This is a genomic window from Desulfobacter vibrioformis DSM 8776, assembly GCF_000745975.1.
Taxonomy (GTDB): Bacteria; Desulfobacterota; Desulfobacteria; order Desulfobacterales; family Desulfobacteraceae; genus Desulfobacter; species Desulfobacter vibrioformis.
This window is the reverse complement of sequence record NZ_JQKJ01000001.1, coordinates 346,029-400,161: the sequence shown is the minus strand read 5'-3', so window position 1 is coordinate 400,161 and position 54,133 is coordinate 346,029. Positions and strand designations below refer to the sequence as shown.

The window sequence follows — 54,133 nt, the reverse complement described above, 5'->3', positions numbered from 1 at the left end:
GGTCAGCCGCTCTATCCAGGACACATCGGTTTTAATATTGTCGTCTATGAGTTCCCGGGGGATTTCACCGTTGTTTAAAACAAAATTTTTTAAAAAATAAGTAACAATGGTTGAATTATAAAGGGTCTCTTCCACATCCGGCAGGAAACGGTAACCATCATAATGGTTCTCCATGATCCCAAGGATTTCAGGCATACGGGCGGGATCAAACCCATGGGCATCAAACACCCGGGCCAGGTAATCCTGGGTTTCCTTATGGGTAAACCCCAGCATACTTACCAATTGTTTGTTTAAGGTCACAATTTCGGCAATATTAAAGCCCGAGGTCAAATCATCCATGGTAATCGGCAAAACACCCGTGATAAAGACCTTGCCGATGCTTTGCGTCTCAATGCCGGATTTTATCACCTTGAAAAAGGAACGTAGAAAAGAGTCCCCTGTGGTTAGTGCCTTGTACAAATTGTCGTTGCGGGTGGTCACAAGCTGGTTGGTAAAGTTGTCGTATTCGTCGATGATGATATATAGGGGCGGCAAGCTATGATTATGTATTGTTTCAATAATGATTTGCAGTTGATTGGCAACGGACATTTCCCTGATAATCCCTAACTCGCCAAGATATGAAGCATATCTTGACAAAAAGGTTTGCAGGGATGCGCCCTGTGTTATTGTAAAATTTTCTTCAATGATTCGGATATCGGGCCTGACTGAAACCACAGAAAAATTTAATCTCAGCACCATAAAACTGTTTTTAAGCGGTGTCGGATGTTTCCCTATCCAGGTGTTTCCAAAAAGCGAGGAAAATTTATCTTTGCGGTTTATATCGTAATAACATTCAAGAGTGGCGCACCAAAGGCTTTTGCCAAAACGCCGGGGACGTAAGAATACCGGAGCCTGCCAGTTTTCAAGCGCTGATATATAACGGGTTTTGTCCACATAATAATAGCCCTGCTCTTGTATTTGCTCAAAAGAGCCTACTGCATAGGGTATTTTTTTCATGGGTGATTTTTCCTTGTTTGCCTGTCTCATGTCTTATGCCAACACGTCAGTTGGGAAAGCACTACTGATCGGCCTTTGGTAGTGAGTTGCGGACAAAATTCATATTGCACGGACATTGCACACCTTTTTCAATCCTGTTTCTTATTTCCCGGCCCCGGCTCGCCGAACCTGACCTACTTGTGACCTGAGAGGACAAGCCGGAACCCGTAGTAGTAAAACACATTAGACGGGCCGTACCTGTTGCGGATGGCACAACGTACGCCCCGGGAAAGTAGCATCAGGAGCCGCCGCGCAACACCCGATTCGATCCATTACTAACAAAAGGATCATTTCGTCCATGTTTTGAATAGGCTTCACTGTCATACCCGTCCTCGCACCATTCCGATACATTGCCCAGCATATCATACAGTCCGAAATTATTGGGTTTAAACCGTCCCACAGGGGATGTTCCGGCATAACCGTCGTTACACGCATGATGCGCCCAATCAAACTTAAAAACTCTTTTTGAAGTTTCATCGTGAACATTGGCATAAGCGCAGGCCTCATCTTCACCATCCCCCCAATATCGCATGGTGCCGGTTCCTGCCCTGCACGCATACTCCCACTGGGCTTCCGTGGGCAGGGAAAAGGTCTTGCCTGTTTTTCCATTCAGCCATGAAATAAAGGCCCTGGCATCATTCCATGACACATATACTGCCGGCTGCTCATCAGGCGGGGTGTTACTCTGCAGACATCAAGAATGACTATGTTCATGGCGGTGCCTGCCCCTTCCATTCTGGCCAGAATCCTTTCTGCGTCCAGTGCTTCACACTTCACATCGGTTTCGTCATGAATATTATTGTTGATTGGAATCAGGTAGTTTTTTCCTTTAATCTGCATGCCGTGGTCTGCAAAATAAAACAGCCCGATACCTGAGCGGGGCAGTATTTTTCCAAATTCCCTGATCGCCGTATCCATCTGACGGTGATCTGCATTTATTTTTACAATTACGTTAAATCCAAGTCTTCTCAATGCAGATGCCATATCAGATGCATCGTTCCCCGGGTTGGTCAAAGGAGAGTCTGAATATTTTGCGTTGCCTATGACAAGGGTCTGGCAGTTTATTTTCCTGGATTGGCGCTTAACGAAACGATCCGTATCGGCAGTAGACAAACCTGGGCCTAAAATAAATACCGTCAAAATTGCTGCGCTGATCGCTACTCTCATTACCGCTCTTTAAAAAACATCCTCATCTATTTACCTGCCGCTGATCTTTATAATTATAGTCGACATCATAGTCTATCGTTCCAAACAGCTTAAGGATTTCCACCTGTTTTCGTCGTTGAATATATTCCTGCAAAGCTTCGGTAACCACCGCTTTTTTGGTGCGATGGTTGCCGATCATCAAGGCATCCTCTATTAATTTGTCATCAATGGCTAAATTTGTGGGCATAACAGATCTCCTTTTTAATTATTACACATAATTATATAGTTTATCATGTGTGAACCGGAAACTTAATTTTTTTAACAAAATACGGATTGCTTTGTAATAACGGCTAAATTATAGATCGGCATAGCGACCTGCCTGATAAGAGTCAGAAAAAATCAAGATGTTAGACAGAGCCGTTGCCCACCAGCAGGGCCAGGCAGCGACCGTTTTTCCCTGTGTCCGAATAGTTGTTATGATTGGAACCTGTGACTTTATATACCCCCCCCATGGGCCTCAAGCCCACAACGAACAATGAAACTAAAAACAGCAACAATGCAGGTCTAAAATGAGCGCCCCAGGCGCTTGTCTCTCTTGTTTCCTGTATCTTGTCTATAGTTTCTTATAAAACGGACATACCCAAATAACCACTCCATTTCAAGCCATTTTTTTAGATAGCGGGTCAGGGACATGCCAGTTCCCTTGACAAAAACCGGGGGACTAAAGTACATTCATCCCGTCAATTTTTTATTTAAAAAAAGGACCCAGGTGACACGTCACAGCATCATATATAAAAGCACTCTCCCACCGGCCGTGACAACGCGTACTAAAACAATAGAACGCCTACGGTTACATATAAAATCAAAACTGAATGAAAACAAAGAATGAAACTTAATCAAAAGCTGACGGTATTGATTTTTGTCTTTGCCCTTGCCGTATCCGGGATTACCTCTTTTGTTCTTTACCGCACTGCAGCGGATCAGGTGATGAAAGATATCAGGCGCAGACTGCTGGATATCGTGGCCATCTCCGCTGCGAATCTTGATGGTGAACTCCACGCCACCCTGGCCGATCCTTCCCAGGAAGGCGGAAATGCCTATATATCGTTTCGCGCCACCCTGCAGAAGATCCGAAACGCGTCAAGGGATATTCATTTCGTTTACACCATGTGCAAAGGACCTGAAGGCGGGATCGTTTTTGCCGTTGATGCTGAAATTGATCCGGAGAAAACCGCCCACCTGGGCGAGAAATACAGGGCTCCTTCCAAGTTACTGGCCGCATCTTTTTCCGAATTGAAACACCCCGTGGTTGAGGCCGATTTTTATACGGACGAATGGGGCACTTGGCTCTCCGGCTATGCCCCTTTTTTCCGAAAGGACGGAACACGGGCCGGGATAATCGGCGTGGATATCTCGGCAAGTACGGTAAAGGGATACCAGCAACAGCTGCTCATGCACGCCGGCATTACCTTTTTGTGTATTCTCCCGTTTATTCTGATCGCCGGTTTTTTAACCGGCCGCAAGATCGCCGGACCGATCATTATGATGAAGGAAGGGGCCGAACGCATAGGCCACGGCGATCTGGACCACAGGATAATGGTCGGACGAAGCGATGAAATCGGTATTCTGGCGGAATCACTCAATGAAATGGCCGCCAAGCTCAAAGCCGGGAAAAATGAATTGGAAAACCTGGCCAAAAAGTACCGGAGTATCTTTGAGCATGCCACCGAGGGTATATTCCAGACAGCGCCGGAAGGCCGGCTGATTACGGCAAACCCGGCACTGGCCCGGATGATGGGATACCCCTCAGTCCAATCCATGATGGAATCGGTAACCGACCTTAAAAACCAGTTTTACGCCGATCCCAAAGACCGGCGGATTTTCATGGAATCCCTGGAAAAGGAGGATCAGGTAAACAACTTTCAAACCGTTTTCAAACGCCGGGACGGAACCGTGTTCCCGGTGGAACTGAATGCAAGACTTATCGCCGAAAAAGACGAACAAAAATTGTTCGAAGGCATGGTCCAGGATATCACTGCCCGCCTGGAAAAAGAGATGTCTGAAAAAAAGCGGCAGGCGGCAGAAGCGGCTTCCCAGGCAAAAAGTGAGTTTCTGGCCAATATGAGCCATGAGATAAGAACGCCCCTGAATGCGGTTATGGGGCTTACCGGACTGCTTTCACGCACCCCCCTCACTGACAGACAGCAAGAGTACTTGCATAAAATCGTTGTTTCTTCCAAATCCCTGCTGGCAGTGATCAATGACATCCTGGATTTTTCCAAAATCGAGGCCGGGCGGCTGGACCTTGAGCGCACGGACTTCTCTCTCTATGAAGTTATGGCCAATCTCAGTGAGATGTTTGCATTTAAAGCCTTTGATAAAGAGATCGAATTTGCGGTCCACCTGGAAGAGAATGTACCGGCTGCCCTGGTCGGGGACCCGGTCCGCCTGGGACAGATACTGATTAATCTGACCGGCAACGCCATCAAGTTTACAAACCAGGGGGAGATTGTGGTGTCGGTTGAAAATACCGCCCCTGAAGAAGCGTGCGGCAGTGAAAAAGCCTGTCTGAAATTCCTGGTCAAGGATACCGGCGTCGGCATTGACCCGGCAAGGATCGAAAGCATATTCCAGTCCTTTACCCAGGCAGACACCTCCACCACCCGGCAATTCGGCGGCACCGGTCTGGGACTGGCCATATCCAGCCGGCTGGTCCGGCTCATGGGCGGTACCATAGCCGTTGACAGCCTTCCCGGACAGGGCAGTACCTTCTCTTTTACAGCCAGGTTTGACCGGCAGCCGCCTGAAAAAGAAATCAAGCCTGACACCCCCATGGATCTTCGCGGACTGCGGGTCCTCATCGTGGACGACAACAAGACCGCCAGGGATATTCTGGCGGATATCATTACCTCCTTTCAAATGGAGGCCGTGACTGCCGGATCAGGAGAAGAGGCCATTCAAATCCTGTCAGAAGAGAAAAACCTGTTTGACCTAGTCCTCATGGACTGGAAAATGCCGGGAATGAACGGGCTGGATACGGCCAAGCGCATCAAGCGCAAACTTGAAATCCCGAAAATACCCATTATCTGCATGATTTCAGCCTATGGCCGGGAAGACCTCATCGGGCAGGCGGAAAAATCTTTCCTGGATGCCTTTCTCCATAAACCCGTAAACCAGTCCCTGCTGTTTGACTGCATCATGGGGTTATTCGGCCGCAAATCAAGCATGATCACACCGTCCGGCACGGATACCCCGGATCCCGGCCCAGACAAGCAGCTTCATCTGTCAGGGGGGACCGTTCTGCTGGTGGAAGACAACATGATCAACCAGGAGGTGGCCAGGGAGTGGCTGGAAAGCGAGGGCGTGAAAGTCGAGACAGCGGAAAACGGCCACATTGCCCTGGAAAAGCTCGAAACATCGGTTTATGATGTTGTGCTCATGGATATCCAGATGCCTGAGATGGACGGGTTTGAAGCCACGGCAAGAATCCGTGCCCAGGAGCGGTTCAAGGATCTGCCGATCATTGCCATGACCGCCCATGCATTAAAAGGAGACCGTGAGAAATGTATTGGGGCGGGAATGAACGATTACCTGTCCAAGCCCATTGATCCGGAAATGATGTTTGCCGTATTGGCCAAATGGATCTCACCCGGAGAGGAAACGGATGCCGGTGTATCCGTAAAAAAGAGACCTGAAACCAGGGTCCTCCCTGACTTTACATTGCCTGGTATTGAGGTGGGGACCGGGCTCTTCAGGTCCAACAACAATGTCAACCTCTATAAAAGATTACTAGACTCTTTTCTTTCTGAATACAGGACTGCTGTGGATGATATCGCCTCGGCCCTGGCCGGGGGAGACATGGAAACGGTCCTGCGAAAAGCCCATTCCATAAAGGGTGTGGGCGCCAACCTGGGAGCAATGGAACTCTCCGGGGCGGCCGCTGGTGTTGAGGCAGATGCCAAACAAGGAACACTGACTATAGACTCCCCTTCCTGGACCCTGTTTGCGGATAAAATAAGGATGGTTCTGGAAGGTCTGGACACGGGGGTTCCCGGCATTTTAAAAACACAGAGCGCTAGCGGGGCACAGCCGGAGGATGCTTCGGTTACGGTTGAAGAATTGACCGAATTGAAACAGCTTTTAGATGATGACCTGGATGCTGCAAGAAATCTCCTTGAAAAAATACACCCGGGCCTGGTCTCCCTGGCCGGTGACGAAACAATAAAACAACTGATTGGGTTTATGGATGCCTTTGATTTTGAAAGCGCCCAGGAAAAACTGGACGAAATCATCGAACAGTTTTGAGATACCCAGGAGAACAATCGTATGACAGACAAGAAAAACAAGCGCCAAAAAATCTTATTGGTGGACGATAACAAACAGAACATCGAGATGCTGATGGAGCTGTTCAAGGAGGATTACAAGATCTCTGCGGCCGTAACATCGGAACGGGCCCTGAAAATGGCCCGGGCCCAATCTCCTCCGGACATCATTCTGCTGGATATCATCATGCCTGAAATGGACGGATATCAGATTTGCGAAATTTTGAAGAACGATGAGAAAACCAGGCATATCCCCATTATATTCGTCACTGCGGTTTCCGAGGTTATGGATGAGACCAAAGGATTTGCAGTGGGCGCGCTGGACTACATCACCAAACCCTTTCATCCGCCCACGGTCAAGGCCAGGGTTGAAATACAGTTGAATTTGAAGCGCAAGCAGGACCTGTTGGAAAAATTTGCATTTATCGACGCCCTCACGGAAATTCCCAACCGCCGCCGGTTCGATGAGGTGCTGGAAAAGGAGTGGAACCGGGCCATGCGATCGGCGAAACCCATTGCACTGCTGATTATGGATGTGGATAATTTCAAGCAGTACAATGATAATTACGGCCACGGCAAAGGAGATGTGGTGTTGCGCAGGGTTGCCGGCGCCATCAAAGGCACATTGCTGCGGGCCGGTGATTTTGTTGCCCGCTACGGCGGCGAGGAATTTGCCGCGGTCCTGCCTTACTGTGATTTGGACAGGGCCATGGATACGGCTGAACATATCATCCGTGAGGTTGATGACCTCAACATAGCGCATGCCTATTCTCCGATTGCCCCTTATGTGACCCTGAGCATCGGGGTGTCGGTGACCGGGGGGAATCCCGGCACCACGAAGCAAAACCTGATCGACGCTGCGGATAAGACGCTTTATGAAGCAAAGGCCGAGGGGAAACACCGTGCCAAGGGCATGGCTGTTTAGGGACCCGAAAAAAAAGGAGTATGCAATGACAGCTTTTCAACCAGCCTATATTGAAACCAAAAAGAAAGGGCTGCTCCGGGATAAAATCAATACAGCGCGGCATCTGTTGAGATCCTGTGAGATTTGTCCCAGAGCGTGTAAAGTCGACCGTTTTTCAGGGGAGGTGGGGGAGTGCGCCACCGGAGAAGAAGCGATTGTTTCGAGCTTTAACGCCCATTTTGGAGAAGAAGCGCCATTGGTGGGCGCGTTTGGTTCCGGCACCATTTTTTTCACCCACTGCAGCCTGAAATGTAATTTCTGCCAGAATTACGACATCAGTCACCAGGGGAACGGAGATGAGTGTGGGCTCGGGCAGTTGGCCGGCATGATGTTGATCCTGCAGAATAACGGTTGCCATAACATTAATTTTGTGACGCCTACCCATGTGGTGCCGCAGATTTTATCCGCCCTTGATATGGCCATTGACGGGGGATTAAGGATACCCTTGATATATAACTCCGGCGGATACGACAAGGTGGAGACCTTAAAACTGCTGGAGGGGGTGATCGATATTTATATGCCGGATTTTAAATTTTGGGATCCGGTTATTGCCGGACAGACCTGCAATGCGCCGGATTATCCCGAAGTAGCCGCAAAAGCCGTTGTTGAAATGCACCGGCAGGTTGGTGATCTGCAGGTTGATGAAAATGGTATTGCCACACGGGGGGTACTGGTCAGACACTTGGTCATGCCTTCGGGGATTGCCGGTACCGGGGAGGTGATGTCATTTATTGCCAACCAGGTCTCAAAAAACACCTATGTTAACATCATGGATCAATATCGGCCTTGCGGGAAGGCACTCCATGTAAAAGAATTAGAAAGGCCTGTTTCTGAAACTGAGTTCAACAAAGCTGTCAAAGAGGCAAAAGACGCTGGGATCAGCCGATTTGCAGCGTTGTAGAGGCGGTTGCGGTAAACAACATATCCCGATGTTCAGGCAGGTTGTGAAACAACAAAAAAGAAACAAATTAAATTCTCAAAACAAACTCATCCCTAACCATCATTCCGAAAAGACAAGCTATCATCTTATAATCAATTAATTATACTAAATTAAAATATCCTGGCAGGTTTCCGGAGAATAAACAATTCATGTACTGGCGTTCAGGCCTGCCACAAACACGGCATGATGGTTTTTTATAAAAAATACAAAAATGAATATGTGTCGCAAATATCATGACACATACTTGTAATAAAATTATATTCTAACAAATTAAAATCACATAATCATGCCGGATTCAATCCGGCGCCATGTGGGTCTATTCGAAATAATACTATACAATTCAAGTTGTTAACATAAAACACAAAAGATAAATATGTTTTTGGATCATTTGTTGCAACAGGGGTTCCCATTGGAACTTTATTGTAAATGGCAGGACTGCCTTTTCAGGTACTCCGCCATTGATTAACTTAAAATTTAAAAAATGATCGGACTTAAAATGAATTGTAACCGTTTATTCCACAGATTGCTGTTTATCACTGCTGCGCTTTTTTGCTGTATGGCGATAGTTTCCCCGGCGTCAGCCAAAGACACCATCAAAATAGGCGTGCTTCACTCTCTGTCAGGCACCATGGCCATTAGCGAGACAACGCTGAAAGACACCATTCTGATGCTGGTTGATGAACAAAACAAAAAAGGCGGCCTTCTGGGTAAAAAAATTGAAGCTGTTGTGGTTGACCCGGCCTCCAACTGGCCCCTCTTTGCTGAAAAGGCAAGGGAGTTGATTGAAAAAGACAAAGTGGCGGCCGTTTTCGGGTGCTGGACATCCGTGTCCAGAAAATCCGTCCTTCCCGTGTTTGAGGAGCTGGACAACCTGCTGTTCTACCCGGTTCAGTATGAGGGTGAAGAGTCGTCCAAAAATGTTTTCTACACCGGTGCTGCGCCAAATCAGCAGGCCATTCCTGCCGTTGACTACCTGATGAATGAAATCGGCGTTAAACGCTGGGTTCTTGCAGGAACCGATTATGTCTATCCCAGGACCACCAATAAAATTCTGCAGGCATATCTGAAAAGCAAAGGGGTGGCCGATGCTGACATCATGATCAATTACACCCCCTTTGGCCACTCTGACTGGCAGTCCATCGTTGCCGACATCAAAAAATTCGGAACCGCCGGCAAAAAAACGGCTGTGGTATCGACCATCAACGGCGACGCCAATGTGCCTTTTTATAAAGAACTTGGAAACCAGGGCATCACTGCTGACAATATCCCGGTTATTGCCTTTTCCGTTGGAGAAGAAGAACTGTCGGGCATCGACACCAAACCCCTTGTAGGCCACCTCGCTGCCTGGAATTATTTCATGAGCGTGAACGACCCTGCCAATGATGAGTTCATTGAAAATTGGCATACCTTTATCAAAAACCCCAACCGGGTCACCAATGACCCCATGGAAGCACACTACATTGGTTTCAACATGTGGGTTAAAGCGGTTGAAAAAGCCGGAACCACAGATGCCGGGGCTGTCCAGGATGCCATTATCGGCGTTACCGTGCCGAACCTTACCGGCGGTTATTCAGCCATGATGCCCAACCATCATATCACCAAACCCGTTCTTATCGGCGAGATCCAGGAAGACGGGCAGTTTGAGGTGGTCTGGCAGACCCCGGGACTGGTGGTTGGGGATGCATGGTCAGATTACCTGCCCGGCTCCAAAGACCTGATCTCTGACTGGCGGGCCCCATTGAAAAACGGCAACTTCAAGGTAACTAAATAACCTGAATTTGTAATACGTTCGCGCAGAACTCCGGCAGAGGAATTTTTTCCTCTGCCAGACCCTGGCAAACCATTTAAAACAGCGCTGGCCCCTTTAACGGCAGATGCCTGACAGGCCTGGCAAAACATTTTCCTTAAGGATTGGGTTCTGATATGTTTACCTCCCCAAAGAGCCGTTTTCCCGCCCTCCTTTTTATCCTGGCTTTTGCAATGTATGCGGCATTTTTTGAAGGTCTGCCCGCAAACGCAGCAGCCAGAACCTTTGATCAGGGGCTGGAAAAACTTACCCAGAAAGATTTCAACAATAAAATTCAAGGACTTGAGCAGATCGTTCAAAGCAAGGATCCTCAAGTGGAAAAGCTTCTTTCCGCGCTTCTTGAAGGAGATCTTTACTACACCCAAAAAGACAAAGAAGTTGTGTATGCCACAAAATCAGACGGCCAATATACCACCACAGGGGTGTTGTCCAATGACGTAACACAACAGGTCGGCAGCAGAAGTATCAGAAAGATCGGGATTAACAATAATATTAGAAAAAAGCTCAAGGGATGGCTTTCACTGCTTCAGCTTTACCATGGCCCCCCCCGGGAACGTGCTGATGCAGTATACAGACTCCTTGGGAAACTAAGCCCGGATATGGTGGACTCCCTCAAGGATCTGTATGAACAGGAAACCAGTCACAAGGTCAGACAGGCCCTTGCAACTGCCATTGCCATTGATACCCTGAAGACCGGAAACAACGAGGCAAAGCTGTCTGCCCTGTCTCAACTCAAGGGCAGCCTCCACCCGGCCGTAAAGACGGGCCTGATTAACCTTATAAACGAAAAAACCAGCGAACAGGTTCAGAAAAAAGCCACAAAAATTCTGCAGCGCATTGAATCAAGAATCGCTTTTTACGGGTTTTTGGAAACCCTGTTTTTCGGGTTGAGCGCCGGGTCCATCCTGGTTCTTGCCGCCATCGGCCTTGCCATTACCTTCGGGGTTATCGGCGTGATCAACATGGCCCACGGCGAACTGATCATGATCGGGGCCTATACCACCTGGGTGATTCAGCAATTGTTGCCCCACCACCTGGGACTTGCCATTTGCCTGGCCGTTCCGGGTGCATTTCTGGTATCCGCCCTTTCCGGCATTGTCATTGAACGCTCCATTATCCGATTTCTCTATGGCCGTCCCCTTGAAACATTGCTGGCAACTTTTGGCGTCAGCCTTGTTCTCCAGCAGGCGGTCCGATCCGTCTTTTCGCCCCTCAACCGTGCGGTCAGTGCGCCGGACTGGATGAGCGGTTCCCTTGTGCTGAACCCGATCCTCTCCCTGACCATGAACCGGATTGTAATTTTCTTTTTTTGCCTGTTTGTGTTTGGGGCGTTGTTTTTGATCATGAAAAAAACATCCCTTGGCCTTCAGGTCCGGGCGGTTTCCCAGAACCGGGCCATGGCCAGAGCCATGGGGGTTCCGGCGTCAAGGGTGGATGCCCTTACCTTCGGGCTTGGGTCAGGCATTGCCGGTGTGGCGGGTGTGGCGTTAAGCCAGCTGACCAATGTGGGCCCCAATCTTGGCCAGGCATATATCATTGACTCATTCATGGTCGTGGTATTCGGCGGTGTGGGAAACCTTTGGGGCACGCTGCTTGCCGGTCTAAGCCTTGGGACGGCCAACAAATTTATTGAACCGTTTTCCGGGGCTGTACTGGCAAAAATTATTGTGCTGGTCTTCATTATTCTCTTTATCCAAAAACGTCCCCAGGGGCTTTTTCCCCAGAAAGGGAGGGCCGCAGGTTAACTGAATGAAACGCTTATCCTTTATTTTTGACGACAAGCTGGGAATCCCTTTGCTGATTGCCCTGGGTGCCGCCATGATCATGGTGCCGGTATTGAATCTCATGGTGCCGGAAACAAATTTTTTCCATGTCTCTACCTTTACCATGTCACTGTGGGGAAAATATCTGACCTATGCCATGCTGGCCATGGCAGTTGATCTTGTGTGGGGGTATCTGGGAATTTTAAGCCTGGGCCATGGGGTTTTCTTTGGCCTGGGCGGTTATGCCATGGGCATGTATCTCATGCGCCAGATCGGCACAAGGGGGGAATACGGCCACCCTATCCTGCCGGATTTCATGGTGTTTTTGAACTGGGACAAGCTCCCCTGGTTCTGGCACGGGTTTGACATGTTCCCCTTTGCCGCAGTCATGATTGTGCTGGTCCCCTGCCTGCTGGCCCTGGTATTCGGATGGCTTGCCTTTAAATCGCGGGTCACCGGTGTCTATCTATCCATCATTACCCAGGCATTGACCTATTCGCTCATGCTTGCATTTTTCAGAAATGAAATGGGGTTTGGCGGCAACAACGGGCTGACCGACTTTAAGGATCTTCTGGGGTTTTCACTTCTCAGTGACGGGACCAAGGCCGGACTTTTTGCCGTTACGGCAGGCTGCCTGATTTTAGCCTACCTTGCCTGCCGGTACCTGGTCTCTTCAAAACTTGGGCGGGTCCTGGCCGCCATACGGGATGCCGAGGACCGGGTCCGGTTTCTGGGATATAATGTTGAAACTGTGAAACTGTGGGTATTTGTCTTTTCTGCAGGCCTTGCCGGCATAGCCGGTGCCCTTTATGTGCCCCAGGTGGGCATCATCAACCCGTCGGAATTTTCCCCCTTAAACTCCATTGAAATCGTGGTCTGGGTGGCTGTGGGCGGCAGAGGAACCCTGTATGGTGCTGTTGCCGGGGCTCTGGTGGTCAACTGGGCCAAAAGTTATCTGACAGGCGCCCTGCCCGATGCATGGCTTTTTGCCCTGGGCGCTCTTTTTATTGTGGTAACCATTTTTCTTCCCAAGGGGATTGCAGGCCTGATCCGGCTTCGAAAGGAGGCAGCATGATTCAACCCCTTAAAGCGTTCCGGGAGTTCTGGCCCAGGGACCGCGTATTTGATTTTCTGATCCCTGAAATCCCGCCTGTCCTGGATACCAGCCACAGGGTAATTTTATACCTTGAGGGAATCAGCGTCAGTTTTGACGGGTTTAAGGCCATCAATGACCTGAACCTGTATGTAGATAAAGGGGAACTGCGCTGTATTATCGGCCCCAACGGTGCAGGCAAAACCACCATGATGGATATCATCACCGGCAAAACAAAACCCGACTCCGGCATTGCCTGGTTCGGCCAGACCATCAACCTGTTATCACGCACCGAACCTGAAATTGCAGAAGCCGGCATCGGCAGAAAATTTCAAAAACCCACCGTGTTTGAAGCGCATACCGTGTTTGAAAACCTTGAGCTGGCCATGGCATCGGATAAACGGGTGGTGCCCACCCTGTTTTCCTCCCTTACGGGCGAGCAAAAGGATATGATCGACCAGACCCTTGAAATTGTCGGCCTTTCGGAATCCTTTAAATCTCGGGCCGGTTCCCTTTCCCACGGCCAGAAGCAATGGCTTGAGATCGGGATGCTTTTGATGCAAAAACCCGTCCTGTTGCTGGTGGATGAACCTGTGGCAGGCATGACCCGCCAGGAGATGGAGAAAACCGCAGAGTTGTTGACCTCCCTTGCCGGCAATCGTTCGATCATCGTGGTGGAGCATGATATGGACTTTGTGCGCTCCATTGCCCGGAAAGTAACGGTCCTTCACCAGGGTTCCATTCTGGCCGAAGGCAACATGGACGATATCCAGAACAACCCAAAGGTCCGGGAAGTCTACCTGGGAGAATAAGCATGCTTACAATCGAAAATTTAAATCAATATTACGGTGAAAGCCATACGCTCTGGGACCTGTCCCTTACCATTGAAGAAAAGTGCTGCACCTGTCTGATGGGCCGAAACGGCGTGGGAAAAACAACGCTGCTCAACTGCATCATGGGTCTTGTTCCCGTCAAAAGCGGGGCCATATCCTTTCAGGGGAATAATCTCCTTAAAAAACGGGCTGAAGACAGGGCGGGCTCAGGCATTGGCTATGTTCCCCAGGGACGCCAGATTTTCCCTCTTTTAACCGTTGAAGAAAACCTGACCATTGGCCTGACCACGGTGGGAAAAGGGAAAAAAAAGATCCCGGACATGGTTTTTGAACTTTTTCCTGTGTTACAAGAGATGCTGAAACGGCGGGGCGGTGATCTTTCAGGCGGGCAACAGCAGCAGCTTGCCATTGGAAGGGCTCTGGTTCTGGACCCGTCCCTGCTGATTCTGGATGAACCCTGCGAGGGCATCCAGCCCAACATTGTCCAGGAGATCGGGGAAATCATTAAAAGGCTGATTCAGGAGGTGGGCATGGCCGTGCTTCTGGTGGAGCAAAAACTTCACTTTGTCAAACAGACGGCAGACCACTTCTTTATCATGGACCGGGGAAGGCTCATGGCCGGCGGCAATATTTCCCAGCTTACCGATGACCTTATCAGCAAGTATCTGACCGTATAATTAACCCATGTGTTTCCCGAATCCCATACCATCCGGTGACAGCAACAAGGGGTGGCATGCGTCTTTGAGCCTCTCTCTTGAAAACAAGGAAGGTAAAACCATCCTTTCAAAGACTGAACGCAAGGGGCCGTTGACCATCCAGCAGCCGTTATATGCCGAAGACGGCACCTGCCACATCTACCTGCTGCATCCCCCGGGCGGCCTTGTGGGCGGTGACGTCCTTGACCTTGCCGTTTATGCCGGGGAAAACACCCATGCCCTTTTAACCACGCCGGGGGCAGCCAAGTTTTACCGTTCCCGTGGCCGGCAGGCGGTGCAGGCCCAGACCCTGACCGTGGGCAACGGATCGGTGATAGAGTGGTTTCCCCAGGAGACCATTTTGTTTGAAGGGGCCATGGGCAGCCTTGCAACAACGGTTCATCTTGCCCCAAAGGCCAGGTTCATGGGGTGGGAAATTCTGTGCCTGGGACTTCCCGCACTCAAAAAGCCATTTGCATATGGACAGCTTAAGTCAACGGTCACCCTGTTTAACGACGCAACCCCGCTGCTGTTTGAAAAACTTAAAGTTGAAAGAAAAAAAGACCTGGCCGGACCGGCAGGATTAAGAAACCAGCCGGTTACGGCAACGTTCTGGGCCTATCCGGTCCAGGAACAACTTTTCAGCCAGATTCAAAACAATGCCCCCTTTTTTAAGGAAAATTTCGGCATGACATTAATGGACAATCTGCTTGTGGCACGATACCTGGGGGATCATCCCGGTCAGGCCAAAGAACGATTTGAAACCCTGCGGCAGACCCTTGCCCCGGAGCTGACGGGCAGGCAGGCTGCAGTGCCGAGAATCTGGACCACCTAACTTACGAGGATAAATAATGGATCTTACACCAAGAGAAAAAGACAAACTGTTGATCTTTACCGCGGCCCTCCTTGCGGAGCGGCGTAAGGCCAAAGGGCTGCTTCTCAACTATCCCGAGGCTGTCGCCTTTATCAGTGCCCAGATCATGGAAGGAGCCCGGGAAGGCAAAACCGTAGCCGAACTTATGGATTACGGCCGCACACTTCTTTCCAAAGAAGAAGTCATGGAAGGCGTGGCCGATATGATCCATGATGTGCAGGTTGAAGCCACATTTCCCGACGGCACCAAGCTGGTCACCGTCCATAACCCCATATACTGAAAAAGAGGTTTCCATGATTCCAGGAGAAATAATCACACAGCCAGGAGACATTACCATCAATGAGGGACGGCAGACCCTGAACCTTAAGGTGGTCAACAGCGGTGACAGGCCTATTCAGGTGGGGTCCCATTACCATTTTTATGAAACCAACAAGGCCCTGTCCTTTGACCGGGAAAGTACAAAGGGTTTTCGCCTCAACATCCCGTCGGGAACCGCCATCCGGTTTGAGCCGGGCCTTGAGCGGACAGTGACGCTTACGGCCTATGCGGGAGACCGCAGGGTATTCGGGTTCAACCAGGCTGTCATGGGAAGCCTTGACAGCGGGTCAAAATAAGGAGGGGACATGACAACTATTAGCAGAAAAGCCTATGCAGAGATGTTCGGCCCCACCACGGGAGACCGGGTGAGACTGGCTGATACCGAATTGTTCATCGAGGTGGAAGAAGATAAAACCATTTATGGCGAGGAAGTCAAATTCGGCGGGGGCAAAACCATCCGGGACGGTATGGGACAGAGCCAGGCCTCCTGCAGGGATGCCGTTGACATGGTGATTACCAATGCCCTGATCATCGATCACTGGGGAATCATCAAAGCCGATGTGGGCATTAAAAACGGCAGAATTCACGGTATCGGAAAGGCCGGCAATCCCGATGTCCAGCCCGGGATTGACATTATTGTAGGGGCAGGTACGGAAGCTGTCGCAGGCGAAGGCCATATTCTTACGGCAGGCGGCATTGACGCCCACATTCATTTTATTGCCCCCCAGCAAATTGAAGAAGCCCTTGCCTCGGGCATTACCACCATGCTTGGCGGCGGTACCGGCCCTGCCACCGGAACCAATGCCACCACCTGCACCCCGGGTCCATGGAATATCGTTAAAATGCTCCAGGCCGCTGATGCGTTTCCCATGAATCTGGGCTTTATGGGAAAGGGGAATGCCAGCCTGCCCATTGCCCTTGAAGAACAGGTGGCCGCAGGGGCCATGGGCTTAAAACTCCACGAGGACTGGGGCACCACGCCAGCGGTGATTGACAACTGCCTTGCCGTGGCAGACAAAATGGACGTTCAGGTGGCCATTCACACAGATACCCTCAATGAATCCGGATTTGTGGAACAGACCATGGAAGCCTTTAAAGGCCGTACCATTCATACCTTCCACACCGAAGGGGCCGGAGGCGGCCATGCCCCGGACATCATCCGGGCCTGCGAGCTGCCCAACGTGCTGCCTTCGTCAACCAACCCCACCAGGCCCTATACGGTCAACACCATTGACGAGCACCTGGATATGCTCATGGTCTGCCACCATCTTGATCCTAAAATTGCCGAGGACATTGCCTTTGCCGAATCCCGCATCAGAAGGGAAACCATTGCGGCAGAAGATATCCTCCACGATCTGGGCGCATTTTCCATGATTGCATCGGACTCCCAGGCCATGGGCCGGGTAGGAGAGGTCATCATCAGAACCTGGCAGACCGCACACAAGATGAAAGTGCAGCGGGGAAGCCTGAAACAGGACCCCTCAACCCATGACAACAACAGGGTGAAACGGTACATTGCAAAATACACCATCAACCCGGCGATCTGCCACGGGATATCCCATGAGGTCGGATCTGTTGAGGCAGGGAAATTTGCCGATCTGGTCCTGTGGAAACCTGCGCTTTTCGGGGTCAAACCCTCCCTGGTCATTAAGGGCGGAATGATCGCCCTTGCGCCCATGGGAGATCCCAACGCGTCCATTCCTTCTCCCCAGCCTGTCCATTACCGGCCCATGTTCGGTGCCTTTGGAAGGGCCAGGCATGAAACCTCGATCTCCTTTGTGTCAGGGACGGCTTTGGAAAAAGGCATGCTGGATAATGCAGGCCTGCAATCGCGCCTTATTCCGGTGAAGGCGTGCCGGGCCATTGGGAAAAAGAATATGATCCACAACACCTATCAGCCCCATATGGAGGTTGATCCCCAGACCTACGAGGTCAGGGCCGATGGTGAACTGTTAACCTGCGAACCAGCGTCGGTTCTTCCCATGGCGCAACGGTACTTTTTATTTTAATTATGATTGAACTAACACATAAGACCCAGACCCAGACGTTTGAATCGGCCACCCTTACCCTGCCCTGGGAAAAAAGGATCAAAAGCCGGCAGCGGGTCATACTGGATAACAAGGATGAAGCCGGACTGTTTCTTGAACGGGGACAGATTTTAAGAAACGGGGATGTGGTGAGCAGTGATGACGGATTCCATGTAAAGATTATTGCCGCGCATGAACAGGTTTCCACGGCCCGGGCCCAAACCCCCCGGCAACTGAATCTTGCCTGTTACCATTTGGGCAACCGCCACGTTGACCTTGAAATCCGGGACGATTTTGTTCGTTATCCCCATGATCATGTTCTGGACGATATGGTCACAGGACTTGGCCTGTCCATCACCGTGGAGCAGGCCCCTTTTGAACCTGAAACAGGGGCATACGGCAATGGACACCACCACCATCCGCACTGATGAGGCAAAATCGCCTGGGGCTCCCATGACAGCACCATGGCTGACCCGGCTCATGCACCTGGTCAGTCCGTCGCTTCCCACCGGGGGGTTTGCCTATTCCCAGGGCCTGGAATGGGTCGTTGAAAAGGGCTGGATCACTGATGAAACAACCCTTTCCCACTGGCTTGGCAATGTTCTGGAAACCGGTATGGCCCATGTGGATGTTCCGCTTCTTCAGCGCCTTTACAGGGCAGTTGCGCATCAGGATCTGGCAGCCTTTACCCGGGCCGCCCAGTGGGTAAGGGCCTGCCGGGAAACCAAAGAGCTTCGCAACGAGGAAGCGGATCGTGGCCGGGCCATGGCCGCCATCATCAAAGAGCTGGGCCTTTGCCAGGGCAGCATGGTTCAATTTTTTGAAAAAGCAGACCATGAAAAATGGCAGAAAGTCATTGCCTCATCCCAGCTGGCCGGGTTTGCCTATGCCTGCGCCATATGGCAGATTCCTGTTCAGGGCGCGGCCAGAGGATATCTGTGGTCCTGGCTTGAAAACCAGGTCCTTGCTGCCGTGAAAATCATTCCCCTGGGCCAGAGCGCGGGCCAGAGGGTGCTGGCAAGGCTGTGCCCTGCCATCGACACGGCAACGGTCTCAGGGTTGCATATTAAACGCTTTGAACAGATGGGAAGTTCTTTGCCGGCTTTGAGCATGGCCAGTTGCTGCCACGAAACACAATATACCAGACTTTTCAGGTCTTAATTTCAGGCCTTTATTTTCAGGTCTTTATTTTCAGGTCTTAAGGAGAACAAATGAACAAAACAGCACCACTTCGCGTAGGCGTCGGGGGACCGGTGGGATCAGGAAAAACAGCCCTTCTTGAGGCCATCTGCCTGAACATGAGGGACAGATATGAACTTGCCGTGGTCACCAATGATATTTACACCCGGGAGGACCAGGAATTTCTGATCCGCAGACAGGCCCTGTCTGCGGACAGGATCATGGGTGTTGAAACCGGCGGCTGTCCCCACACGGCCATTCGTGAGGATGCCTCCATGAACCTGGCCGCAGTGGAGGATCTTTGCCAAAAATTCCCTGATCTGGACCTGGTGCTGGTGGAAAGCGGGGGAGACAACTTAAGTGCCACCTTCAGTCCGGAGCTGGCTGACCTGTCCATCTATGTCATTGACGTTTCTGCAGGGGATAAAATTCCCCGGAAAGGAGGCCCCGGCATTACCCGGTCCGATCTTCTGGTGATCAATAAGGTGGACCTTGCCCCCATGGTCGGCGCATCCCTTGACGTCATGGAACACGATACCCGTCGCATGAGAGGGGATAAGCCCTTTGTCTTTGCCAACATGAAAACCGGCAAAGGCCTAGACGACATCACCGGCTTTCTCATTCACCAGGGCATGCTGAAATCCTGAGCTGTTTAAGGCAGATGCCCAAAAAACGGACTCGCGAACAGCAGCGGCTGGCCTTATTATATCTTAAATTTATCCATCATATTCTTAAGGTTTTCGGCGATGGCAGTCAGGTCTTCTGCGGAGGTCCTGACGGAAGAACTCCGGTCGTTTATTTCACCGGCTGACCGGCTGACATCGGCGATTTCCCTTGAAACGTCGCTGACCACGGTGGAGTTCTGGCTTACGTTTTCGTTGATGTCCTGAATTCCGGCTGAAACCTGGCTGATATTGGATGAAATTTCGCGCGTAACCGAGGCTTGCTCCTCCACTGAAGCGGCGATGGCGGAAATGATGTCGTCCACCTGGTGGATGACCTGGCTGATTTCGCTGATGCCGGAAGTGGCTCCCTGGGCTGTTTCCTGGATATTTTCAATTCGGGCCTTGATGTCATTGGAAGCGGTGGAAGTCTGGCTGGCCAGCACTTTGATCTCATTGGCCACAACGGCAAATCCCTTGCCCGCCTCTCCGGCCCGGGCAGCTTCTATGGTGGCGTTCAGGGAGAGCAGGTTGACCTGTTCGGAGATGTCCGTAATGGTTTCCACCACCTTGCCAATGGCCTGGGCCGCCTGGCTGAGGGAATCCATTTCCCGGGTGGTTCCCTCAACCTTTGAAACGGCTTCCTCGGATATGCCCCTGGCTTTAGCCGCATTTCTGGCGATTTCGTCCACGGTGGAATTCATCTCCTCGGCCGCGGAGGCGACAGAGTTGGTGTTGCCTGCCGACGTTTCCATGGCAGAAGAGATGGAATTCATCGTCACGTCTATCTCTTCTACGGCAGCGGCAACGGTCCTGGATTTTTCAGATGCCGTAGAAGATCCCCGGGTCATCTCTTCGGAGAGGGATAGAAACGCCGCGGCAGCCTCCGTAAGCCGGGTTACATTCCCGGAAATATCCCGGATCATATCCTGGAGTTTTTCAATAAAGCGGTCAAAGGTCTGGGCCAGCTGCCCCACCTCATCTTTACCGCGGTAGTTAAGCCGGCTGGTCAGGTCTCCTTCACCCTGGGAAATGTCGGTCAGGCCCGATAAAACAAGTTTTAACGGCCCTGCCACCCCTTTTGAAATCAATACCATGAGGGCGGCCCCGAGGATAAATGCCAGCCCGCTGATGCTGGCAATGGTCACCACGGAATCCCTGTTGGCCTTGTTGGCGGAGTTATGGTCTGAATTGGTGTATTCCTGGTTAATTTCCGTGAGCCGGTTCAGGTAGTCCCGCATGGTTTCGAATTTGTCGCGGGCCAGACCTGTGGTCAGATCCAGGGCCAGGCGCCGGCCCTGGCGGGTATCTGCAATGCGGGCGTCCACGATCTGCCTTGAAACGGCCATCCATTCTTTTCTGGCGGCTTCAAACCCGGCGATCATGTTTTTTTCTTCGTCGGTTGTGGCCAGGGTCTTATATTTATCCCATCGTTGGGCAGCCTGTTCCAGGTTCTTTTCATACGCCTTGACAAAGTCCCGGAATTTTTCCGATTTGCTGTTGGTGAAGATCATGGACCGTTCGGCCACCAGAAGCTGCTGAAGGTCCCTGTCCGCCTGAAGCAAGTGATCAATGGCGGGCATGCGGACTTCAAAGATGGAGTTAAGGCGCCCCTGAATGCTGTTGACGCCCTGATAACCAGTCAGACCAATGGCCACCATAAAAAAAAGGATGATGGAAAAACCGGAAAAAAGTTTAAGACGAATTGTCATATTTGAAAAGAATTTCATAGCTCCTCCCAGGGCGTACGATTATTCCACCTGGTCCATGTTAATACCAAAGGTAATGGCACCGATGGCCTTTCCCTGTTCCATCACAGGAACGGAAACCTGGACCAGATAGGCCTGGGAACTATCGTCAAATTCCACATCATCCACAAATACTTTGCCGGTTCCACCGTTAAATGATTCTTTAAATTTAGCCTCATCTCCCTGCCAGTAATCACTGGTCTTCTCGGTCATGGCCACATTGGCACCCTGGTTGTCCATGACAAAAATTTCAGAATAAAATGCCTTTGAGTTCTGGATCTGCCGGAGGAATTTGCCGCAGTCCGAATCCATCAACGCCTGCATAAAGGGGGCAATGCCCGGGGTGGTCTTCCATTTTTCATCCATGGCTTGAATGTCTGCCAGACTCATGTTTTTCTGGTTCTGGGCCTTGACAGCGGACAGGATTTGGGGCGCAGTCCCCAGAGCCGCCAGTTCCGTGTAGGCAAGATCCACCACCTTCTGGGGCGCCTGCTCGGCCCATGCCGGAAAGACTGCGAAAAAAAAGACGGACATCATTAATCCCAAAATAGCAGTTCGTTTCATTGCGATCTCCTTTCAGTTTATGATAAACAAATCGTGATAAACGCCGGACCGGAGAATTACGGACCATTGTGGCATTATTTTAAAAATTACCTATCGGATCTATTGAAATGATATTGACGCCGAGTATATCAATTTTTCGTTCTGTGTCAAAGGAAAATAACACCCAAGGCACAAAAACACAGGATTAGGATGGCACATTGCCAAAAGTTATTGTATAGGTCTGTCATGAACGAAATTAAACGCTGCGGCTGGGTGACCAGCGATCCGTTATATATCCGTTACCATGATACGGAATGGGGGGTGCCGGTTCACGATGACCGTAAAATTTTTGAATTTCTCATCCTGGAGGGGGCCCAGGCCGGGCTGTCCTGGCTGACGATTCTCAAGCGCCGCCAGGGATATCGCAATGCATTCTGTGCGTTTGATCCTGAAAAGGTCGCCCGGTTCAGTGAAGCTGACATTCAAATGCGGCTGAAAGACCCCGGCATCATCAGAAACAAGCTCAAGGTCCGCTCTGCGGTTACCAATGCCCAGGCGTTTTTAAAAATCCAGGAGGCCTTCGGTACCTTTGACGCCTATGCCTGGCGGTTTGTGGACGGGGCTCCCATCATCAACCACTATACCAGCCAGGACCAGGTTCCGGCGACCTCCAGCCAGTCCGACGCATTTTCAAAGGACTTATGTAAGCGCGGGTTCAAATTTACCGGGTCCACCATCATCTATGCCTACATGCAGGCCACGGGCATGGTGAACGATCACCTGGTGTCCTGCTTCAGATATAAAGAGGTAATGGCCTGAAAAAGGAAAAAAATCATGATCATTGTCACCACCGAACAGATGCAGCAGATGGATAAACATACCATTGAAACCTTTGGCATTCCCGGCCGGGTACTCATGGAGAATGCAGGTCGGGGTGCCCTGGAGATGCTTTCCGATCACTTTGACCTTGAAGACGCCAGGGTAGCTGTGGTGGCAGGCCGGGGCAACAACGGCGGCGACGGGTTTGTGATCGGACGCTACCTCATGGAGATGGGGGTGAGCGTCAGCTTCTTTCTGTTGTCCACCCGGGACCGGGTCCAGGGTGATGCCAGGGCAAATATGGATCTGGTACTGGATCTTCTGGCCGAACATTCCCTGTCACAGTTCATTGAAATTGCCGACCAGGAGGCCCTGGAAGCGGCAGACGAAATCCTGCTGGACCATGACCTGTTTGTGGACGCCATTTTCGGCACAGGACTTAATTGCGATGTCCGGGGCATTTACCGTGATGTGATTGAACGAATCAACGATTCAGGCAAAGCGGTTTTCAGCGTGGACATCCCTTCGGGGATCAATGCAGATACAGGGGCCGTGTGCGGGGTGGCCATCCAGGCGGATGCCACAGCCACCTTTGCCTTTGCCAAGGCAGGGCACATTCTGTACCCGGGCAATTTTCACACCGGTGCCCTGGAGATCATTGACATCGGTATTCCCGGCCACATTGCAAAGACACAGTCTCCTGATATTTTTCTGCCTGGACCCCATGATATTGCAGGCCTGATACCACCCAGGGATTTCAATGCCCACAAGGGCAGTTTCGGCCATCTGCTGGTGCTGGCCGGCTCGCCGGGCAAAACCGGGGCCGCGGCACTGTGCGCCAACGCTGCCATGAGAACCGGTGCAGGCCTTGTCACCTTAGGCGTTCCTGAAAAGCTTATGCCCGTCATGGAACCCATGGTCATCGAGCCCATGACCGCCGCGCTTGCCCAGACCCAGTCCGGTGGCCTGGATGCCGCAGCCCTGGATGACATTATCACGCTCTTGGCAGATAAAACCGCTTTGGCCCTGGGTCCGGGCATGGGCACGGATCCCGGCACCCGGGAACTGATAAAAGCCATTATTTCCATTGCATCCGTACCCATGGTCATTGACGCCGACGGCCTGAACTGCATTGCAAAGGATCCTGATATTCTGGATACAATCAAAGCCCCGGTAATCCTTACCCCCCACCCCGGTGAAATGGCCCGTCTTACCGGGAAATCCACGGCGGATATTCAGCTCAACCGGATGGAAACCGCCCGGAACTTTGCAGAAAAATACAAGGTTATCCTGGTGCTCAAAGGGGCCCAGACCCTTGTGGCCTGCCCGGACGGAGCCGTATTTATCTGTCCCACGGGCAACCCCGGCATGGCCTGCGGCGGCATGGGTGATGTCCTCACCGGCATGATCGCGGCATTCCTGGCCCAGGATCTGCCCCCGGAATCCGCCGCCCTTGCAGGCGTTTATGTTCACGGGTTATGCGGGGATCTTCTGGCCGAAGACCACGCGGTAGGATTTTCGGCTTCAGATATGGTCACGGGCATTCCCCAAGCGTTAAATACCCTTTTATGATGAAAGAGATTATATCCCGAAATCCGGAACAGACCCAGGAACCAGCCAGGCGCCTGGGCCTGTATATCCGGAAACAGCACTTAAGTTGCGCCATGGCCCTGACAGGGGATCTTGGCTGCGGCAAGACCTGTTTTGTCCAGGGCCTTGCCAGGGGACTGGGCGTGGCGGACGGGTATTATATCACCAGCCCCACCTTTACCATCATGAATGAATATCCGGCAGGAAAAATGCGCCTGTGCCACCTGGATCTGTACCGGCTTTCGGACCCGGACGAGCTGGACTATATCGGCATTGAGGACCAGATGGGACAGGACAGCGTCACCGTGGTGGAATGGCCGGATCTTCTCATTGAAACCGGCTTTGTATTCGATCTTCACATCCATTTTGAATTTGATGCCGACTTTAACAGAAAAATAACTTTTTCCCCGTCTGGACAAGCCGGAATAAATCTGCTAAGCAATCTATCCTTGTAAATAAATATATTAATAAAAGCTAAAATTTTGGGAGCTACAATGGCGTTACGGGTGCAAAAATTTGGCGGCACATCTGTGGCAGATATCGAAAGAATCTCCAAAGTGGCTGACCGGGTACAAAAGGCCCATGAAAACAAAGACCAGGTGGTGGTGGTGCTTTCGGCCATGGCAGGCGTGACAAATAACCTGATCAGCCTTGCCAGGCAGGCATCCGAAACCCCGGATAAACGGGAACTGGACGTGCTTCTGGCAACTGGAGAACAGACCACGGCGGCCTTAATGGCCATGATGCTCAAATCAAGAGGGATCAAAGCCAAATCCTTTCTAGGTTTTCAAGCCGGCATCCACACCGACCATATGTCAGGCAAGGCCAGAATCCGGGAGATCGACAGCCAGAACCTGCGTGCGGCCCTGGATGAGGGAAATATTGTCGTGGTGGCAGGGTTCCAGGGTGCGGACGACAACGGGGACATCACCACCCTGGGCCGGGGCGGGTCTGACACCTCGGCCGTTGCCATTGCCGCATCGCTCAAAGCCGATGTCTGCGAGATCTTCACTGACGTGGACGGGGTGTACACAACCGATCCAAGAATCTGTCCCAAAGCCAGGAAAATCAGCAGAATTTCCTATGAAGAAATGCTTGAAATGGCCATTCTGGGGGCAAAAGTCCTCCAGATCAGGTCTGTGGAATTTGCAAAAAAATACAATGTGCCCGTGCATGTCCGGTCATCATTCAATGAGGAGGAAGGAACCATGGTTGTCAACGAAAGTGAGGATATGGAAAGCCCGGTGGTGTCCGGCATTACCTGTGACCTGAATGAAGCAAGAATCACGTTCAAGCGCGTCCCTGACCAGCCCGGCATTTCAGCCACGGTTTTTGGGGCCCTTGCCGAAGCCGGTATCTCCGTGGACATGATCATCCAGAACTCCCGCACCGGCGGTGAAACAGACCCCGGCGGCGAAACTGACCTGACCTTTACCGTGACCAAAGACGATTTTAACCGGGCAATGGAAATTTCCGAAAAAGTGGCGGATCAAATCAATGCCGGCGAAATAAGAACCGCCACTGAAATTGCCAAAATATCCGTAATCGGGCTGGGGATGAAAAGCCATTCCGGCGTGGCTGCGGTGATGTTCAAGGCCCTGGCCGAAGAAAACATCAACATCCGCATGATTTCAACCTCTGAGATCCGTATTTCATGCGTGATTCTGGCTAAATATGCGGAACTGGCTGTGCGGACTCTGCACGCAGCATTTGGTCTGGACAAGGAACAATAATTAAAAACAAGTCTTTTTCTCTATTTTTTAAACCCGGTCTGTCAAACCCGGTCTGTCAGATTGTCCTGCCCGGCAGGGCCGGACAGACCGGCTTCAATTTCCAGGGCCACCTTTTCAGCAGCCCGGGCCGGCTCGTCAGCATCCCGGATAGGCCGGCCAATGACAATATAATCAGAACCATCCTGCACCGCCTTAGCCGGGGTGACAACCCGTTTCTGGTCATCCCCGGGGGTCAGGCACCATTGGGGCCGGATCCCCGGCGTAACGAACAGACACCCTTTGCCCAGTTGCGTTTTCAACATGGCGGTCTCCTGACCTGAACACACCACACCGGCACATCCGGCATCCAGGGCCATGCGGGCCCGCAGCAGCACCAGCTTTTCCGGGGCATTGACATATTCATCCTTAAACCCCTGGACCCGGACCGTATCTGCGTCATTATCCGTAAGCAGGGTCACGGCAAGCACTTTGGTCTTACCGGCATTTTTAACGGCTGCCCCAAGCATTTTTTGTGAGGACGCGCCGTGGACTGTTACCAGATCCACCCCCAGATCCGCCACCCGGGCCATGGCCCGGCCGACCGTGGCTGAGATATCATGCAGTTTCAAATCCAGAAAAATACCTGCACCGGACATTTTTCTGACCATCTCCACCACAGCCGGACCCTGGCGGATAAACAGTTCAAGGCCGATTTTAAACATCCCCACCCGGCCGTCAAGCTGCCGGATATGGGAGTGAGCCGCCTCCATGGAGGGGAAATCCAGAGGGAAAATAATATATTCTTTTGCTGCTTTCTGCATGAGCCCCTTTGTCATCCTATGTTATGATCCTATGTTGACATAAATAACAAATTAAGAGAATCTATCACAAAAGGCCTTTTTTTGCTTTAAAAAAACGGAAGGGAACTCAATGCTAAAAAACTTATATCCTGATTCCCTGGAAGCATCAGGAAGATATCTGCGAATAGTTCTCAAAGAAATCTCCGAACTTAAACTTCCTTATACCCCGATTGTCTATTCGGTGTGGTATGAGTATGCCTCGGGCCGGAATCCTGAACTGAACAAGGATATCCAGGCAGCCCGGAAAAAAAAAGAACGCATAGACTATCAAAAGGTCCTTGACTGGTTCAGGCACTACGTTTCTGACAGGCCATTGCTTGTTACCGAAGAGCAAACCAGAAAAGCGGGAAGCCTTCTTGACGGAATGAGCTCCCAGCTTACCGAAGCCGGAAACCGTATGAACCGGCAGGGAGATCAGCTCAAAGCCCATAACGAGCGTTTAAGCAAGGCATCAATCGGATCCGATATCAAAAGTATTTCCCTGGATATTGTTTCGGAAACCCGGCGGATCATTGATGGCAATACAGACCTTAAAAACAATGTTCACAACACCATCAGCGACCTTGATGCCCTGAAGCTGGAACTTAGAAACCTGCGGGAAGCGGCAAAAACGGATATGCTCACAGGGCTGCTTAACCGCCGCGGTTTTGAGGATGCCATTGCCGAACCCATGAAAGATGCCCAGGAGGAGACCGCCCCCTTAACCCTGATTATCGCGGACATTGACCTGTTTAAACGAATAAATGATAACTATGGTCATCTTACCGGCGATAATGTTCTCAAACTGCTGTCCAAGCTTTTACAAAAACACATCAAAGGCAAGGATATTGCCGGCCGGTTCGGCGGTGAAGAATTTATCATGGTGCTGCCTGAAACAAAAATGGACGGGGGTTTTATCCTGGCAGAACAGATCCGCACCAGCCTTGAAAAAATCAGATGGCAGTCCAAAAGTTCAGGCAAGGACATCGGCACCATCACCATCTCCCTAGGCGTGGCCCAGTTGATCCCCGGTGAAGACTTGGACGCCCTGATTACACGGGCGGACAAGGCCCTTTATGCAGCCAAGGAAAACGGCCGTAACCGCACCGGCACCCACAATGGCAAAGAGGTGGTCCTGCCTTGAAAAAAAACAGGTACACCCTGACCATGCTGGTTGAAAACGAACCCGGGGTGACGGCCAGAATCACGGGGCTTTTTGCCAGCAGGGGCTATAACATCGAAACCATCTGCGGTGCCCCCACGGCAAATCCCAAAATGTCCAGAATCACCATCACCACCCACACACACCCGAAAATGTTAGAGCAGTGCATGAAGCAGATCAAGCGCCTGGTCAACGTCATCAAGCTCAGGGACATGACTGGCGAAAAGGCCGTCAAAAGGGAAATGGCCCTGATCTGTGTCAAAGCCCTGCCTGAAAACCGGGATGAGATCCGCTCTCTGATTCAGGAATTCAACGGCACCATGATGGACGAAGGCAGCCAGCACTTTATTTTCGACGTATGCGGCGATGAGGACACCATTGATATGCTTCTTGAAAAACTGTCACCCTTTGGCATCAAAAAACTTGCCCGTTCCGGTGTGTTAGCCCTTTATCGGGAAGCTTGATCCGGTTAAAAATACGGTTTGCGTTCCCCAGTCTGTTTTCCGTTTTTGACGGTATATTGAAAAGCCTGCGAATCTGTTGCTCCATTTCCTGAATCTGACGCCTCATTTCTTCCAGAAAATTTTTAGCCTCTGTCTGCCATGTTTGTTCCATGGATAGAAACGCTCCATTTTCAAGGGGTCCGGAAACTGTCCTGGCTGTGTTCATACCCTGGGGCAGATCTGCCTGGATGTTCGATTCAGCAGACACCGATTCCGGTTCCGTTGATCGTGCGGCAAGATCAATCTGCTGAACGCTGCCCACATTGCCGTTTTCAAACAAAAACAGACCCGAGCGGGCCACATTTCCGGTGAGGGCATTATCCGCATCAGCCAATTTAAATCCGGTGGCGGCATTGTCAAGGTAGACAGCACCAATGCCGGCATCTGCCAGGGAAACCAGCAGGTCATTGCCAGCCCCATCCCGGGTCCAGACAGAAAGCTTGGAAAACACGTCATCATTTTCATCAATCCATCCGTTGCCGTCCAGATCATAGGCAGCCAGTTCATCAAACCCGTTACCCGTGCCCGGGCCAAACAGCTCGGAACCATTGTTGATAATGCCGTCATTGTTCTTGTCAAAACTCAAAAACCCCGAACCTGATGCGGCAAAGCTGATCTCTTCGGTGGTTCCGTCATTGTCCAGGTCAAATTCAAACCGGGTATCGCTCAATGCAGGCACGCCGCCTTCAAGATTGATGATCAACGGATCAATCAGAACCATTTCCTCCTGCCAGGTGCTGATCAGTGCCTGCTCTCTTGTTTCGGTCATCGTAGTTCTGTCCATGGCAAGATCCAGAGAAAAATTGATGGCCCTGCCGTCCTCGGTCAATACCTGTCCCTGGGCGGCAAAGGTCATCTGTTCCTGCTCAAAATGGCTTGTGGTGCGGTCCAGGGAAACCGTGGCGTTTGCGGACCGAATCTGTCCCGAAAACAGGCTGGCGGTTCCGGACTGTTGCACCGTTCCCAGGGTTTCAAGGCTCAGGGATGAAACCTGTTCCTTAACCACAGTAGAGACCAGCTTTTCCACCATCTCCTGCTGGGAGAAATTAACAGCGTCATTGTCGTCTGCACCCCAGACACTGGACTGTGATGACAAAGAATGGCTGTATTCATTACTGGTTTCCCGGATGGCAGCCCCGGAAATACTGACCCGGTCCACCATCACCCGGGGCAGGCTGGCGGCGATTTCGGATGCGACACGATTGCGCTTTGATGACAAGATGCCCGCAGTGGTTGTTCTTGATGATTTTTTCTCCTGGAGCGTATCCTCTTGTTCCAGCATATAAGAAGACGACAAGCCCACACTGCTTTGTGATATCTTCATGATCCTCCTTTAATCCCGTGAATTTTTCTAAAAACAAATCAAGTTAAAAATTGAATCGGCATCAGAAACTTAAAACTTTACCCGGATCCCAATTCCAGTTATAACCCACAGATTAAGGTTGAATAATTTCAGGAATTAATGATAATTAAGGCTATTTTAACGAAAATCATTACCCGTATTTTTATTGAATGAACTATGAAACAGCCAATGCCGGATAAACAGTTACAATTAAAATCTCTGCCCGGCGTGGATCATATTCTGACCCTTGCCGAAACAGATGACCGGTTTATACGGGTGCCGCGCAGCCTTGTACTTGAATCGGTACGAAGGGCCATTGACGATATCCGCACACAAATACTTGAACACAGGCCCCTAGTCGTCAGTGATGAAGCAATAATAAAACAGGCAGCCCTGCTTGCTGCCCGGAAAATGAAAAACCGGCTTGGGCCTTTGATCAATGCCACCGGCGTGGTTCTGCACACCAACCTCGGCAGGGCAGTGCTCTGCCGGGAGGCCCTGGATAATATCGTGGCGGTCTCATCCTCGTATTCCAATCTTGAACTCAATCTTTCAACGGGCAAGCGCGGCATCCGCTATGAAGCAATTGAAGCGCTGATCTGCGAGTTGACAGGGGCCCAGGCAGCCATGGCTGTGAACAATAATGCCGGTGCCGTGCTGCTGGCCTTAAACACCCTTGCCCAGGGACGCCAGGTCATTGTTTCCAGAGGCGAGCTGGTGGAGATCGGCGGTGCCTTCAGGGTACCGGACGTGATGATAAAAAGCGGATGTATCTTAAAGGAAGTGGGGACCACCAACCGCACCCACCCCCATGATTACACCCATGCCATTACCGAAGAGACAGGGCTTTTGCTCAAGGTTCACACGTCCAATTATAAAATTGAGGGATTCACCACATCGGTCTCGCTCAAGGACGTGGTGGGCATTGGAAAGTCCCATGGTATTCCGGTAATGGAAGACTTGGGCTCGGGCACGCTGATTGACCTCAGCGCATTCGGGCTGCCTTCCGAACCCCCGGTTTCTGAACAGGTAGCCTCGGGTGCCGACGTGGTCACTTTCAGCGGAGACAAACTTTTAGGTGGTCCCCAGGCAGGCATTATTGTCGGCACAAAACAGTGCCTGGACCAGATCAGGGCCAACCCGCTGACCCGGGCCCTGCGCATTGACAAAATGACCCTGGCGGGCCTGGAAGCTACACTCAAGCTTTACCGGGACACCCGGGTGGCTGTTGAAAAGATCCCCACCCTGAAAATGCTGACCCTGCCCTATGAACAAATCTGCCAGGATGCAGAGGTTCTGTTATCACTGGTCACAGAGGCTGTGGGGGACCGGGCGGAACTCGCCCTGGCAGATATGACCTCCAGGCCGGGCGGCGGCTCCTGTCCCGGGCTGACCCTGCCCACCCGGTGCCTGACCATCCGGCCCGAAACCATGTCCGTAACATCCCTGGACAAACAACTGCGGGCCTTTGATCCGCCCGTGATGGGACGCATTGAGAACAATTGCTTCATCATTGACCCCAGGACACTTCAACCCGGACAGAACAAAATCCTTGCCAACATCTTAAAAAAATTAATGAATTAACTAATAATTATGACGCTAAAATTCGTTGCAAAAGAGATCCAGTTTTTAAAAACAGCCGGGGACGCCCCTGATTTCAGTCCTCCGGAAGTCTACTATTCGGACCTGCTCATCCAGCCCTCAAAAGAATTTGAAGTTTTTTCCCGGCGTATGGCCGATACCTGCGCATCCCAAAAGATGTTTACCACGGCCGCCATACAGATTGATCCGGCAGCACCGGAAAAGACCCTTGATAACGCAAATGAAATTTTTCATGCCTGCTTTCATTCGGTGCTGGATGAAGACCGAGGCATCTGGGAATGCCTGGACCCGTTTACTGCCATCTTTGTGTTCTGGGATTATAAAACAGCTTCCCAGGGTAAAAAACTGCTTGACCTGCTCAATGAAAAGATATCCCAGGCACTGAATGCCAAACTGATCATGGGGACCATTGCCTTTCCCTTTCACGATTTCCCGGTTGAAGAGATGGCCGGATGCGCGCTCAAAGCCCTGGACCATGCGGCATTTTTCGGCCCCGGCCATACAGTTGAATTTGACGCCCTGTCCTTGAATATCAGTGGCGACAGGCTGTTCCAGTTCAATCATATTGATGCAGCCATCACCGAATACGAAAAAGGGCTTTCCATTGCCCCGGCCAATATCAACCTGCTCAACAGCCTGGGCGTCGCCTTTGGGATAGACGCCTGCCTGGACAAGGCCATGGAATTCTTTGAAAAGGCCCGCAATATCAATCCCGAAGAGGCGATGGTCATCCACAACATCGGCCTGATCCACCGGATCAACGATAAAAACGATTCCGCACTGGCTTACCTGAAAAAAGCCCACGGAATCAATCCTGATGTATTTGAAATTGAGCTGCTTTTAGGCCATCTCCTGTTCAAGGAAAAAAAATTTGCCATGGCCATGGCCCATCTGGATGCCGCCATCCGGCTCAAACCCGAATCCGGCACAGCATTCAGAATCAAAGGCCAGATCCTTCTGGACAGGGAAGATGCCCCAGGTGCCGCAGTCCAGTTCAACCAGGCGGTAAAACTCAATCCCAATGATCCCGAAGCGTTGTCCGGCTATGCCCGGGCCATGGCGTTACAGAAAAAAAACCTGACCATTGCTTTAAGTTTTGCAAAGAAAAGTCTGGCCCTGGATCCTAAAAATGAACAGTACAAACAATATCTTGAAGAAATTCAAAATATCCACGACCAGATTGAGGGCACACACCAGGACAGGGCCATCAAATCAGCCTGATACCATTGGATACAAAGACCTAAAAAAAGGGAGAACAAATGAAAGCGCTGATCCGGCAGACTGTTCAGGATGCCATTGAAACCAAGCAAAAATTCTTTGCAACCCATGAGGACCTTATTGAGACCTGTGCCCGACAAATGGCGGAAATCTTTGATACCGGCAGGAAACTGCTGCTTTTCGGAAACGGCGGATCTGCAGCGGACTGCCAGCACATTGCCGCAGAATTTGTCAACCGGTTTCAGATGGAACGCAAACCACTGCCCGCCATTGCCCTGACCTGTGACACCTCCGTTATCACCAGTATCGGCAACGACTACTCCTTTGACGAGATTTTCTCAAAGCAGATCCAGGCCCTGGGACACAAAAAGGACATGGCCATTGGTATCTCAACCTCTGGAAATTCAGCCAATGTGATCCGGGCGGCAGCCGTGGCAAAGGAGCAGGGACTGACCCTGGTGGGATTTTCCGGGGCCAAGGGAAAGCTAAAAGAGATGAGTGACATGGCATTTTGTGTGGACAGTCCCGTAACCGCGCGTATCCAGGAGGTCCATATCACCCTGGGCCATATTCTTTGCGATCTTACCGAAAGAATGCTGTTCCATGTCAAATAAGAAAGGAGCCGGGCGGTCCCCCTCCCTGGATTACTTAAAATCGGATGACTTAAAACCGAGTCACTTAAAATCGGATCACCCCCAATTAGACTACTCAAAACTGTCCACCTATTCCATTAAAGACAGAAAAAGTCTGGTATCCCGGGATGATTTTGCCAGGCCCTGGACAAAGGGAGCAGGTCTTGGAACCTTTTTTGACCGGCTGCCCGCCATTCTTGCGGGCAAAGATATCCGGGGGGTGATTGACGCCATTGCCGGGGCAGCCCGGAAAAATCGCCATGTCTGCTTTGGCATGGGCGGGCATGTGGTCAAAACCGGCATGGCCCCCATCCTGATTGATCTCATGGAAAAAGGGGTGATCACCCATCTGGCCATGAACGGCTCCTGCATCATCCATGATTTTGAGGTGGCGTTCACCGGCCGTACCAGTGAAGATGTGGCCGAAAGTCTGGCCTCGGGCAGCTTCGGCATGGCCAAAGAGACTTCGGAACTGCTCAACCAGGCCATTTCCAGGGCCCATGATCAGAAAACAGGACTGGGACGGGCCGTGGGCCAGCTTATCCAAGATCTGGACCTGCCCTTTAAGGATTCAAGCCTGACCGCTGCCGGCGCACGTCTGGATGTGCCCGTAACTGTACATGTGGCCATTGGTACGGACATCATTCATATGCACCCGGGCTTTGACGGCGCGGCCTGCGGTGCTGCAACCCTTCATGATTTCAAGACCCTTGCATCAACCCTGGCAGACCTTGAAAACGGCGTATTCATCAATGCAGGATCAGCTGTCATTCTTCCTGAAGTATTCTTAAAAGCATTGACCCTGGTCAGAAACCTGGGGCATAAGGTGGATGATTTCACCACGGTAAATCTGGATTTCATCCGCCATTACCGCCCCATGACCAATGTGGTCAACCGGCCGACCCAGGGCCGGGGCAAAGGGTATGCCATTGTCGGGCATCACGAGATACTGATTCCCCTGATCGCTGCCGGCGTGATTGAAGCCCTCGAATAAGTCATGTTTGAACCCAAAGTCGCCCAGATGCAAATTTTTCTGCAACGCCGCAAATGGGTGACCTTGCGTTCAAACAGCCTAAAACCACCGTATTAACATGGTCCCCCCCACGATCAATGCAATACCGGCAAGACGGGGCCAGTTAACCGGCTGAACCGGCATGCCAAACAGACCAAAATGGTCCATGGCCACAGCCATGACCAGTTGCCCCGCCACCACCAGGCCAAAGGTCAGGGCCGTTCCCAGCCTTGGCGCAAGCACGATGGTCGCGGTTACATAAAAGGCACCTAAAAGCCCGGCCAGCCAAAGACTCCAGTGAACGCCTGAAACGGTGCGGATCACCGCAAAATCCATCCTTCCGATCAGCGCATAAGCTAAAAGCCCTGCCGTGCCCACGGCAAATGAAATCAGGGCCGCATAAAAGGGATCGTTCAACGCTTTTCCGATCTTTGCATTCATTCCGGCCTGCACTGGCCCCAGCATGCCCGCAGCAAACGCAAGCACCAGCAGAAATATGAATTTCATTCAAATAAATCCCTTATTATTAAAAGTTCAGTATAGCGTTTTGTTTTCCCGGATACCATCGTATTTTAAAAACCTATATTTTCCAGGTTGACATTCACACCAAATCCTGAAAAATTCTATCCATTAAAATTAAGGAACCGAAATTTTATTATTTCTGTTGCTGGCAAAATTGTACTTTATAAACATTAATTAATAAACTCAGACAACCTCCTTAGATGACTACCCCGGAAAAGCTGATCCAATCCATATTGAAATCCCACGAACACGATTTATTGTCCGTGGTGCGCAAAATTCATGAAACACCGGAACTTTCCGAAAAAGAGACCCGGGCATGCGCCTGGCAGGCGGATCTGCTGAACGCCTGGGAATTTTCTGTGGAAACAGGATATAAGGGCCTTGCCACGGCCTTTAATGCGACAGCAGGCCGGAACGGACCCCATATCTGCTTTATGGCTGAATATGATGCCCTGCCCGGCATAGGACACGGGTGCGGCCATAACCTGATTGCCGGTGTGGCACTGGGGGCGGGCGTGGTGCTGAAAAATCTTTTGGCCCTTCACCATTTACCCGGCAGGGTTACGGTGATGGGAACCCCTGCCGAAGAGCAGCGGGGCGCCAAGATTGATCTAATCCGGAGCGGGGCGCTGGAAAATGTGGACCTGGTGCTCATGGCCCACCCGTCGGACCATGCCACAGGCCCCTATGCCGGAGAGTCCGGTATCAGACAGTTCATGGTCTCATATACGGGAAAAACCGCACACGCGGCAGATTGTCCTGAAAAAGGCATCAACGCCCTGGACGCCCTGCGGCTTTTATTCAACGGCGTGGATGCCTGGCGCCAGCAGCTCACTGAAACCAGCCGGGTCCATGGGGTGATCCGGGACGGGGGCCAGGCCCCCAATATTATCCCGGACTTTGCCCGGGCCGAGTTCTATTTACGCGATTTTGATCTTCACTTTCTTGATCAGATGCAGGTCCGGTTTGAAAATATTGCCAAAGGCGCTGCACTGATGACCGATACAGCACTGACGTTTTCGGAAATACCCAACCCGTATAAACCGGGCATTCCCAATGCTCCGCTCAACCAGGCCTTTTTCTCGCTTGCCCGGGATGCCGGTATGCAGCCCCAATGGCCAAAGCCGTCCCGGGGGTCCTCGGATTTCGGAGATGTCACCTATGAAATTCCGGCCATGCACGCCTATTTTAACATTACCCAAGACAATCCCGGTATTATTATTCACTCCAGGGAATTTGCCCGGGCAGCGGCAACGGACTTTGCATTTTCCCAGATGAAAAAAACCGCCCGGATTCTTGCTCAAATTGCCTGGCAGTTCCTGACTGAACGGGATTTCAGGCACAAAGTTCGGCAGGCCTTTCCCTTTGACAGATAAACAGCAGTCCCCCACCCTGACCATTGCAGCCTTCCATAATACGGTCCGGCAATAATACAAATTGAATCATGGCCTTGAAAAATAAGCGCTATATCCTTATATTGGAGTGTTATTTCTAACTGTAAACCAATAAAAAGGGGCGGAAGAATGCCGATTTATGAATATACCTGCAACGCCTGCGGTAAAAATTTTGAAACCCTGGTAATGGGCAGTGATACACCCCAATGCCCGGCATGCAGCAGCGAAGACCTGGCACGACTCATGTCAAAATGCGGATTTGTCTCCAAATCCACAGGCCCAGGCGGCCAAGTTCAGACAACCACATCAGCGGGCAGTTCAGGCTGTGCCGGCTGCACCTCAACAAATTGCAGTTCCTGCAGCACCAGCGCAACAATCGGGTGAATATGAAATCAAATATCTGCATTGGCACCCGGGGAAGTACACTGGCCCTGTGGCAGGCCAACCATGTAAAACAGCACATTGAAACAGCATTTCCGGACATCCGTGTTGATATAAAAACTATCAAGACCACGGGAGACCGGATAACAGACCGCCCCCTTGCCATGGTGGGAGGCAAAGGCCTTTTTGTCAAAGAGATCGAAGCCGCGCTGTTAGACGGCAGTATTGACCTGGCCGTTCACTCCATGAAGGATATGCCGGGCGAACTGCCCCGGGGACTGATTATCGGGGCCATACCGGAACGGGCCAATCCCTTTGATGTGCTCATATCCTCCCGGGGGCAGCTTTTCAAAGATTACCCCCAGGGTGCGGTCATCGGCACATCCAGCCTTCGCCGGGGCTCCCAGCTTAAACATCTGCGCCCGGATCTTGAAATCAAATCCATCCGGGGTAATCTGAATACCCGGCTTAAAAAACTTAAGTCCGGTGAATATGCGGCAATTGTTCTGGCGGCTGCCGGGCTTGAACGTCTGAGCCAGGGCAAAGAGATCACCGAGTACCTTGCTGAAACCGACATGGTGCCGGCTGTTGGCCAGGGCGCGCTTTGCATTGAAACCCGGGAAAATGATCCGGACATGGCAGATATTTTATCGGTCCTGGACCATGGCCCCACACGGATCTGTGTGACCGGAGAACGGGCATTTCTCAAAGAGATCGAAGGCAGTTGCCATATCCCTGTGGCCTGTTTCGGTAAAATCCGGGACAGCCGGGTAATACTGACTGCGGTGGTGGCATCCGAGGACGGCGAATTCTTAATTAAAGAAACCATGGAATCAACCCCTGAACAGGTGGCTGAAAAAGGCCGGGAACTGGCAAAACTTGTTCTTGATCAAGGCGGACAACGCATATTGGAGGCACTGAATATCCCATGACACAACCCCGGGGCAAAGTTTATCTGATTGGTGCAGGCCCGGGAGATCCCGGGCTTATCACCGTAAAGGCAAAAGAGTGTATTCAAGCGGCGGATGTGGTGGTTTATGATTACCTGGCATCCCCCTCTCTGCTTGGATATGCCGGAAAAGACGCTGAAATTATCTACGTGGGGAAAAAAGGCGGGGACCATACCCTGACCCAGGACAAAATCAACCTGCTGCTGGTGGACAAGGCCAGGGAAGGCAAAAACGTAGCCCGCCTCAAGGGCGGCGATCCCTTTGTTTTCGGCCGTGGCGGGGAAGAGGCCCAGGAGCTGTTGTCCTATGGCATTAACTATGAGGTGATACCCGGTGTCACATCTGCTGTGGCGGCCCCGGCCTATGCCGGGATCCCGGTGACCCACAGGGACCACACCTCCTTTGTCTCCTTTATTACCGGTCACGAACGGCCCGATAAAAAAGAGTCCCGGATGCAGTGGGACATCTTTGCCAAATCCGACGCCACCCTTGTCTTTCTGATGGGGGTCAAAAACCTGTCCAATATCGTCACAAAACTGATGGGACACGGCAAACCGCCGGATACGCCTGTGGCCCTGGTGCGCTGGGGCACCACCACCCGCCAGCAGACCGTGACCGGCACCCTGGCCACCATTGTTGATGCCGTTGAAAAAGCCGGACTGAAATCCCCGGCCATCATTGTGGTGGGGCATGTGGTCTCTTTGCGGGATGAACTGGCCTGGTTTGACCGAACGCCCCTGTTCGGGAAAAAAATTGTAATTACCCGGGCCCGGGCCCAGGCATCCGGCCTTGTGGCCTCGCTTGGCCGCCTGGGTGCCCAGTGCATAGAAATCCCCACCATTAAAATCGCACCGCCTGAAGACAAACGCCCGTTGGAAACGGCCATTGATCACCTGGACCAGTATGACTGGCTGGTGCTGACCTCGGTGAACGGGGTAAAATTTTTCTTTGATACCCTTTTTGAAAAGGGAAAGGATGTCCGTGCCCTGGGACATCTTAAATTTGCCTGCATCGGCCCTGTGACCAAAGAACGCCTGGCAGACTATGGCATCATTTCCGATATTCTGCCCGAAACCTACCGGGCGGAATCTGTTGTAGATGCATTTTCAGACCTTGATATGACCGGCAAAAAGGTATTGCTGCCCCGGGCCAAAAAAGCCCGCACCATCCTGCCCGAGGAACTGACACGCATGGGCGCCCTGGTGGATGAGGTCACCGCCTATGAAACCCGGCTGGCAGATGAGGAAAAAGACCTTCTCATTGATATGCTTAAGGCCAAAGATATAGACGCAGTGACCTTTACCTCTTCTTCCACTGTAACCAATTTTCTGACCTTGCTTGAAGGAGAGAACGCCCCTGCCCTGCTTGAAGGCGTAACCCTTGCAAGCATCGGCCCCATCACATCGGACACGATCCGGGCCAAAGGGCTTGCACCGGATATTGAGGCGGACCCTTTTACCATTGACGGTCTGATTGACGCACTGCTCGAATATTATGAAACCCCTTTGTCCGGTGTTTCAAAAAATTAAAGCGCACCATGATTGCCGGGGCCAGAAACATCAATTATCTGAGAATTTCTGTTACGGACCGGTGTAATTTCAGGTGCAGGTATTGTACTCCGGCAGCATCATTCAAGGCCATTGCCCATGACAGAATTGCCCGGTATGAAGAGATATTAAGGCTCGTCCGCATCGGCTGTGACATGGGCATCACCAAGGTCCGGGTCACCGGCGGAGAGCCTTTTGTCAGAAAGGGTATTTTCTCCTTTATCCGCCGGTTATGCCGCATTCCCCAGTTAAAAGATATCTCCATTACCACCAACGGCTCCCGTCTGGACCGGGATAAGCTGAAAGAGTTGATGGATATGGGTATCCAAAGGCTCAACTTCAGCCTGGACACCCTTATGCCGGAAAAATTCATCCGGATTACCCAACGGGACCGCTTCCAAAGGGTTTGGGACAGCATCATGGCTGCCCATGATCTGGGTATGTCACCCATAAAAATCAATACCGTGGCACTGAGAGGATTCAATGATGATGAAATCCAGGCCATTGCCGGACTGACCCGGGTATACCCCTTCCATGTCCGGTTCATTGAATACATGCCCATGGGGGGCACAGATGTGAATACAGACCGGCAGATCCTGGCCCGGGACATTAAAGATATGATCATTGACGCCCATGGGCCTTTGACAGCAGTCCCTAAAGGGCCCAATGACGGACCTGCAAAACCGTTCAGACTGGCCGGGGCCCCGGGGATTTTAGGGTTCATCGCACCGGTCAGTTCTCATTTCTGCAGTGACTGCAACAGATTGCGCCTGACCTCCCGGGGAACCCTCAGGCCCTGTCTGCTGAGAAACAATGAAACCGATATTCTCACCTCCCTGCGCAACGGTGCCGATGATCAGGCGCTAAAACAGATTATGGTCACAGCCCTGAGGGACAAGCCGTTATGCCATAACTTAAAAAAGAGAACTGCCCGGGATGTGCCGTTGAATCATATGGCATCCATTGGCGGATAAAGAATAGAAACGCGCCCGCCAACCGTGTGTGACGCATGCCCCGGCACCTTCAGCGAATTTCAAAATTCTATTGACTTTATGGCAAATGCCCATTAAATGGGAATGATAATACATTCAGGCAAGCCTCAATTTTGGAATTTATGCAAAATGGAAATACCGCGATATCTGATAGATCAACTTAAAAAAAATGAGGAAATAGCCAGAAAGTTCAACGAGATTGAGATCAGCATTCTAAGCATCCTGAACTTTGAAGATTTTTTTGAACGACTTTTGTTCCAAATTGCAGACAAATTCAGCATACCGTATATCTGGCTTTCTATTATCCGGGAAAGCAGTATTTGTGAGCAGCTCAGGGCCAGAAATGAATCCGCGGCCCTGAAATCAGCGATTGCTTTTGTGGCCCAGGAACGTTTTATTTTCATTATCAAGGACCAAAAACCCGTACTGAGCAACAGGAATTTAACATTTTTCAAAGATCTGATGCCCGATAGCCAAACCCAACCCATAGGGTCCCTTGCCATCGCCCCAATAACCCTGGATGGAAAACTTGTGGGCAGTATTAACCTGGCAGATGTCGACATTCGCCGGTTTGAACCCGGTATTGACACCTCTCTTCTGGAGCAGCTGGCCCAGAAAGTATCTCTGTGCCTGTCCAATGTCGCGGCCCATGAAAAGCTAAAATTTCTGGCCTATCATGACCCTTTGACAGGCCTGTTTAACCGGGGCGTTTTTGAGCGCATACTTGACCGGGAATTTTCACGGGCAAAACGTTATGATAGCGAACTGTCACTTATTTTCCTTGATTTTGATGATTTTAAAACCATTAACGATACTGCAGGGCACAGCATCGGTGATGAAGCCCTGTGCTTTCTTGCAGACACCCTGGGCAGCCTGAAACGGAAACAGGATATCGTGGCCCGGCTTGCCGGGGATGAATTTGTCGTTCTTTTACCATCCACAAAAAAAGAACGTGCCGAGCAACTCATCAAACGGGTGAATGAGCATTTTGAAACCCATCCGCTGATTTCCGGTGGATATACGTTTAACATCCGGATCAGCCATGGCATCGCCAGCCTGTCCGATAAAGGAGTGTCTAATCCACCCGGACTGATTAAAACAGCCGATTCAAAAATGTACCAGCATAAAGCCGCAAAAAAGAAACGCGCATAAAGGATCTTTTGGGGGCTACTTGCGCCCTATTTGTTTCCTCCCTCTTCCTGGAGCGCTGGAGCGGAGAATTTTTCTTTTCCATTTTTTATGGCTTTTTACGCAAGTTTATATTAGACTTTTCCCATAATGCGATAATTCAGTCCAAGGGATTCTCCACGACCATTGATCACATTACCCAAAATTCAAAATCTTACGTTCAGGAATCAACTGCTTTTTTCTTTCCTCATTGTTTTTGTGCCATTAATTCTCATTTCCAACGCACTGATCTTTGTTCAAAGTCGAAACCTGATTGACGCCGGCATTGAAAAGGAGCTGAATCAAAGCGTCACATTTCTCAAGGATCTTATCCAGATAACGGCAGACATCGGTATAAAAAACAGGTTCAAAGCCATTACAAAATTCAAATTCCGGAACAACGGCTATGCCTTTATCGTTGATGAAAAAGGGAACGCGGTCATGCACCCCTTTCTCCAGGGAAAAAATCTGCTGGCCCAGCCCCAAGCGTTTTCCGCCGTTATTCAAAAAATACTTAACGAAAAATCGGGAAAAATAAAAACGTTTGGGTTATCTGTACCGGACACCCGTCCCGGGGAGCAACTGGTTATTTTCAGATATCTTCCCCAATACAAGTGGATCATTGGTGCAGCAAGCTATGTGGATGACATCTACACCCCCTTAAGCACATTCTCCACATTAATTACCCTGGATATTTTATTTTTTCTTCTGGCTTTTGTGGTCTTGACCTATCTGTTGTCACGATCCGTCACCAAACCCATTGAAAATTTTACACATATTCTGGACAACAGTGAAGCAGGCGATTACAGCATTCGCCTGAACTATAATGCCCAGGATGAGGTTGGAAGTCTTGCCCGGCATTTTAATTCATTCATGACCCGTATGGAAAAAGATCATGACCAGCTGAATGACCCGAGCCAAAAAACGATTGCAACCCAGGATACCCTTAAGTCAAAGGAGTTGAAGCGCCAGGTACTTTTTAACCTGTCGTTTCAGTTGATCTCTATTATTTCGCCCGATGGAATCATAGAAGATGTAAATGAAAACCAACTTGCATTTTCCCAATGTACGGAAACTGATGTTCTGTATAAACCGTATTGGGACAGTCCCTGGTGCCGGCATGATGAAAAATGCCGGCAGGAAATTAAACAGGCTGTGGAACGTGCGGCCCTTGGGAAAACCGCCCGCATAGAGACCGCCATTGTCGATGGGGACGAACAGATAAAGGAAGTTGAGATATCCCTGAAACCTGTATGCAGCGACAAACATGTTGAGTTCATTGTTGCTGAAAGCAGAGATATCACTGAAATAAAATGTGCAGACAAAGAACGTCGCAAGCTTCTTATCCAATTACAAAAGGCACAGAAAATGGAAGCCATCGGTGCCCTGGCCGGTGGGATTGCCCATGATTTCAATAATATTCTATCCAGCATTTTCGGTTATGCCCAACTAGCCCAGATGAACCTGAATAACCATGAAAAATTGAACAATCACATGAATCAGATCATCAAAGGGGCCCAGCGCGCATCTGACCTTGTTAAACAGATTCTGACCTTCAACCGCCAGGCAAAGAACCAAAAGAGTCCGCTAAAGCTCTACCTTGTGGTTAAAGAGGCACTTAAACTTCTCAGGTCTTCCATACCCACCACCATTGAAATAGTAACCCGGGTGGAAACCAGAGATATGGTTAATGCAGACCCCACCCAGATGCATCAGATGATCATGAACCTGTGTACAAACGCCTATCATGCCATGACGACATCCGGTGGGACTTTGACGGTGAGCCTATCCACAGTTGATCAGATTGCGCCGGCACATCAAAATAAAGACTATTTCCGGCCCGGACCCTTTTTAAACCTGATGGTAAAAGATACCGGCAAAGGGATGCCCCCCAAAGCCATTGAAAAGGCATTTGATCCCTATTTTACAAGCAAAGAGATGGACCGGGATACGGAGTTAGGGCTTGCCCTGGTCAGGGCCATTGTCGAAGACCATAAAGGCCTTTTCTGCGTTGAAAATATTGCGGAACACGGAACCTCATTTTTCGTCTACCTGCCGGTCGTAACGAAAAGGGGTTCAGCAGCAGGCAGTCACACAGGAAGTGATGCATCTCTGAAACCAGGCAAAGAAACCATCATGGTCGTGGATGACGAGCCCGACATTCTGGCTTTAATTGAAGAGCTGCTTAATAGGTTCGGTTATTCGGTCCACCCGTTTAATAACGGAAAAAGCGCCCTGGATGCCTATCAGAAAGGAAACATAAGCTTTGATATGGTGATTACCGATATGACCATGCCCCATATGACCGGTATTGCCCTGGCTGAAGCCATTTTAGCGGAAAATAAAAATATGCCGATAATTTTATGCTCCGGCTATAGTGAAACCACCACCTGGTCCGAAGTCAGGGCCATCGGTATTCAGGCCTTTCTTGAAAAGCCTTTGGATACCCACCTGCTGCTCAGCACCATGAGAGCATTGTTTGATAAATAAGGCGTTGACAAATAAACGTGATATGCAACTTTTTAATATTGAGACAGTGCGTACAAGGGATTTGTGGCATCTGAGAAGCAGGACGGTTCGAAAAATACTGTCTCATACTGTTGCAGTCTTTATCAATTATCTTTACGGTCGGAAAATTTACAATTTTACGGCCTTGTCGATACATAAAGTTGCACATCACGTCTGTTTTGTGTTTCACTATGCTCCGGCATTCACCGGGGCGGTTGGCTTTATATTTCAGGCTCTATCCATTCAGTGTCATGTTCAAATCTTATAGCGATGGGATCACTGGAAGAATCGTTATCCTCACCCTCTAATATGCAGATACTACCGAATCCGTAACCAGCGTATTCTGAAGCTTGTTTTTTTGCTTCAACCAAAGTTTTTGCGTCTGAAATAAAGGATATGCCAGTTTTATAAATGATTTTGTAAGCCATGTTTTCTCTTCTTTATGTTTTTTTGTGTTTTTTTATCAACCCTTTAAGTGCGTTATATGTACTTAACAGCTTGGTAAAATTTACAAGAAGTGTCAATAAGTTTAAAGGACTTCCTTTATTATTCTGCGACAATTATCTTGGCCGGTTAGTCATGATAGAACCCCGACATTAAAATTCGCAATACCGCAAAACTCACCTTTTTTGATTATCCTGTGGCAATTCAAGCCAGCGTGCCGTCAATTTTTCCAGCTCTGTTCGAACTTTTTTGCCGGAACGGGTATGGAGTTTGAAACGACTACGGTGATTGCGAAGTCGTTGTCGTTCTTCACGGAATTCATCCATATCAACAGATGATAATGCGTTAATCGTTTCTTCAAAACTTCCCGGGCGCGGAATCAATTCCCACGCTCCCGAACTCTGGATCATACGATTTGTAGCTCCTTTTTGCCCTGTTGTTCGCAACAGGCGCTGATTGAGTCCACGGAATTCACTTTCCCGATCATTGTTCGTTCTCGGCAAAGCGGGTATATCGTAAGTGTGAAACAAGCCGGAGGCGTAATTGTGAGTAGTTCTGCGGATCTTGCTTGCGAACATGAACAGTGTCGGATTATCTTTGGTTTGCTCAAGTAACTGGTCCAGGTACTCAACCAGCTCCTTTTCTACCTCATCTCCCGTCCGAGAGGGGTTTTCCTCTGGGTCGAGCAACGTCGATCTATGAATCAGCCAGCCGGCAACTTCACTCAAATATCGGAGTTATCAATTTCTACTTGATTTTTTTTTAATAAAATCTTACCTTGAAGTAAGAAAATATATCAATGTAAGATAAAGGGCGAATGACTATGGCTTTAGCTACGATCACAACAAAAGGGCAAGTGACAATCCCCAAAAAAATTAGGGACGCCCTTAAGTTGCGTACAGGGGATAAAATAGAAATTATCGTTACAGATAAAATGGAAGCAATCATAAGACCAATTTCAAAAACAGTGGATGAACTATTTTGTAAATTACAAAAGCCTGAACAGAAAGCCATCTCTATAGAAGAAATAAACAATGCCATAGCGAGCCGAATGAAGAGTAAATTCAAATGAAAGGAATTGATACCAATATTCTTGTTCGATTTCTTGTTGGCGATGACCATGATCAAGCCAAAATTGTTTATAATCTTTTCAAAGAAGTTGAACTGAATAAAAACGAATTATTTGTTCCATTATTGGTAGTTTTAGAGCTTCTTTGGGTTTTAGAATCCGCATACAACATTGAAAGAAACAACATAATAGATTCCATTTCAGATTTAATACTTATGCCAATTTTAAAATTTGAACACCTGGAAACTATTCAAAAATTTATCATTGCAGGGAAAAATAGCAAATATGATTTATCTGATTTGCTGATTGCTCATACCGCAAGCTCTTATGGCTGTGAAACAGTCTTCACTTTTGACAAAAAAGCTTCAAAATACAGTTTATTTGAATTGATAAAATGACATGACGAATAAGGTTAGATTATGAGAGGTGCGACCGGCATGGTTGTGAACTAGCTGGTGTAAGTCCAGCCATAGCCCTTGAAAGGAGGGAATATGTAGGCAAAGGCAAAGATGCCCGAAGAAACTTTCCGAATCCTGCCCGAGGAGGGATAACCCGGTGAAGGAAAGCCAATGAGGAATCTGAAGGAAGCCGGCGCCAAACTTGCTACTCAAACTCGGTGTGAACCTCTGGTAGGCCTAAAGGAAGGGGCGAGATACCCTCGACTATCAAAACCCAATATCCTTTCCGTATTCCTTTGGGTAGAGGAGGTGAGCGAGCAATGAAAGTACACGATCTTACCCGGTGACGGGTCTTCTGCTCCGGGCCGTTGTAACTGCGACAGCCAAGCCCTAAGCGGAACAGTAATGTAGCCGTTACGGACAGAGGGTCTTCAAAGGAATGCGGAACGATGAAGATGCAACCCATAATGAAAAGAAAAATGGCAATACCGCAAAACTCACCCGAAAAGGATTGAAATCGGTTATTGGCCCAAGCACTGAGAGAGTCCGAACTGCATCAATTACGGGCGAAAGTGGCAGTCCGCCGAATGGCAGCAAATTCAAAAAAGGTGAGTTTTGCGGTATTGCAAATAAAGCTTTGACAGAGGGGTATGACTCTACTGTCAAAGCTTTTCGATATCTGACGGGGATCCGGCAATCAGGAATCAACCGCCTGAACGGGCATGGTTTTAAACCATATCCATTGTTTACAATCTGATTAATCGGTGATCAACTCAATCTGAACCATGGGAGCAACATCCCCTTTTCTTGGTCCTAACTTGATAATCCTGGTATATCCACCCTGCCTTGCGTTAAACTTCTCTGCTACCTCTTCAAAAAGGGCATGAACAACATCTTTTTCACGGATTACCGCCATGGCCTGACGCCTGGCATGAAGATCTCCCCGTTTGGCCAGGGTGATCATTTTATCGGCAATCTTACGAAGGCCTTTGGCTTTGGCTTCAGTTGTTTTGATGCTGCTGTGTTTGAACAGAGAAGTTACCATGTTCCTAAACATCGCCTTTCTATGGGCGGAGGTTCTGTTCAGCTTTAATACGGATTTTCTATGTTTCATGGTATTTATTCTCCTTCCTGAATATTCACATCTTCCGGCGGTTCGATCCCCTCAAGGTCCATCCCTAAAGACAGGTTCATTGAAGTAAGCACTTCTTTGATTTCATTGAGTGATTTACGGCCGAAATTTTTTGTCTTGAGCATTTCGCTGTCGGTTTTCTGGACCAACTGGTAGATGGTGTGGATTCTCGCATTTTTCAGACAATTTGAACTGCGAACGGAGAGCTCGAGTTCGTCCACGGAACGATAGATATTCTCATTGAATCCTTTTTCACCTTCATCGGTTTTATATTCCGATTCATCAGGTTCAAGTTCTTCATCAAAATTGATAAATGGATTCATCTGTTCCTTAAGGATTTTTGCACCGTAAGCAACAGCATCATCAGGTGTAACACTACCGTCTGTCCAGACTTCAAAAGTCAGTTTGTCATAATCGGTTTTCTGGCCAATACGTGATGTACCCACCACATATTTTACGCGCTTAATGGGAGAAAACGCTGAATCAATGGGAATGGTGCCGATGGGGGCATCGTCATCCTTATTTGCTGATGACAGGGCATACCCTTTATCAGTTTTCACAACCATGACAATATTGAGTTTCCCATTTTTATTTACCGTGGCAATATGCTGCTCCGGGTTAAGAACCTTCACCCGACCGTCCGGGCTGACGATATCCGCACCTGTAACATCGGCCTCGCCAGTGATATTAAGGGTCAGTATTTTTTCCTCTGGATCGTCTACTTTGAGCTTCAATTCTTTCAGATTAAGAATGATCTCAGATACATCCTCTCTAATATCTGAGATAACGCTGTATTCGTGAAGTGCATCATCGAATTTCACGGAGACTATGGCGGCACCATAAATGGAGGATAAAATAATCCGCCGAAGCGAGTTACCAATGGTGATGCCGTATCCCCTTTCAAGGGGTTCACACACAAACTTGCCATAGGTGGAAGTTGTGGTAACATCAAGCTTTTCCGGCTTGATCATCTCTCGCCAGTTAACATATGCAAGATTTTCAGATGACATTTAAATCTCCTGAATAGATAATTTGGTAGATCATATGTATGATGAACCTATTTTGAATAGAGCTCTACGATCAACTGCTCCTGGATCGGCAGTGAAATATCTTCTCTTCCGGGAAGTCCTTTTATTTCACCCTTAAAACTGTCTTTATTAATTTCAAGCCACTGGGGGATACCACGCCTTACAATGGCATCCAGGGAATCAATAATGGCCTGTATGGTCCTACTTTTTTCACAAAGTTCGATAACATCCCCTTTTTTGACCTGATAGGATGGGATATTAACCTTTTTACCGTTTACAGTAAAATGATTGTGACGAACAAAATGACGACCTTGATTTCTGGAATTTACGAAGCCAAGTCGAAATACAGTATTATCTAACCGGGTCTCAAGTAATGTTAACAAATTAATACCGGTGATGCCTTTTTGACGGTCTGCCCGTTTGAAAGTATTTCTAAACTGTTTTTCAGATACACCATAAATTCGTTTAACTTTCTGTTTTTCTCGAAGCTGCATGCCGTAATCTGATTGTTTAACTCTTTTCTGACCGTGCTGCCCAGGGGGAAACCCTCTTCTGTCATAACTGCATTTATCAGAAAAACAACGATCACCTTTTAAAAAAAGCTTCATATTTTCACGTCTGCACTGTCTGCAGACAGAACCTCTATATCTTGCCAAGTTTCCTCCTTTATCTATTGTGATAAAGTTTACACGTTAAAATGTTCCGGATTAGATTATGTTCGCCGAAATAATTGATAGTGTTCCGTGTCTGGATGAAAATTTGCCCGGATGCAAATTTTTTTTGCAATACCGCAGATGGATGAATTTTCGTTCAAACAATTTTATACACGTCTTCTTTTGGGTGGGCGGCACCCGTTATGCGGTACCGGGGTAACATCCTTAATCATGGAAATATTAAACCCAAGTGCATGCAGTGCCCGAAGCGCAGATTCTCTTCCAGGTCCGGGGCCTTTAACATATACCCCGACGTTTTTCATACCATGTTCCATAGCTTTCGCCCCTGCATCCTCTGCAACCAGCTTGGCTGCAAAGGGCGTGGATTTCCTGGACCCTTTAAACCCCTGCATCCCGGCAGATGACCAGGAAATGGTGTTGCCGTTTTCATCTGCAATGGTGACAATGGTGTTGTTAAAGGTAGACTGAATATGCACTATGCCGGTTGATATATTCTTTTTAACCCGCTTTTTGGCAATGACCTTTTTAGACTTTTTCGCCATAATTGTTATCCCTTATTATTTAAGTCCTACTTTTTCTTTTTCACTGCCGCGCGCTTGGGACCTTTTCTGGTTCTGGCGTTGGTACTGGTCCGCTGCCCGTGGCAGGGCAGGCCTTTACGATGACGCAGTCCCCTGTAACATCCTAGATCCATCAATCGTTTAATATTCATGGACACTTCAGAACGCAGTTCACCTTCAACCTTGAACTCGGCATCAATGACCTTCCTGATTTCATTTGCCTGCTCTTCGGTCAGATCGTCGGCCTTGATTGTGGGTTCAATTCCCGTTTTTTCAAGTATCTGCATAGACCTGCTGCGCCCAATACCATAGATATAGGTTAAAGCGATCCACGCATGCTTATCTTTTGGTAAGTCAACTCCAGCTATACGTGCCAAATTTTTCTATCCTCCTATCCCTGACGCTGTTTATGGCGCTTGTTCACACAAATAACTCTAATAACACCGCGCCTTTTAATAACTTTGCAGTTCCTGCAAATTTTTTTTACGGATGCTCTGACTTTCATCTAACTGCTCCTCATTTCAATTTTATTTATACCGGTAGGTTATTCTGCCACGGCTCAGATCATAGGGAGAAATTTCCACAGTCACCCTGTCGCCGGGAAGTATTTTTATAAAATGCATTCTCATTTTCCCAGAAATATGTGCCAGCAGAACATGCTTATTTTCCAGCTCAACCTTGAACATGGCATTGGGAAGTGTTTCAAGGACTTTACCGTCTACTTTAATGGGCTCTTCTTTGGCCATAACTAAAATCTTCTCCTTTGTGGTGCCATATCAGGACCGGCTTTTAATCCGTTTATTTCCGGAGCGTCCCAGAAATCCGTCATAATTGCTGGTAATCAAATGTGACTCTATCTGGGAAATGGTATCAATAGCAACACCAACAACAATCAACAACGCTGTCCCGCCGAAATAAAAAGGGACGTTAAACTTATTCATCAATACAGTGGGTAATACACAAACCGCCGAAACATAAATCGCACCGCCTACAGTAATCCTTGTAAGCACTTTATCGATATACTCAGCTGTCCGCTTTCCCGGACGAATGCCCGGGATGTATCCACCGTTCTTTTTCATATTTTCGGCCACATCTTCAGGGTTGAACTGAACTGCGGTATAAAAAAAGCAGAAGAACACGATAAAACCAATATATAACAGGTAATACCAGATTGTTCCCGGACTGAACATGCCCGCCACGGTCTGCATAATCGGCAAATTGATGAACTGGGCCAGTGTGGTGGGAAACATGATGATGGAGGAAGCAAAAATGGGCGGGATAACGCCGGATGTATTGATCTTAAGCGGAAGATGCGAAGTTTGTCCGCCATACATCTTTCTGCCGACCACACGTTTGGCATAGTGGACCGGAATTCTGCGCTGGGCCTGTTCCATGAAAATAATGGCGGCAATTACCGCAACCATCAATAGAATCAGAATGAGGATTGAAAACAACCCCATCTCACCCGTACTCAAAAGCTGTCCCACTTTAATACCTGCTGATGGCATATTTGCGACAATACCGGCAAAAATGATCAAAGAGATCCCGTTGCCGATTCCCCTTTCGGTAATCTGCTCACCAAGCCACATGATAAATGCGGTTCCCGCTGTCAGGGTGATAATGGTGATCAGTCTGAATCCCCACCCAGGATAGGGTACAATGGGAACACCGGCAGGAGATGTCATGGATTCAAGGCCGACCGCAATACCAAACCCCTGTATGGCGCTTAAAACAACGGTTCCATACCGGGTTAACTGGGTTTTCTTTTTACGGCCGGCATCCCCTTCTTTTTTGAGCTGTTCAAGATAGGGAATAACCACGGTCATAAGTTCCAGAATAATGGAAGCACTAATATAAGGCATAATACCCAGGGCAAAAATAGAGAGCCGCTGCAACGCTCCTCCAGAAAACATGTTGAACATGGAGAATAAAGTGCCTGAGGCCGATGCAAAAAAAGATTCCAATGCTGCGCCGTCAATACCGGGTGTCGGTACATGCACCCCGACCCGGTAAACAAAAAGCAAGGCGAGCGTTATCAATATTTTGCGCTTCAGTTCCGGCAATTTGAGCATATTCTGGTAGCTGTTCTGGATCATTGAGACTGTTCCTTATACCTTACGCTAATTCTACGCTGCCACCGGCAGTTTCAATTTTTTCTTTCGCACTCTGGGAAACCAAAATATTTTTCAGAATATACTTCTTGGTCACCTCACCATTCCCAAGAAGTTTAACACCGTCCACAGAACCTTTCACAAGACCGGCTTCCCGAAGAACGGCCTCGGTGATTTGAGTACCGTCATCAAACCGGTCAAGATCCTGAACGTTCAGCACTGCATTATGGGTTTTAAACATATAATTTTTAAACCCGCGTTTGGGCAGCCGCCTGTAAATGGGCATTTGTCCACCTTCAAAACCGGGGCGGACAGATCCGCCGGAACGTGCCTTAAGGCCCTTATGACCTTTGGTGGACGTTTTTCCCATACCGGAACCAGGACCACGCCCGATTCTTTTTCTATTTTTTCTGCTTCCGGGAGCTGGTGCCAGATCATGTAACTGCATCCTAAACCTCCTCTACTTTCACAAGGTGTGAAACCTTTTCCACCTGCCCCATAATCACAGGGGTATTATCGTGCTCCACAGTGTGATGCATCCGTTTAATGCCAAGGGAGCGAATAATCCGTCCATGCTTTGCAGGACGCCCGATGGTGCTTCTTATCTGCGTAATTTTAATTTTATCAGCCATTGTCCGCCTCTTTATATTTCCTCAGGTTTAAGCCCGCGTCTTTTGGCAACTTCCTCCTTGGTACACAAGGACTGGAGGCCGGCCATGGTGGCTCTTACAATGTTCTGGGTGTTGTGGGAACCAATACACTTGGTTAAAATATCGGTGACCCCGGCTGCTTCAAGGACCGCACGAATACCGCCACCGGCAATCAGTCCTGTACCGGGAGAAGCCGGTTTGAGAAGAACCCGGCCTGATCCGGCGTGACCCAAAACTTCAAAGGGAACCGTGCCATTCAGGATAGCGACTTTTTTCATATTTCGTTTGGCTTTATCCATTCCCTTTCTAATGGCTTCAGGAACTTCTTGGGCCTTTCCCAGTCCATATCCCACGCTGCCTTCACCATCACCTACCACAACCAGGGCAGTGAAGGTAAAATTCCGGCCACCTTTAACGACCTTCGCAACACGGTTTATTCTAACGACCTTATCGATCAGACCGGTATCTTCCATCTGCTGTTGTTGTCTTGCCAAGGGTGTTCCTCCTTAATTTAGAATTCAAGACCGGCTTCCCGGGCCCCGTCTGAAAGTGCTTTTACGCGTCCATGAAAAAGGAACCCATTCCGGTCAAAAACAACCTTTTTAATTCCTTTATCCATTGCCCTTTTGCCGATAAGGTTGCCCACAGTCTTTGCAACATCCTGTTTTTTCCCCTCAATGGGGGTATCTTTATATTCTTTGTCAAGGGTTGACGCTGCGACCAGCGTAACACCTTTGGTGTCGTCTATGATCTGGGCGTAAATATGTTTGGCTGTTCTGAAAACGCTCAGTCGGGGACGTTCCTGATTACCAAATATATTTTTTCTGATCCGTTTTTTTCTTTTAAGCCGTGCGACCAGCCTTGGTGATGTATTTGCCATAATCTATATTCCCCACCTTTTAATCTTTACCAGCAGTCTTACCTGCTTTTCTGATAATTCTTTCGTCAGCATACATAATGCCTTTGCCTTTATAAGGCTCGGGAGGTCTAATCGCTCTGATGTTTGCTGCGGCTTGCCCCAAAAGCTCTTTATCGATACTGGTAAGGGTCACTTCGACGTTTTTGTCAACCGCTGCAGCCACACCATCAGGAAGGGCGAAATCCACAGGGTTTGAATACCCGACAGAAAGCACCAGATTTTTTCCTTTGGTCTCAGCCCGGTAACCAATGCCTGAAAGTACCAGTTTTTTCTCATAACCTTGCGTGACACCATGCACCATATTAAAAATAAGAGACCTGAAAAGCCCCTGCAGTGCCACTTTCTTTTTATCAGCGGTGTCTGTGGATACACTCAACACCTGGTTGTCAATCTCAATATTGACTGCCGGATGCAGCTTGCGGTCAAGACTGCCTTTAGGCCCTTTGACATTGATGATATCGCCATCAAGGGTGATTTGAACCTTATCTGGAAGCTGAACCGGCTTTTTTCCTATTCTGGACATCTTATAGCTCCTGTCTTACCAAACGTTACAAAGAATTTCACCGCCGACCTTTGCTTCTCTTGCCTGCTTGTCGGTCATCAACCCCTTAGAAGTCGAAATGATGGAAATACCTAGGCCATTTAATACCGGCTTGATATTTTTTGATTTAGCATACACCCTGCAAGAGGGTTTGCTGACGCGCTGGATACCAAAAATAGAGGGTTTGCCTTCTGAAACATATTTCAAGGCCACCCGGATAACACCCTGGGTTTGGTTTTCTAGAAATTTGTAATCTTTGATATACCCTTGTTTCTTAAGCACCCGCACCACTTCAAGTTTAATCTTGGATCCGGGGATATCCACCTTGGACAGACCTGCCTTGCCACCATTTCTGATTATGGTCAGCATGTCTGCAATGGGATCACTAGTTGCCATTTGAAAATCTCCTTAAATAAGCTGATATTAAAATAATCGTTAGAATCTGGATATACTGCCTAGGATACATTACCAAGAAGACTTGGTTACGCCCGGCAGTTTACCTTGTGAGGCAAGCGTTCTAAAACAGATTCTACAGATACCAGCTTTTCTAATAAACGCACGTGGTCTACCGCATAAAGGACACCTGTTGTAAGCCCGTACACCAAATTTGGGTTTTCTTTGTGCCTTTGCGATTAAAGCTTTTTTAGCCAAACGATCTTCCTCCTTAGGTCCTTAATTTTTAAAGGGCATTCCCATCAATTTAAGGAATGATTTCCCTTCTTCATCGGTTTTGGCTGTGGTGACAACCGTTACGTTGAGGCCCTTG

62 protein-coding genes and 1 pseudogene (1 of these 63 running past the window's edge) are annotated in these 54,133 nt (G+C 49.5%); 36 read left to right on the top strand and 27 right to left on the bottom strand.

Annotation, left to right across the window (positions count from 1 at the left end):
• The 4 genes from Q366_RS01850 to Q366_RS01835 form a co-directional block, all read right to left on the bottom strand.
• Window positions 1-996 (bottom strand): AAA family ATPase (locus Q366_RS01850; protein WP_035235704.1); only part of this gene is annotated, 996 nt, incomplete at its 3' end.
• 277 nt (window positions 997-1,273) lie between these two features.
• Window positions 1,274-1,684 (bottom strand): formylglycine-generating enzyme family protein, encoded by a 411-nt coding sequence (locus Q366_RS01845; protein WP_051957754.1) that lies wholly within the window; start codon window positions 1,682-1,684, stop codon window positions 1,274-1,276.
• A complete protein-coding gene (locus Q366_RS01840; RefSeq protein ID WP_051957753.1) occupies window positions 1,645-2,202 on the bottom strand; it encodes a caspase family protein in 558 nt (185 codons plus the stop codon). Before Q366_RS01840 ends, Q366_RS01845 begins: the two co-directional genes overlap by 40 nt.
• Before the next feature lie 22 nt (window positions 2,203-2,224).
• Complete coding sequence (locus Q366_RS01835) at window positions 2,225-2,428, bottom strand: type II toxin-antitoxin system VapB family antitoxin (protein ID WP_035235703.1); 204 nt, start codon at window positions 2,426-2,428, stop codon at window positions 2,225-2,227.
• 638 nt (window positions 2,429-3,066) lie between these two features.
• On the opposite strand from Q366_RS01835, the gene Q366_RS01830 reads away from it, so the two are divergent.
• From Q366_RS01830 to ureG, 15 genes are all read left to right on the top strand, one after another.
• On the top strand, window positions 3,067-6,486 hold the full coding sequence (locus Q366_RS01830; protein WP_035235701.1) for a response regulator: 3,420 nt from the start codon (window positions 3,067-3,069) through the stop codon (window positions 6,484-6,486).
• A gap of 21 nt (window positions 6,487-6,507) precedes the next feature.
• A complete protein-coding gene (locus Q366_RS01825) occupies window positions 6,508-7,428 on the top strand; it encodes a diguanylate cyclase domain-containing protein (protein WP_035235700.1) in 921 nt (306 codons plus the stop codon).
• A 25-nt stretch (window positions 7,429-7,453) separates the two neighbouring features.
• On the top strand, window positions 7,454-8,368 hold the full coding sequence (locus Q366_RS01820; RefSeq protein WP_035235698.1) for a radical SAM protein: 915 nt from the start codon (window positions 7,454-7,456) through the stop codon (window positions 8,366-8,368).
• 535 nt (window positions 8,369-8,903) lie between these two features.
• Window positions 8,904-10,178, top strand: coding sequence for an urea ABC transporter substrate-binding protein (gene urtA / locus Q366_RS01815; RefSeq protein WP_035235803.1), 1,275 nt, complete (start codon window positions 8,904-8,906; stop codon window positions 10,176-10,178).
• Window positions 10,179-10,330: 152 nt separating this feature from the next.
• Complete coding sequence (urtB, locus tag Q366_RS01810; RefSeq protein WP_035235697.1) at window positions 10,331-11,959, top strand: urea ABC transporter permease subunit UrtB; 1,629 nt, start codon at window positions 10,331-10,333, stop codon at window positions 11,957-11,959.
• Between the two features lie 4 nt (window positions 11,960-11,963).
• Window positions 11,964-13,052 carry an urea ABC transporter permease subunit UrtC gene (gene urtC, locus Q366_RS01805; RefSeq protein WP_035235695.1) on the top strand — a complete coding sequence of 363 codons (1,089 nt, stop codon included), beginning with the start codon at window positions 11,964-11,966 and terminating at the stop codon, window positions 13,050-13,052.
• Window positions 13,049-13,882, top strand: coding sequence for an urea ABC transporter ATP-binding protein UrtD (gene urtD / locus Q366_RS01800; RefSeq protein WP_035235694.1), 834 nt, complete (start codon window positions 13,049-13,051; stop codon window positions 13,880-13,882). The genes urtC and urtD overlap by 4 nt, the downstream gene beginning before the upstream one ends.
• Window positions 13,883-13,884: 2 nt before the next feature.
• Window positions 13,885-14,580: an urea ABC transporter ATP-binding subunit UrtE gene (gene urtE, locus Q366_RS01795; protein ID WP_035235693.1), complete on the top strand. Its 696-nt coding sequence runs from the start codon at window positions 13,885-13,887 to the stop codon at window positions 14,578-14,580.
• Between the two features lie 7 nt (window positions 14,581-14,587).
• The gene (locus Q366_RS01790) at window positions 14,588-15,433 is read left to right on the top strand and encodes an urease accessory protein UreD (protein ID WP_035235692.1); all 846 of its coding nucleotides are present in this window, start codon (window positions 14,588-14,590) and stop codon (window positions 15,431-15,433) included.
• 16 nt (window positions 15,434-15,449) lie between these two features.
• Window positions 15,450-15,752: an urease subunit gamma gene (gene ureA / locus Q366_RS01785; protein WP_035235690.1), complete on the top strand. Its 303-nt coding sequence runs from the start codon at window positions 15,450-15,452 to the stop codon at window positions 15,750-15,752.
• Between the two features lie 13 nt (window positions 15,753-15,765).
• Window positions 15,766-16,086, top strand: coding sequence for an urease subunit beta (locus tag Q366_RS01780; protein ID WP_035235689.1), 321 nt, complete (start codon window positions 15,766-15,768; stop codon window positions 16,084-16,086).
• A 9-nt stretch (window positions 16,087-16,095) separates the two neighbouring features.
• Window positions 16,096-17,799 (top strand): urease subunit alpha, encoded by a 1,704-nt coding sequence (gene ureC, locus Q366_RS01775; protein ID WP_035235687.1) that lies wholly within the window; start codon window positions 16,096-16,098, stop codon window positions 17,797-17,799.
• Between the two features lie 2 nt (window positions 17,800-17,801).
• Window positions 17,802-18,245 (top strand): urease accessory protein UreE, encoded by a 444-nt coding sequence (ureE, locus tag Q366_RS01770; RefSeq protein ID WP_035235685.1) that lies wholly within the window; start codon window positions 17,802-17,804, stop codon window positions 18,243-18,245.
• The gene (locus Q366_RS01765; RefSeq protein WP_211251852.1) at window positions 18,193-18,978 is read left to right on the top strand and encodes an urease accessory protein UreF; all 786 of its coding nucleotides are present in this window, start codon (window positions 18,193-18,195) and stop codon (window positions 18,976-18,978) included. Before ureE ends, Q366_RS01765 begins: the two co-directional genes overlap by 53 nt.
• Before the next feature lie 50 nt (window positions 18,979-19,028).
• Entirely contained in the window at window positions 19,029-19,643 is a 615-nt protein-coding gene (ureG, locus tag Q366_RS01760; RefSeq protein ID WP_035235683.1) for an urease accessory protein UreG, read from the top strand.
• 56 nt (window positions 19,644-19,699) lie between these two features.
• Here the strand turns inward: ureG and Q366_RS01755 are convergent, their stop codons facing one another.
• On the bottom strand, window positions 19,700-21,388 hold the full coding sequence (locus Q366_RS01755; RefSeq protein ID WP_051957750.1) for a methyl-accepting chemotaxis protein: 1,689 nt from the start codon (window positions 21,386-21,388) through the stop codon (window positions 19,700-19,702).
• A 21-nt stretch (window positions 21,389-21,409) separates the two neighbouring features.
• Entirely contained in the window at window positions 21,410-21,970 is a 561-nt protein-coding gene (locus tag Q366_RS01750) for a cache domain-containing protein (RefSeq protein ID WP_211251851.1), read from the bottom strand.
• A 225-nt stretch (window positions 21,971-22,195) separates the two neighbouring features.
• Between Q366_RS01750 and Q366_RS01745 the strand changes: the two genes are divergently transcribed.
• From Q366_RS01745 to Q366_RS01730, 4 genes are read left to right on the top strand one after another with little or no spacing between them, the layout of a single operon-like run.
• Window positions 22,196-22,768, top strand: a complete 573-nt coding sequence (locus tag Q366_RS01745; RefSeq protein ID WP_035235682.1) for a DNA-3-methyladenine glycosylase I — start codon at window positions 22,196-22,198, stop codon at window positions 22,766-22,768.
• 15 nt (window positions 22,769-22,783) lie between these two features.
• Window positions 22,784-24,340 carry a bifunctional ADP-dependent NAD(P)H-hydrate dehydratase/NAD(P)H-hydrate epimerase gene (locus Q366_RS01740; RefSeq protein ID WP_035235681.1) on the top strand — a complete coding sequence of 519 codons (1,557 nt, stop codon included), beginning with the start codon at window positions 22,784-22,786 and terminating at the stop codon, window positions 24,338-24,340.
• Window positions 24,337-24,813, top strand: coding sequence for a tRNA (adenosine(37)-N6)-threonylcarbamoyltransferase complex ATPase subunit type 1 TsaE (tsaE, locus tag Q366_RS01735; RefSeq protein WP_245619841.1), 477 nt, complete (start codon window positions 24,337-24,339; stop codon window positions 24,811-24,813). Before Q366_RS01740 ends, tsaE begins: the two co-directional genes overlap by 4 nt.
• Before the next feature lie 39 nt (window positions 24,814-24,852).
• Window positions 24,853-26,091, top strand: a complete 1,239-nt coding sequence (locus Q366_RS01730) for an aspartate kinase (RefSeq protein WP_035235679.1) — start codon at window positions 24,853-24,855, stop codon at window positions 26,089-26,091.
• A 41-nt stretch (window positions 26,092-26,132) separates the two neighbouring features.
• On the opposite strand, the gene pyrF is transcribed toward Q366_RS01730, so the two are convergent.
• Entirely contained in the window at window positions 26,133-26,891 is a 759-nt protein-coding gene (gene pyrF / locus Q366_RS01725) for an orotidine-5'-phosphate decarboxylase (RefSeq protein WP_035235677.1), read from the bottom strand.
• A gap of 109 nt (window positions 26,892-27,000) precedes the next feature.
• Here pyrF and Q366_RS01720 point away from each other — a divergent pair, with 109 nt between their 5' ends.
• Entirely contained in the window at window positions 27,001-28,053 is a 1,053-nt protein-coding gene (locus tag Q366_RS01720) for a GGDEF domain-containing protein (protein ID WP_035235676.1), read from the top strand.
• A complete protein-coding gene (gene ilvN, locus Q366_RS01715; protein WP_035235674.1) occupies window positions 28,050-28,535 on the top strand; it encodes an acetolactate synthase small subunit in 486 nt (161 codons plus the stop codon). Before Q366_RS01720 ends, ilvN begins: the two co-directional genes overlap by 4 nt.
• On the opposite strand, the gene Q366_RS19980 is transcribed toward ilvN, so the two are convergent.
• A complete protein-coding gene (locus Q366_RS19980; RefSeq protein WP_051957749.1) occupies window positions 28,486-29,898 on the bottom strand; it encodes a VCBS repeat-containing protein in 1,413 nt (470 codons plus the stop codon). The genes ilvN and Q366_RS19980 overlap by 50 nt on opposite strands.
• A gap of 195 nt (window positions 29,899-30,093) precedes the next feature.
• Between Q366_RS19980 and selA the strand changes: the two genes are divergently transcribed.
• The 4 genes from selA to Q366_RS01690 are packed head-to-tail and all read left to right on the top strand — an operon-like array spanning window position 30,094 to window position 34,362.
• The gene (gene selA, locus Q366_RS01705; RefSeq protein ID WP_035235673.1) at window positions 30,094-31,500 is read left to right on the top strand and encodes an L-seryl-tRNA(Sec) selenium transferase; all 1,407 of its coding nucleotides are present in this window, start codon (window positions 30,094-30,096) and stop codon (window positions 31,498-31,500) included.
• A 9-nt stretch (window positions 31,501-31,509) separates the two neighbouring features.
• Window positions 31,510-32,739, top strand: coding sequence for a tetratricopeptide repeat protein (locus Q366_RS01700; RefSeq protein ID WP_035235671.1), 1,230 nt, complete (start codon window positions 31,510-31,512; stop codon window positions 32,737-32,739).
• Between the two features lie 38 nt (window positions 32,740-32,777).
• The gene (locus tag Q366_RS01695) at window positions 32,778-33,350 is read left to right on the top strand and encodes a D-sedoheptulose-7-phosphate isomerase (RefSeq protein ID WP_035235670.1); all 573 of its coding nucleotides are present in this window, start codon (window positions 32,778-32,780) and stop codon (window positions 33,348-33,350) included.
• A complete protein-coding gene (locus tag Q366_RS01690) occupies window positions 33,340-34,362 on the top strand; it encodes a GSU2086 family protein (protein WP_084691660.1) in 1,023 nt (340 codons plus the stop codon). The genes Q366_RS01695 and Q366_RS01690 overlap by 11 nt, the downstream gene beginning before the upstream one ends.
• A gap of 78 nt (window positions 34,363-34,440) precedes the next feature.
• Here Q366_RS01690 and Q366_RS01685 read toward each other — a convergent pair whose 3' ends face one another.
• Window positions 34,441-34,887 (bottom strand): DMT family transporter, encoded by a 447-nt coding sequence (locus Q366_RS01685; protein ID WP_035235668.1) that lies wholly within the window; start codon window positions 34,885-34,887, stop codon window positions 34,441-34,443.
• A gap of 215 nt (window positions 34,888-35,102) precedes the next feature.
• Here Q366_RS01685 and Q366_RS01680 point away from each other — a divergent pair, with 215 nt between their 5' ends.
• The 8 genes and pseudogenes from Q366_RS01680 to Q366_RS21870 form a co-directional block, all read left to right on the top strand.
• Entirely contained in the window at window positions 35,103-36,278 is a 1,176-nt protein-coding gene (locus tag Q366_RS01680; RefSeq protein WP_035235666.1) for a M20 family metallopeptidase, read from the top strand.
• A gap of 147 nt (window positions 36,279-36,425) precedes the next feature.
• Complete coding sequence (locus tag Q366_RS01675) at window positions 36,426-36,680, top strand: FmdB family zinc ribbon protein (protein ID WP_035235665.1); 255 nt, start codon at window positions 36,426-36,428, stop codon at window positions 36,678-36,680.
• Window positions 36,681-36,682: 2 nt separating this feature from the next.
• Window positions 36,683-37,609 (top strand): hydroxymethylbilane synthase, encoded by a 927-nt coding sequence (gene hemC / locus Q366_RS01670; RefSeq protein WP_035235663.1) that lies wholly within the window; start codon window positions 36,683-36,685, stop codon window positions 37,607-37,609.
• Window positions 37,606-39,156 (top strand): uroporphyrinogen-III C-methyltransferase, encoded by a 1,551-nt coding sequence (gene cobA, locus Q366_RS01665; protein ID WP_035235662.1) that lies wholly within the window; start codon window positions 37,606-37,608, stop codon window positions 39,154-39,156. Before hemC ends, cobA begins: the two co-directional genes overlap by 4 nt.
• An 8-nt stretch (window positions 39,157-39,164) precedes the next feature.
• On the top strand, window positions 39,165-40,148 hold the full coding sequence (gene moaA, locus Q366_RS01660; protein WP_035235660.1) for a GTP 3',8-cyclase MoaA: 984 nt from the start codon (window positions 39,165-39,167) through the stop codon (window positions 40,146-40,148).
• 147 nt (window positions 40,149-40,295) lie between these two features.
• A complete protein-coding gene (locus tag Q366_RS01655; RefSeq protein WP_035235659.1) occupies window positions 40,296-41,318 on the top strand; it encodes a sensor domain-containing diguanylate cyclase in 1,023 nt (340 codons plus the stop codon).
• Window positions 41,319-41,480: 162 nt separating this feature from the next.
• Entirely contained in the window at window positions 41,481-43,823 is a 2,343-nt protein-coding gene (locus Q366_RS19975) for a response regulator (protein ID WP_051957748.1), read from the top strand.
• Window positions 43,824-43,854: 31 nt separating this feature from the next.
• A pseudogene (locus Q366_RS21870) lies at window positions 43,855-44,000 on the top strand (IS982 family transposase); the annotation flags it as partial.
• A gap of 62 nt (window positions 44,001-44,062) precedes the next feature.
• Here Q366_RS21870 and Q366_RS01645 read toward each other — a convergent pair.
• Together Q366_RS01645 and Q366_RS01640 are read right to left on the bottom strand one after the other, a co-directional pair.
• Window positions 44,063-44,269, bottom strand: coding sequence for a hypothetical protein (locus Q366_RS01645; protein WP_035235658.1), 207 nt, complete (start codon window positions 44,267-44,269; stop codon window positions 44,063-44,065).
• Between the two features lie 192 nt (window positions 44,270-44,461).
• Window positions 44,462-45,013: a hypothetical protein gene (locus Q366_RS01640; RefSeq protein ID WP_156968081.1), complete on the bottom strand. Its 552-nt coding sequence runs from the start codon at window positions 45,011-45,013 to the stop codon at window positions 44,462-44,464.
• A gap of 95 nt (window positions 45,014-45,108) precedes the next feature.
• On the opposite strand from Q366_RS01640, the gene Q366_RS01635 reads away from it, so the two are divergent.
• The 3 genes from Q366_RS01635 to Q366_RS01625 all read left to right on the top strand — a co-directional run bounded on the left by Q366_RS01635 (window position 45,109) and on the right by Q366_RS01625 (window position 46,509).
• A complete protein-coding gene (locus Q366_RS01635) occupies window positions 45,109-45,357 on the top strand; it encodes an AbrB/MazE/SpoVT family DNA-binding domain-containing protein (protein ID WP_035235654.1) in 249 nt (82 codons plus the stop codon).
• Window positions 45,354-45,752: a type II toxin-antitoxin system VapC family toxin gene (locus Q366_RS01630; RefSeq protein WP_035235653.1), complete on the top strand. Its 399-nt coding sequence runs from the start codon at window positions 45,354-45,356 to the stop codon at window positions 45,750-45,752. The genes Q366_RS01635 and Q366_RS01630 overlap by 4 nt, the downstream gene beginning before the upstream one ends.
• A gap of 439 nt (window positions 45,753-46,191) precedes the next feature.
• Entirely contained in the window at window positions 46,192-46,509 is a 318-nt protein-coding gene (locus Q366_RS01625; protein WP_035235651.1) for a hypothetical protein, read from the top strand.
• Here Q366_RS01625 and rplQ read toward each other — a convergent pair whose 3' ends face one another.
• From rplQ to rplE, 16 genes are all read right to left on the bottom strand, one after another.
• Window positions 46,510-46,866, bottom strand: coding sequence for a 50S ribosomal protein L17 (gene rplQ / locus Q366_RS01620; RefSeq protein ID WP_035235650.1), 357 nt, complete (start codon window positions 46,864-46,866; stop codon window positions 46,510-46,512).
• Window positions 46,867-46,871: 5 nt separating this feature from the next.
• Window positions 46,872-47,894, bottom strand: a complete 1,023-nt coding sequence (locus Q366_RS01615; protein ID WP_035235649.1) for a DNA-directed RNA polymerase subunit alpha — start codon at window positions 47,892-47,894, stop codon at window positions 46,872-46,874.
• A 47-nt stretch (window positions 47,895-47,941) separates the two neighbouring features.
• Window positions 47,942-48,568, bottom strand: coding sequence for a 30S ribosomal protein S4 (gene rpsD, locus Q366_RS01610; RefSeq protein WP_035235648.1), 627 nt, complete (start codon window positions 48,566-48,568; stop codon window positions 47,942-47,944).
• Window positions 48,569-48,732: 164 nt separating this feature from the next.
• Window positions 48,733-49,128 (bottom strand): 30S ribosomal protein S11, encoded by a 396-nt coding sequence (gene rpsK, locus Q366_RS01605; protein WP_035235647.1) that lies wholly within the window; start codon window positions 49,126-49,128, stop codon window positions 48,733-48,735.
• Window positions 49,129-49,154: 26 nt separating this feature from the next.
• Window positions 49,155-49,523: a 30S ribosomal protein S13 gene (gene rpsM / locus Q366_RS01600; protein WP_035235646.1), complete on the bottom strand. Its 369-nt coding sequence runs from the start codon at window positions 49,521-49,523 to the stop codon at window positions 49,155-49,157.
• A gap of 14 nt (window positions 49,524-49,537) precedes the next feature.
• A complete protein-coding gene (gene rpmJ, locus Q366_RS20675; RefSeq protein ID WP_084691657.1) occupies window positions 49,538-49,651 on the bottom strand; it encodes a 50S ribosomal protein L36 in 114 nt (37 codons plus the stop codon).
• Between the two features lie 22 nt (window positions 49,652-49,673).
• Complete coding sequence (infA, locus tag Q366_RS01595; RefSeq protein ID WP_004073836.1) at window positions 49,674-49,892, bottom strand: translation initiation factor IF-1; 219 nt, start codon at window positions 49,890-49,892, stop codon at window positions 49,674-49,676.
• A gap of 30 nt (window positions 49,893-49,922) precedes the next feature.
• Window positions 49,923-51,242 carry a preprotein translocase subunit SecY gene (gene secY / locus Q366_RS01590; RefSeq protein ID WP_035235645.1) on the bottom strand — a complete coding sequence of 440 codons (1,320 nt, stop codon included), beginning with the start codon at window positions 51,240-51,242 and terminating at the stop codon, window positions 49,923-49,925.
• A 19-nt stretch (window positions 51,243-51,261) separates the two neighbouring features.
• Window positions 51,262-51,705 (bottom strand): 50S ribosomal protein L15, encoded by a 444-nt coding sequence (gene rplO / locus Q366_RS01585; protein ID WP_035235644.1) that lies wholly within the window; start codon window positions 51,703-51,705, stop codon window positions 51,262-51,264.
• Between the two features lies 1 nt (window position 51,706).
• Window positions 51,707-51,889 (bottom strand): 50S ribosomal protein L30, encoded by a 183-nt coding sequence (gene rpmD / locus Q366_RS01580; protein ID WP_035235643.1) that lies wholly within the window; start codon window positions 51,887-51,889, stop codon window positions 51,707-51,709.
• An 11-nt stretch (window positions 51,890-51,900) separates the two neighbouring features.
• Window positions 51,901-52,401 (bottom strand): 30S ribosomal protein S5, encoded by a 501-nt coding sequence (rpsE, locus tag Q366_RS01575; protein ID WP_035235642.1) that lies wholly within the window; start codon window positions 52,399-52,401, stop codon window positions 51,901-51,903.
• A gap of 17 nt (window positions 52,402-52,418) precedes the next feature.
• On the bottom strand, window positions 52,419-52,787 hold the full coding sequence (gene rplR, locus Q366_RS01570; protein ID WP_035235641.1) for a 50S ribosomal protein L18: 369 nt from the start codon (window positions 52,785-52,787) through the stop codon (window positions 52,419-52,421).
• Between the two features lie 19 nt (window positions 52,788-52,806).
• Window positions 52,807-53,349 carry a 50S ribosomal protein L6 gene (rplF, locus tag Q366_RS01565; RefSeq protein ID WP_035235640.1) on the bottom strand — a complete coding sequence of 181 codons (543 nt, stop codon included), beginning with the start codon at window positions 53,347-53,349 and terminating at the stop codon, window positions 52,807-52,809.
• 15 nt (window positions 53,350-53,364) lie between these two features.
• Complete coding sequence (gene rpsH, locus Q366_RS01560) at window positions 53,365-53,763, bottom strand: 30S ribosomal protein S8 (RefSeq protein WP_035235639.1); 399 nt, start codon at window positions 53,761-53,763, stop codon at window positions 53,365-53,367.
• A gap of 69 nt (window positions 53,764-53,832) precedes the next feature.
• Window positions 53,833-54,018, bottom strand: coding sequence for a type Z 30S ribosomal protein S14 (locus Q366_RS20670; RefSeq protein WP_083927967.1), 186 nt, complete (start codon window positions 54,016-54,018; stop codon window positions 53,833-53,835).
• 21 nt (window positions 54,019-54,039) lie between these two features.
• Window positions 54,040-54,133: the 3' portion of a 50S ribosomal protein L5 gene (gene rplE, locus Q366_RS01555; protein ID WP_035235638.1), read on the bottom strand. 446 nt of this gene lie beyond the right edge of the window; 94 of the gene's 540 nt are visible here — the last part of the coding sequence; its start codon lies beyond the right edge, outside the window — the gene reads right to left on this strand; the stop codon is at window positions 54,040-54,042.

Excerpts from the sequence above, each read along its gene's own strand:
- Q366_RS01840 (WP_051957753.1), bottom strand. The coding sequence starts at position 2,202 with ATGAGAGTAGCGATCAGCGCAGCAATTTTGACGGTATTTATTTTAGGC.
- Q366_RS01835 (WP_035235703.1), bottom strand. The coding sequence starts at position 2,428 with ATGCCCACAAATTTAGCCATTGATGACAAATTAATAGAGGATGCCTTG.
- Q366_RS01830 (WP_035235701.1), top strand. The coding sequence starts at position 3,067 with ATGAAACTTAATCAAAAGCTGACGGTATTGATTTTTGTCTTTGCCCTT.
- Q366_RS01825 (WP_035235700.1), top strand. The coding sequence starts at position 6,508 with ATGACAGACAAGAAAAACAAGCGCCAAAAAATCTTATTGGTGGACGAT.
- Q366_RS01820 (WP_035235698.1), top strand. The coding sequence starts at position 7,454 with ATGACAGCTTTTCAACCAGCCTATATTGAAACCAAAAAGAAAGGGCTG.
- urtA (WP_035235803.1), top strand. The coding sequence starts at position 8,904 with ATGAATTGTAACCGTTTATTCCACAGATTGCTGTTTATCACTGCTGCG.
- urtB (WP_035235697.1), top strand. The coding sequence starts at position 10,331 with ATGTTTACCTCCCCAAAGAGCCGTTTTCCCGCCCTCCTTTTTATCCTG.
- urtC (WP_035235695.1), top strand. The coding sequence starts at position 11,964 with ATGAAACGCTTATCCTTTATTTTTGACGACAAGCTGGGAATCCCTTTG.
- urtD (WP_035235694.1), top strand. The coding sequence starts at position 13,049 with ATGATTCAACCCCTTAAAGCGTTCCGGGAGTTCTGGCCCAGGGACCGC.
- urtE (WP_035235693.1), top strand. The coding sequence starts at position 13,885 with ATGCTTACAATCGAAAATTTAAATCAATATTACGGTGAAAGCCATACG.
- Q366_RS01790 (WP_035235692.1), top strand. The coding sequence starts at position 14,588 with ATGTGTTTCCCGAATCCCATACCATCCGGTGACAGCAACAAGGGGTGG.
- ureA (WP_035235690.1), top strand. The coding sequence starts at position 15,450 with ATGGATCTTACACCAAGAGAAAAAGACAAACTGTTGATCTTTACCGCG.
- Q366_RS01780 (WP_035235689.1), top strand. The coding sequence starts at position 15,766 with ATGATTCCAGGAGAAATAATCACACAGCCAGGAGACATTACCATCAAT.
- ureC (WP_035235687.1), top strand. The coding sequence starts at position 16,096 with ATGACAACTATTAGCAGAAAAGCCTATGCAGAGATGTTCGGCCCCACC.
- ureE (WP_035235685.1), top strand. The coding sequence starts at position 17,802 with ATGATTGAACTAACACATAAGACCCAGACCCAGACGTTTGAATCGGCC.
- ureG (WP_035235683.1), top strand. The coding sequence starts at position 19,029 with ATGAACAAAACAGCACCACTTCGCGTAGGCGTCGGGGGACCGGTGGGA.
- Q366_RS01755 (WP_051957750.1), bottom strand. The coding sequence starts at position 21,388 with ATGAAATTCTTTTCAAATATGACAATTCGTCTTAAACTTTTTTCCGGT.
- Q366_RS01750 (WP_211251851.1), bottom strand. The coding sequence starts at position 21,970 with ATGAAACGAACTGCTATTTTGGGATTAATGATGTCCGTCTTTTTTTTC.
- Q366_RS01745 (WP_035235682.1), top strand. The coding sequence starts at position 22,196 with ATGAACGAAATTAAACGCTGCGGCTGGGTGACCAGCGATCCGTTATAT.
- Q366_RS01740 (WP_035235681.1), top strand. The coding sequence starts at position 22,784 with ATGATCATTGTCACCACCGAACAGATGCAGCAGATGGATAAACATACC.
- tsaE (WP_245619841.1), top strand. The coding sequence starts at position 24,337 with ATGATGAAAGAGATTATATCCCGAAATCCGGAACAGACCCAGGAACCA.
- Q366_RS01730 (WP_035235679.1), top strand. The coding sequence starts at position 24,853 with ATGGCGTTACGGGTGCAAAAATTTGGCGGCACATCTGTGGCAGATATC.
- pyrF (WP_035235677.1), bottom strand. The coding sequence starts at position 26,891 with ATGCAGAAAGCAGCAAAAGAATATATTATTTTCCCTCTGGATTTCCCC.
- Q366_RS01720 (WP_035235676.1), top strand. The coding sequence starts at position 27,001 with ATGCTAAAAAACTTATATCCTGATTCCCTGGAAGCATCAGGAAGATAT.
- Q366_RS19980 (WP_051957749.1), bottom strand. The coding sequence starts at position 29,898 with ATGAAGATATCACAAAGCAGTGTGGGCTTGTCGTCTTCTTATATGCTG.
- selA (WP_035235673.1), top strand. The coding sequence starts at position 30,094 with ATGAAACAGCCAATGCCGGATAAACAGTTACAATTAAAATCTCTGCCC.
- Q366_RS01700 (WP_035235671.1), top strand. The coding sequence starts at position 31,510 with ATGACGCTAAAATTCGTTGCAAAAGAGATCCAGTTTTTAAAAACAGCC.
- Q366_RS01695 (WP_035235670.1), top strand. The coding sequence starts at position 32,778 with ATGAAAGCGCTGATCCGGCAGACTGTTCAGGATGCCATTGAAACCAAG.
- Q366_RS01690 (WP_084691660.1), top strand. The coding sequence starts at position 33,340 with ATGTCAAATAAGAAAGGAGCCGGGCGGTCCCCCTCCCTGGATTACTTA.
- Q366_RS01685 (WP_035235668.1), bottom strand. The coding sequence starts at position 34,887 with ATGAAATTCATATTTCTGCTGGTGCTTGCGTTTGCTGCGGGCATGCTG.
- Q366_RS01680 (WP_035235666.1), top strand. The coding sequence starts at position 35,103 with ATGACTACCCCGGAAAAGCTGATCCAATCCATATTGAAATCCCACGAA.
- Q366_RS01675 (WP_035235665.1), top strand. The coding sequence starts at position 36,426 with ATGCCGATTTATGAATATACCTGCAACGCCTGCGGTAAAAATTTTGAA.
- hemC (WP_035235663.1), top strand. The coding sequence starts at position 36,683 with ATGAAATCAAATATCTGCATTGGCACCCGGGGAAGTACACTGGCCCTG.
- cobA (WP_035235662.1), top strand. The coding sequence starts at position 37,606 with ATGACACAACCCCGGGGCAAAGTTTATCTGATTGGTGCAGGCCCGGGA.
- moaA (WP_035235660.1), top strand. The coding sequence starts at position 39,165 with ATGATTGCCGGGGCCAGAAACATCAATTATCTGAGAATTTCTGTTACG.
- Q366_RS01655 (WP_035235659.1), top strand. The coding sequence starts at position 40,296 with ATGGAAATACCGCGATATCTGATAGATCAACTTAAAAAAAATGAGGAA.
- Q366_RS01645 (WP_035235658.1), bottom strand. The coding sequence starts at position 44,269 with ATGGCTTACAAAATCATTTATAAAACTGGCATATCCTTTATTTCAGAC.
- Q366_RS01635 (WP_035235654.1), top strand. The coding sequence starts at position 45,109 with ATGGCTTTAGCTACGATCACAACAAAAGGGCAAGTGACAATCCCCAAA.
- Q366_RS01630 (WP_035235653.1), top strand. The coding sequence starts at position 45,354 with ATGAAAGGAATTGATACCAATATTCTTGTTCGATTTCTTGTTGGCGAT.
- Q366_RS01625 (WP_035235651.1), top strand. The coding sequence starts at position 46,192 with ATGCGGAACGATGAAGATGCAACCCATAATGAAAAGAAAAATGGCAAT.
- rplQ (WP_035235650.1), bottom strand. The coding sequence starts at position 46,866 with ATGAAACATAGAAAATCCGTATTAAAGCTGAACAGAACCTCCGCCCAT.
- Q366_RS01615 (WP_035235649.1), bottom strand. The coding sequence starts at position 47,894 with ATGTCATCTGAAAATCTTGCATATGTTAACTGGCGAGAGATGATCAAG.
- rpsK (WP_035235647.1), bottom strand. The coding sequence starts at position 49,128 with ATGGCGAAAAAGTCTAAAAAGGTCATTGCCAAAAAGCGGGTTAAAAAG.
- rpmJ (WP_084691657.1), bottom strand. The coding sequence starts at position 49,651 with ATGAAAGTCAGAGCATCCGTAAAAAAAATTTGCAGGAACTGCAAAGTT.
- infA (WP_004073836.1), bottom strand. The coding sequence starts at position 49,892 with ATGGCCAAAGAAGAGCCCATTAAAGTAGACGGTAAAGTCCTTGAAACA.
- secY (WP_035235645.1), bottom strand. The coding sequence starts at position 51,242 with ATGATCCAGAACAGCTACCAGAATATGCTCAAATTGCCGGAACTGAAG.
- rplO (WP_035235644.1), bottom strand. The coding sequence starts at position 51,705 with ATGCAGTTACATGATCTGGCACCAGCTCCCGGAAGCAGAAAAAATAGA.
- rpmD (WP_035235643.1), bottom strand. The coding sequence starts at position 51,889 with ATGGCTGATAAAATTAAAATTACGCAGATAAGAAGCACCATCGGGCGT.
- rplR (WP_035235641.1), bottom strand. The coding sequence starts at position 52,787 with ATGGCAAATACATCACCAAGGCTGGTCGCACGGCTTAAAAGAAAAAAA.
- rplF (WP_035235640.1), bottom strand. The coding sequence starts at position 53,349 with ATGTCCAGAATAGGAAAAAAGCCGGTTCAGCTTCCAGATAAGGTTCAA.
- rpsH (WP_035235639.1), bottom strand. The coding sequence starts at position 53,763 with ATGGCAACTAGTGATCCCATTGCAGACATGCTGACCATAATCAGAAAT.